Raw genomic sequence first — 57,671 nt, forward strand, 5'->3', positions numbered from 1 at the left:
GTCACGAACCCATGGATTCAGATTCTCAGCTCCAATATCATCAAAGATCAGTAGGTCACAGCTCTTCAGAATATCTGTCGTTTCCTTAACCTTCTGTCCATCCGTAATCATCGATTTGAGATCCTCTACAAAATCAGGCATATAAATGATAACACCTGTATGACCGGCAACCGCCAGCTCGTGCAACAAATAACACATGAGAAACGTCTTGCCTGTTCCAAATGATCCTTCCAGGAACAGACCTTGAGGAGACAACCCGTTCTCCTTAGTCTCGTTAATATAACGCAGAACACGATTTACCGCCGGTGCACGCATCCGATCCTTGCCCATAATTTCCACATCATCATAACCCGCATTTAGGGCACGCTCATCCACATAGAAACTACGTATTCTTTGTTTAATCAGATGTTCATTCTGCCGAGCAATATGTTTGGAGCAAGGTGCTTTTTTATCTATAATTTCGGGTTTGCCGTTAAAATGCTCTACTTCCAGCTTGCAAAAATGACCCTGAAAATCGTTAGGACAGTTGTCCAGTCCCGGACAATTCGCACAGTTCTTAGAATCTTTGGCATACTGAAACAGCTTGCTCAGATCAGTCATCATCTGTGTATCTTTCAGTTCAGGATGACTCGCACGGAACTCGCGTACGTATGGATCATCCATCAATTCTGCCGCAATTCGCCGAGACTGCTCACGAAAGGAAGGGTTAAGCTGCTGAAGCAGTCCTCCCAAGGATTCCATGGCTTCAAGCCCCCTTAATGGTGTCTGTATAGAATGAACAATGAAGCGTTATTATACCATTACAATGGCAGAGTAACCTTCAATCGCTTTGTAATTCTACTGTTCATTCTATAGAAAAGCAACCAATAACTCAACTGAAACTGAGCGGATACCTCTGGAAAATAGCACAATCCCTCTATACGATACAGTTGTCAGATCCTACAAACTAGAAGCCTGCACTTATTAACGCCGAAGACCCACGGTTACAATTTCACATGCTCCCGTCTGCATGATCCATTCCTTGCTTGCAAAGGATACAGATGAAGCCCCTTCAATCTGGCTAGCCTCATACGTCTCTCCCTCTTCCTCCAGTACATTGCTCTTATACATGGCTTCCCATGAAAGTGAGCTTGTCGGAGTTGCAGCAAGTCTCAGTGTAGTCGCTTCTGTTGTCATGTTGTACCAGCGAAGCATCAGATCTCCTGAATCCGTATTGACCTTGAGTGATGAAAATGCCAACCCTTCCCCTTCCCATGCAAGTAGGGAATGACTAGGTGTGAGATCACCCGGGTGTACTTCAGTTTGTACCCGTGTCCACGGCACTTGGAACTGATAAGCCTCAATATATGCATCTGCAGATGCGGTACGCCCATGATGCGGGATGATCTCCAGTTGAAACGAATGCTCGCCCAGACATTGGGCTTCTGGTGTCGGGAACAATCCCCAGTCTCCGAGTTCACCGACAGCTCGCAGTAAGGTAACGGCGATCGTATTACGTCCATCCTGAAGGACTTCATACTCGTTCAGACCCAAGTTGGCAACGACTAATCCGGCCTGGTCTTCACTCACATTCACAAAGCTCTGCTGATGCTGCGTATTGCTAGGATTTTGCCACTCTGGTGCAGGGATATTGTCCCTTGTAGTGATTTCGAACATAGAATCCGCATGGTGCACAGCGGTCTTCAGATCCGTTGGGAAAAGAGCCCGCACCCGATGATCCTTCGCTTGATTGTTAAAGGTCGTTTCCATGTGAATTCCTTTTCCACTTCGACTGAGCGATACAACCGTACGAATCTTAAACGGGATCATTCTTGCCGAACGTTGCGCTTTGCGGTATGGATAATAGATCAATTCCCGTTGCTCACGATCCAGTAACTCATCTGCAGACTCAGGAACTTCCCAATGATGAACAATTTCGTAAGAGACACGATAGGCTGTATCCTCAATGACTCGAATCTCTGCCACAAGATCTTGTGTTGTCCTAGCCACTTCGTTTTCTGGCTGTTTGAACATATACTCATTCCCGATATCGCCAACATCCTCGTATATACCAAGGTCATGATATGTGCGACCTGTCTGTTTATCTGTGATCGAGAACGAACCGTTGTCTGCAATGACTACCGACAGATATACATTTTCCATACCACGCTCTTTATGCTGTAATGTGGCTCCATTTGAAAGTTGTCCATCATAAACTTCTTCATTAGATATCCCTTCACTGCGAACCCAGGCATATGCCTTCAAGCCAAGTGCAGGCACTTTCTCGGCTTCGAAAGTGATTCTGACCCGACGGCAGCTGTATGGCTGGCGAAAGCGATCATCTGGTAGATCATAACCGAATTGCAGACCAAGATCCTCTACTGTGCACGGGACGGATGCCCCATGTTCATCAACTAGAATACGATTGAATAGATCGATTTCGTTCATCTCTAAAGCCATCTCTTCCAAGGAATAGCCATCGCGGAAGTATCTACGCGCAGCATCCAGCTCCATCTGCACAACACCACTACGTTCCCAACCTGTTGTATTGAAGGTAATGAGTGGCCGTGCATCCCCGCCATAGCTGCTAAAGATGGATGTGTCTACCATGCTAGCGATCTCGCTGCTGCTCTGCTCAGCCAAAGCTTCGGCTACATGACGGCTCTTGTCGAATCGGGTGACCATTTCGCGATGTACCTCGTCCACACTGCATCCACAGATACTATCATGGGGATGATTTTGCATTAACGTTTTCCAAGCATATGTCAGTTGATCATGCGGATAGGCACGTCCAAGCATATATGCATAGGACGCCAGTGGCTCAGCCACTTTTTCCAGCATCGCTTGCCCCAATTGATTCATCTGTTTGAGATACACACGAGCGGAGGCCGTATTCACAAGGGTTCCCCAGCCATCGGTACGCTGACTACGTAGTTCCCCTTTTACCGTGGATAGCTCATGTTCAGCATTTCCTCTCAGTGCTTCTAGATAATCTGGAAAATTGGAGTGAACAAACTCGATATCCGGGTATAACTGTTCCGCCATCCGAATGGCTTCTGGCAGGTCCCGCTGGATCGGCTGATGATCACAACCGTTCATGTACAACAACTCATTGGTCGAAGCATATTTCTCTGCGTCTACAAGCTTGGTTTCCCAAAACTTCCGAGCTGACGCCTCATCCACCGGAACCTCATTCCCATTCGAGTACCAGTTAGCAAACAAAACCCCGAGCACTTTCGATCCATCCGGCCCTTCCCACATCAGCTCGGAGAAGCTGGACTCATACCCTTCATCTGATACCGTATTGTTAAAACCTGTAGGTTTAACGCCACGACCAAAGAAGACATTATCAATTCCTGATTGCAGCATGAGCTGCGGGGTCTGCCCAACGAGACCAAACGTATCAGGAAAATAACCGATCTTCGACGGTGTGCCATAACGCTTGGCATCCTGATGCCCAACTTGCATATTACGCACATTGGCTTCTCCACTCGTCAGGAATGCATCCTGCAAAATGTACCAAGGACCAATGATAATTCTTCCGTTACGGATATTTTTCTCCAGTCGTTCCTTCTGCTCTGGACGAACCTGGAGGTAATCCTCAATAATAATCGTCTGCCCATCCAAGTAAAAGCTTTTGTAATCCAGTCCCTCATCCAGTTGATCCAACAGCGAATCTACCAGTTGTACTAAACGCATATGATGCTTCTCATACGGCAGGTACCACTCACGATCCCAGTGCGTATGTGAGATAATATGTGCTCTCTTTGATTTTGGAGGTCTACTTCCTGATTCCGTAGTTAGATCTTGGCCCGCTTGTGTGGTTGGTTCTGTATGTTGTTGGGTCATCGTGTTATCCTACCTCTCCGTCTTGTTGTACAATCTCAACCTCATCAGGACGATACACTGCAAGCAACTTACCATCTGAGTCTGTGGCAAACAGCACGGAGCGATCTTTCTCCAGTTGGAACGTATATGAAACGCCGGTACGTTTATCTCTTACTTGTACTTGATGATTCATTGAAGACTCTGATACAAACACAAATACATTCCCTTTTGGAAAATTAAGCTTCCGACCGTAGATTCCCGCAATGTCTCCGCCAGATCTCCATTCAAGCTCCTCATGCACACCGGCAATACCGGTCGCATAACGATACAACGCTGCCAGCGGCTCATCCCGTCCGTTTAACTCCAGTGGTAGCGGCGTCCAGATCAACTTACCTTTTCCCCAGGTCTTAACAGTTACCTCATCCGGCTTGCTATAATCCCGACTAGATAACGTCTCCTTCGCCACCTCAGCAATGCGACGCCGTCCATAAGTCACACGGTGATTTACTCCATTAAGACTTAACATTTCTTCCCGCTGTACGTTACCCAATGTGCGTTTACCTACGATATGATCCGCAAAGTCATTTGGCTTCCAGTAGGCATCCAACCCAAGTGGCCCAGTGATAAGCAAACTTATTCCTTTTTGCTCCGTAAACGCAAACAATTGACGCAATGCATCACGATCCATATTGTGTACACTCGGTACAATCACTAGCTTCGGTGGTTGCTGCTCCAAAGCTTCGAGATGATACTCCGATACGGCACGGAATGGTAGTTTGAGATCATAAGACATCACACGCGTGAGCTTGGTTGTAGCATCATAAGCCAGGGAACGGTTCGAAAAGTCGTTAGAATAGGGGAATACCACCGCAATCTCCTCAAGCTCCCGATCCTCGAAGAGATTACGAACCTCATAGATAAATCGTCCATAAGCGTACGATACATCCGCCTCCGGTTTCTCCGTACCATCTGCGCGAAGCGCTCCAATATGGGACTCATTCGCATTATCCATATAGAAATTGGTATTCCAGATCCATTGCACCGCTCCTGCACCCCCTGTAGCAAACGCATAAGCGTATTTGCGTTCAAGAATGTTATGGAGTTCTGCCTCTGAGCGTTTGGCTCTTCCGTCCGGTGTTTCCACATACATGATGCCCGTCTCCTGGACGAGATTGGGCTTATGTGGCGTTTTGGTAAAAATGCCATCCCAGATCAGATCATCGTTCAGCCACCAGGAATGTACCGTTGTGTAGTCCACCTCACGCTCATAAAAGAATGGCGAAGGACGCTGTGCGCCAAGGGCTTCATCCTGTCCAACCGTGACCAGATGATTGGGTACCAGATCCTTAATTGCATGAACAAGTTCTTGAACCCATGTATTGTGCATCTCCATAGAAAAGAGACAATAATCAAGCCAGCGCGTTCCTTTCTTCGCCTTGTGCATATCCTGTACGTCAAAATTAATGTCTTCCGGCTCCGGAATGACTGCGGCTGCAAAATGGGGAAGCTGCTGAGGCGACATGTTCCATGCCTCCTGAAGCACTTCAATCGATTCATGCCGCTGTTGCAGCCACTCCACAAAAGCCTGCTGTTCATGCGAATCCCTAGCAGAACGTGGACCATCCGAGAAAATACGTACTGGATCGAACATGGATGGCTCGTTAATCAGATCCCAATCCACATGGGTCGTATGTTTATGTCGACTGACGATACTGCGGATAAAACGCTTCTGTGCCTCAACACTTTGTGGATCCAAATATGGATTCGTGCCTTCCCACGTCTCGGGTGTAAAGGAGAAGAACGTGAAAGTTACCTGCAAGCCGTGGCGCTTAGCCGTTAACAGGAAGGCATCAATCGCACGAAGTACATCCTCTGCCATATGACCATCCACCTGCATCATATTACGATAGGCTGTCCAGATACCTGTCCGAATCCAGTTAATGCCCGCTTTCGCCATCTGTGCCATATCCCGATCCCATACGTCTGCATTCGGCAAGAACAGGAATTTACGTGCTACATCAGAGGTCATATAGGTCATACCAACCACAGGCAATGGCCGGCCGTCTTTTACAAAATAATCTCTACTGCGGGTGATGACCTCTCCCTCTTCAAGCAATGGAGCATCCTGTCCCCAGAAGCCTTGGCGCAGAATCCGAACTTCCCCGTCCGCTGCCTGAGCGCGACATATGATACGGTATAGTCCAGGCTGCACAGTAATTGGAAGGGGCAGGCGATTGAACTGCTGTTCACCGGAAAGCTCCATCTCGATCTGGTGACTCCATACGTTTTCGGATGTACCTTTTGCACGATCCTCCCGTTCAATCGTTACATCAAATGTCCACAATTCAGGCGAAATAGATCTGAGTCCTGTACGATTTAAACTCTGGCCTTGGAGGGTCAAAACGGGCCGTTCACCAAGCTCGTAAGTAGCATAATTCGGTTTCAGAGACAGCTCGGTTACTCCTTTGGCACAGAACTGTGCCCATCTCAACATCTCCGTCGCACCATCCTGCTCCCAAAAGGAGGTCGTAAGTGGCACATGGACAAACATCCAGCGTGAACCACTAAACGTACTGCGTGAATTTTCCCATAACACAACAGGAGCTGAGATTTTACGTTCATCCTTACTACATCCACACAGCAGCGGGTAGATCTGTGTACTCATCGTTCCAGCCGAGCCCATCTGGTGAGGTAGATCGCTGTTTTTGGTCGTGTGCGGAACTAGATTCCACGTGTCAGCGATCTGAAACAGTCCCTCTTTGCCAGCAAGGAGTGGAATTTGTTCTGTAGCGGTAATCGTGTGAACTTTGGCTGAAGATACACTTAAAGCCTCATGAATGTATAGTTCTTGATGATATGCCGTTTGCTCCGATTCCACGATCCATACTCCGGACTCATCTCGCACAGGTCGCTTAAACGGCGCACCTCCGACACTGATCAGACTTCCCCCCTGCTGTAGGTAAGCGATAATTGCTGTCCATGCTGATTTAGGGAAATAGGGTGCGTGCAGATTTACTAGACACCCTTCACCTACGGTGGAATTTAGCAGCTCAGCTAGTCGATGCGCATCTACAACAACAATCTCTTGTGTCGCTTGCCATGTATTCAAAGCCTGCTTAGAAGGTAGAGCACTTTCTATCGGAAAATTCGGGTCAGCAAAAATGATTAATGTTGGTCTGTTCATCTGTGTATTGCTCATAGCAAGCCAGCCTTCATCGATTTATAAATCAACTGGGAGAACAGGCTGTTCGACCATGCAAACCATTTTCGTGTAAAAATGGTTGGATCATCCGCATGAAAGCCTTCATGCATATAACCGGTGTCCGCATCTGTCGCTTCAAGCATGCGAATGATCTCTAGCTTTTCCTCGTCTGATTGTGCAGTCAATCCTTGCATTGATAAGCCCATATGCCAGATGTAATTCGGTGGTGTGTGCGGGCTGCCGATTCCTTTGGCAACTTTGCCTTCATAATAGAAAGGATTCTGTTTGCTTAGAGCAAACCGGCGAGTATTTTGATAAATCGGATCATCCGCTGTGACGTAACCGAGATATGGAATAGACATGAGTCCAGGTGTGCCCGCATCGTCCATTAGACAATAGTTTCCGTAGCCATCCGTTTCGTACGCATAGATCGGTCCAAATTCAGGATGTCGATAAATCCCGTACAGTTGAATACCATGATCCACGTCCTGCTCCAGATCCTTAAGCTCCTGCAACAATGCCATATCTCTGAACACCCATTCCGCAAACTCCTGCATTTGGCGCAAAGCAACAACCGCGAACATATTTCCCGGGATGTTGTAGTGGAAGTCACACGCATCGTCACTGGAACGGAAGCCTGACCAGATCATTCCCGTATAATTCACAGGCATGCCTTTACCATGATTACGGAGAGAGTCTGTTGGGATACCATTATTACGTGTGAAACGATAAGGGGATTGCTCCATATGGTGCTGTTCTACTTTGAACAGATCAACAATTTTACGCATCGCCGCCTTGAAGCTGGTATCGAAAATATCCGTCAGTTCGGTTTCTTTCCAATATAAATACGCCAATCTCACAACGAAGCATAAGGAGTCAATTTCGAATTTGCGTTCCCATACCCATGGCGACATGTCCGTCTCGTCCGTTGTGTTCCAGTGCCAGTCATTAGCGGTTTCGTTGAAGGCATTGGCATACGGATCAATGTGCACATATTGGATGTGACGCTTAATCAGCCCGCCAATCATGCGTTGCAGATCCTCGTCTTCCTTGGCAAACGGAAGATAGTGTATCACCTGTTCCACAGAATCACGCAGCCAGGAAGCTGGAATATCTCCAGTAATAACAAACGTGGTACCATCCTCCATTAACTTCGTTGTTGTCTCGATCGTATTGGGAAAACAGTTCTTGAATAACTGAAGCAGCTTCGGTCGGTGAGCCAGCTTCTGTTCCGCTTCTTCCAACACCGCCTGAATGGATTGTGGCAAAGCAACAGGTGGCATCGGTATTTTTGGTAATCTGAATTGTTCCATAGATGAATGCACTCCTCTAAATAAATTGAATGATGTTTAGCTATGTAAACTCACCAGTAATACTCACACCAGGCACTGCGATGACAGAATAACCTTACGATCGCTCTTACCCCCAGATTTTTGATTCACTTTTCTAAAGGGTAAAATCCGGGGATTGCTTATGCTTTCGATGTAGCTTTCTTTCAGAAAGCTTTCAGGCGACCGCTACGCTTCTTCAGGTTTTTTCTGTCCTCTCCGTTAACGTGTGAATAAAGAGCTGAACATACATAGCCTAGAGAATATTTCAAAAACGTTTAGCGCAGTAGCACCGTTTTAATCTCGTAAGGCTCAAAGGTCAGTGTGATCTGACCATTGGTGATATCCAATGGCTCCCCAACCTCTTCCAAAGCGTTTGAGAGACAGGCTTGCTCACACCCTTGCGACCATTGCAGAGTTACACGTTCCCGTGTACCTGAAGATTCATAGAAACGAAGCACCTGACCGTAACCGTCCTCTGCTGGTTTGACGGTATCCAGCACGACATGATGACTATCCAATTGGATCCAGCTTCCTCTTGCCGGAAGATGACCTTCACTCTGTTCTGTATACTGGACAGTTGGTTCATGATTCAGTTCGGCTGCTTGACGGACGATGTGTGCTTGCTGCCAATCTCCTTCATGCGGGTACAGTGAATATGTGAATGTATGCTCTCCAAGGTCAGCTGTTCGGTCAGGCCATTTAGGAGCACGCAGCAGAGATAAACGCATCGTACTACCCTGCACGTCATAGCCGTATTTGCAATCATTAAGCAGGCTCACGCCATATCCGTATTCCGATACATCTGCGAAGCGGTGCCCACAAACTTCATATTGAGCTTGCTCCCAACTCGTGTTACGGTGGGTCGGCCGTTCCAATGCACCAAACGGAATTTCGAATGTAGCCTTGGACGTTACTACATCAATTGGGAAGCTCACTTTCAGTAGCTTATGTTCTTCATTCCAGTCCACATGGGTCTCGAAGTCGATCCGAGGTGAATCGTGATAAAAGACAACATCCTGCGTAATCACCGATTGGTGAATCTTCCATTGGAAGCGCAGCACATCCTTCGTTGTTCCCGCTAGCACCAGCTTTTTCTCCAACAGCTGCACTTCACCAGCGACCTGATCTTCATAACGGGTATCAATATCCCAAGCATCCCAGAGTGTCGGACGGTCATGGAAAAAGTGGAATTGGTTGCCTCGTTCACCTGGTTTCAGTATCTCTCGCTCTGCACGCTTATCCCATAAACGAGTGATTTCTCCTCGTTCGTTAAAATGTACATGGTAAAACGCCGTTTCCCATGTATCGTCAAAACTCTGTTGCCCAACATGATTCGTCAGTTCTCGTACATGGGTGTCCCTTGTATTTTCCGGTACCAGCCAGATCGTCTTATATCCAAACGCCGGGATATCTGTCACGAGAATGGACATGCTGTCCTCTTCCAGATCTAATGGCAAACGCTGACCTTCTCCATCTATGGCATATCGATCAAAGCCATCATGGAATGGAAGACGAACGAGTGCATTCCGTTTCCACCCGAGACTGTTAAACACAACGTAGGCTGCAGAGCCAGCTGGCCCTTGTGTATCCATTCTCTTCAGCAATGCTGTGATGCCTTGATGAAGAGCAGTTGTACCCAGTTCAAATACTTGCCTATATTCCTCATCCGAGGTGACATAAGATTCTGTAATGGCCGAGCCTGGAATAATATCGTGGAATTGATTCAGCAATATTAGCTTCCAGCCATCATGTAGTGTCGAACGCATCTCAGCTTCCGTGTCTGCGCTCATATCCGGAAAAGCGAGAGTGCTCCATAACTCGGCTTCACGATACAGCACTTCTGCTTTGCGGTTATTGCGTTTGTTGCGTGCATGGGTCGTATAAGTTCCTCGGTGCAGCTCCAAATACAGGTCGCCATGCCACTTTGGAAGAACGGGCTGTTCCTGTTCAATTCCAGCAAAAAAGGCTCCGGCTGTGCTATATCGACTTGCAGGCTGGCCTACCATAAGACTCGCCCGATCCACGTACTCCAGCATCTCGCGTGTTACCCCGCCACCACCATCACCGTGTCCATATAAGAGCATTTGCTCGGGATGTGCTGCTTTCTCCCGGTATGACTGCCAGTGATCGTGGATATCCTTCGGCAAGGTGTGTTCATTGACGCCATGATTGAGGTAGGACAAAATCGCTGTTCCGTCTATACCAACCCAGTGAAAGAGATCATAGGGGAATACATTCGTGTCGTTCCAGCCCAGCTTCGTAGTCATAAAATAATCGACATTCCCATGCTTCAGGATCTGGGGAAGAGAAGCACAGTATCCAAACGTATCCGGCAGCCACTCAATATTTGATGTCTTGCCAAACTCCTCCATATAAAAACGTTGACCATATAACATCTGACGAATCAAGGATTCACCGCTTGGGATGTTCAAATCCGGCTCAACCCACATGCCACCAACTAACTCCCACCGATCCTCCGCAATCCGCTGCTTCACCCGTTCATATAGTTCAGGGTCATGCTCTTTCAGGAAGGCATACAGCAAAGGCTGACTCTGGGAATAGACATATCCAGGGTATTCATTCATTAGTGCATCCACGGTGGAGAAGGTCCGACTTGTTTTGCGCACCGTCTCGCGTACAGGCCACAGCCAAGCGATATCAATGTGTGACTGTCCCACCATATGCTCCAGCCCTTCCGCATTACCGCCGATCTGATGAACTTGATGCCTCAAGCTCTTCTCAATCTGACGAATGTGATCTCCTTGCATAATCTCTTCATCCGTTAAACCAACGAATTGATCCATGGACTGATACAATGCTTCCAGCAACCGCACCCGTCGAAAGTCACTCTCCGGCAGCAATGTAGCCGAATCACGTACAATAGTGACCGTGTACATCAGACTACGAACCGCTTCATTCGGTCTCACCAGCAAGCTGGTAATCGAAGTTATCGGTGGTTGAATAACTGCCTGTTGGTTCAAGGGATCTACAGGTTCAGGGACTGGATCGAACATCTCAATTTCCAGTTCAGGTGAGATTCCGACTTGGGACGGATCAAGCGTAACGTAGGTATGATTGCGATCCAGCCCTTGATATGAGCGTCCATTTACCCGTAACAAACCTTCTCCTCCAGTTTCAAAGACCAGTCCGTACGGTGCATCCCGCCAAGAGTTAGGAATCTCTATGCGTGTTCTGAAGAAATAGGTTGTTCCCTGCTTGCTCGGAAACCGCTCGAAATCCTGCCCTTCCAGATACACACCCTGATCCTTGTAGTCCCCCGGTACATTATAATAAGCGCGGTGAATGTCCCAACTGCGCAACTGCAATTGCTCCAGCCACTGCTGTTCGGATAACTCACGAATAAATCGTCTGATACGTTCCAAGATTTACGCCTCCTCTACGGTCAGCTCGACCATCTGGGTATCGTTTACGTTGCGACCGATATGAATGTGGAATTGTCCCGCCTCAACAACAGGCTTCAGCTCGCGTCCAATATATTGAAGCTGCTCTGCTCCGATAGAAAATTCAATATTCCGTGTCTCACCCGGCTCTAAATTCACTTTGACAAACCCCTTGAGTTCCTTCGCGGGCCGGGTGATGGAGCTTACGACATCGGAAATGTACAGTTGTACTACCTCAGCTCCTGCACAGCTGCCTGTGTTGGTCACATGCACCGATACAGTGACTGATTCACCCGTAGTCATGGAATTCGCACTAAGCTTCGGCTCGCTGTATTCAAATGTCGTATAGCTGAGGCCATATCCGAAGGAGTAACGCGGCTGCAGATCCTCTTCTAGATAACGCTTGCCACGAGACCGTTTACCGTTATAGTAGACTGGTAGTTGACCCACATGCTTGGGGATGGAGATTGTCAAACGGCCTGAAGGATTTACGTCGCCAAACAAAATGTCAGCAATCGCATGTCCTCCCTCTTGTCCTGGATACCATGCCTCCAGAATGGCATCGGCATGTTCGTCAACCCACGGTTCTGCGATAGGACGACCATTGATGTAGACCACAACCAGTGTTTTTCCAAGTTGATGAATCTCTTGAATAAGTTCCAGTTGTACACCAGCAAGTCCTAAGGTCATGCGATCAATCCCTTCGCCGCACTCCATATCGTTCCATGTGTTATCGGACACCTTCGAAGCTCCTGTCTTCAGATCGATCGTACCCTCTCCAAAATCACGGGCACTGGAGCCACCCACGACCATAATGACCGTATCTGCCTTACTTGCAACTTCTATAGCCCGCTCGAATCCTTCCCTTGAATTACCTCTAATTCGACAACCTGGTGCATATAGCACTTGCTCTGAGGACTGCACAGTCTCAGAACACATGAACTTGCTTCGAATACCGTCCAGTACCGTCTGTACCTTGGACTTCGGTTGGGGCGATGTGTAATCGCCAAGCTGATTGTATGCTTGATCCGCATTGGGTCCAATAACGGCAATCCGTCCCACCGTTGCTATAGATAACGGGAGTGTAGCGGCTTCATTTTTGAGTAATACAACCCCCTCCGCGGCCAATTGACGAGCAAGCTTGATATGCTGCTCATTTCCAATCACTTCAGCCGCTTGATCAGCATCCACATACGGCTGTTCGAATAGCCCTAATCTAAACTTCAATGCCAGTACACGACGGACAGCCTGATCCAGAACTTGTACTTCAAGCTTATCCTCTGCCACAGCCTGCTCCAGATATTGACCAAACATCTCGCCTGACATTTCCATATCAATACCCGCCTGAATCGCCTGCACCGATGCTTGCAATCCATCGGATGCAACATCATGCCCACTGGCCAGCATGTTAATGGCACCGCAATCTGTAATGACCAGACCTTCAAAGCCCCAATCTTTACGCAATACGCCATCGAGTAATTCGTTATTTACCGTACAAGGTATACCATCAATTTCGTTGTAAGCCGGCATAATAGAGGCTGCACCAGCCTCCACCGCTTTGCGAAAAGGATATAAATCAACTTCCAGCAGCTCACGCCAGCCCATATGTACAGGCCCTGCATTACGCCCGCCTTCTGAGCTGCCATAACCAACAAAATGCTTCAATGTCGCAGCCACCGCGTCTTCCTGGTCAAGGCTCTCACCCTGAAGCCCCTGCACCGAAGCAACGGCCAATTCCCCGATGAGGTACGGATCTTCACCGAAACATTCTTCAGTACGTCCCCAGCGTGGATCACGCACGACATCCAGTACTGGTGAATACGTAACTGCACCACCTTGAGCACGAGTCTCTCGTGCCACTGCATGGCACATCTCTCGATACAGATCTACGTTCCAAGTGCTCCCCAGCAGAAGAGGAACTGGAAAGACCGTTCCATCAATCGCCATGTGCCCATGCGAGCATTCTTCACCGATGAGGATGGGAATGCCCAGTCTAGAATGCTCTATAGCATAACGTTGGATGAGATTAACCGCCTCTGCCCCTTCTCTCGCAGATAACCCGTTCTCTAGCGTAACGCCAGTCCATGGGTCTGCCCGAAGTGCACCATAGAGGGAGCCGATGCCCCCCTGTTCTACTTGCTGCTTGAAGGAATCACTCAGCGTGATGTTACCCTCGTTATTCGTATAGGTCTGCCAACCGAAGGGTTGAACTAGCTGCCCGATCTTTTCCTCAATCGTCATTAGACTCAGCAAGTTCTCCACCCGTTCAGCCACCGATTTACTGGCGTCCTTATAAATCATCATCCTGCATCTCTCCAATCCTATCGAGTGATTCGGTTATTCTTTGACTGCTCCCACTGTCAATCCTTGCACGAAATAACGCTGGAAGAACGGATAAGCGAATATAATCGGCAATGTTGCGAGCACAACCATCGCCATCCGGGACGTATCCTGTGGAATGGACTGCATCGCTGCCAGACTCATTGAACTGTTGGCCGAGTTTTGCTGGATAAACTGGATGCTTGATTCAATTCGCATCAGCATCGATTGCAGAGGAACCAGATTAGGGTTATCGATGTACAAGAGCGCATTAAACCAATCGTTCCAGTAACCGAGTGTACTAAACAGTCCAATGGTCGCAAGACCTGGCAAGGACAACGGAATCACGATTTTCATAAATGTATAAAATTCGCCTGCACCATCAATTCTTGCTGACTCAATAACGGCATCCGGCACACTCGTAGAGTAGAATGTACGCAGAATCATAATGTAGAAGGCGTTCATCGCAAGCGGCAGTATGAGTGCCCATACGGTATCCTTTAGTCCAAGCAATTGGGATACAACCATATAGGTCGGGATCATCCCGCCGTTAAACAACATCGTCAGAATCGCAAAAATGGAGAAGAATCTCCGATAACGGAAGCTCTTGCGTGAGATTGCATAAGCATACAGAGACATCAGAATTAGACTGATGATCGTACCAAGCACGGTCACCAAAATAGTCACACCATAAGCACGTAGCAATGTGTCGCCACTCTGCCAGACAAACTGATAGGCCGCTAGGCTCCACTCTGCAGGAATCAGTCGGTACCCGTCACGAGCCAGCACCTTCTCGTCCGTAAACGAGATAATTACGACAAAAATAAACGGAAATACACACATCAGAGCGAATAGACCGGCAATGAGGTTCATTATCACATTCCAGCCACTGGATACATGGTGGAAGTCGCGTTTTTTTACAAGTTGAGCTTGAGCCATAATGGTTCACTCCTTTCCCGTGTTCTAGAATAAACTGCTATCTTTATCAATTTTGCGAACGACATAGTTGGAGATGATTACAAGCACAAAGCCCACAACGGACTGATATAATCCCGCTGCTGTACTCATTCCAATCTCTCCGCTTGTTTTCAAGCCACGATAGACATACGTATCAATAACGTTCGTAACCGAGAAGAGCGTACCCGAGTCCCTGGGCACCTGATAGAACAGTCCAAAGTCGGCATAGAAGATGCGGCCTACGGCCAGCAAGGTCATAATGGTAATGATCGGTGACAGCAATGGGATCGTAATGTTGCGAATCTGCTGCCATTTGTTCGCTCCATCAATCATGGCTGCTTCATACAGCGAACGATCAATCCCCAGAATAGATGCCAGATACACGATGCTGTTGTAACCAATGGTTTTCCATAATGCGACGAAGATCAGAATATACGGCCAATACTTAGCTTCGGAGTACCACTGAATCGGCTCCATTCCAAACCAGCCAATAATCTGATTCAACATCCCTCGATCCATGCTCAGGAAGCTGAAGACGAAGTAACCAACGATAACCCAGGACAAAAAGTAGGGAAGAAACATCCCTGTTTGATATAACTTCGCCAGCCGTTTATTAACGAGCTCCGAGAGTGAAATGGCTAGCCCTACTGCAAAAACCAGTCCTAAAAAAATAATGGCGATATTATAAAAGAGGGTATTTCGCGTAATCAGCCATGCGTCATTCGTGCTGAATAGAAATTTGAAATTGTCCCAGCCTACCCATTCACTCTTCATCAGACTTGCCCAGAAGCCTTCGCGACTGACTCGATATTCCTTGAAAGCAGCCACCGTGCCCACGAGTGGAAGATAAGAGAAGAAGAAAAACCAGATGGCACCAGGCAGCACCATGAACAGCATGACTCGGTTTTTAATCAGATTTTTCAAAAATGTAGTCATTGTGGATATCCTCCTTCAAGCTCTGAATAAAAAAAGATCGGACGCGATATGCAGCCGCCCGATCCTTACGAATTACGCTTACTTGTTTTCCGCTCTCCAGGCGTCCAGTTGGCTTTGGGCTTCAGCCATTACTTTCTCCAGTCCGGCTTGATTGAATTTCTCAATCACTTGATCCAGATTGGTTGCCGGGTCTAGTGTACCTGTCATCAAAGCTGCCCAATATTGCTCTTTCACGTTCTGTACTGCCGTAAGTTCAGCAGATACATTGCTTGCATCAAAGTTGAAGCTGAGGATTGGAGAATTCACACCTTCAGCATTAAACTTTTTGAACTCATCCCATTTGTTGTCCGGGTCATTGCTGTTCAGATACAGCAGCATGTTATTCCCGAGGGAGTATGAAGGCATATCGTAGTTTTTCGATTCAGGCAAGTTCTCCATGTGGGTGTCATCTACTTTTTTGTAATGCGTGCCCTCGATTCCAGAGTCAACCATGTTGCGAAGAACCGGATCTGTATTCAAAAGGTTCAAGAATTCCATCGCTTTCTCTGGATATTCCGAGTTCGCTGAGATTGCCATAATCGATCCTTGTACCGATGTATTCGTAATAATTGCATCACTTGCTGGTGTGGAAACGACAGGATATCCATAACTTGCAGACCATTGGTTATCTGCCATTGGTTGTGTCTGTGCACGATCAAGGAACCAGTTGCCGGATGTCGTGAGATCGTTCGTTGATCCCGTCGTTGCAGCTTCTGGAGACACATAACCTGCCTTATAGTATTTATTCATGGTAGTAAGTGCTTCTTTCATCTCAGGTGTTTCTAAGACATTCACGATTTTGTAGTCTGTCGTGTCCAATTTGACTGCCATTGGAAGGTTCTGGATGACATAGTCATATGGCACATAAGGGACGTAGTTCTTATCCATAGCAAACGGTGTAACACTTGGCTCATTTTCCTTGATCGTTTTGAGCAGAGGCTCTAAACTGTCTAATGTTCGAATACCGGAGATATCCAGCTTGTATTTATCTAGTAAGGTCTGATTGAAACGCCATACCTCTTGCTGTGGCAACTCTTTGTTGGCTGGAATGCCGTAATTGTGTCCATCTACCTTGGAACCACTAAGGAATGCCGGATCGATTGTATCCATCAGCTCTTTGCCGTATTCAGGAAGCAGCTCATCTAGCTCCATGAACGCACCTTTTCTCGCATTTAGGACATAATCGAATCCTCCAGAAGCAGTAAACAGAATATCCATTGGTTCACCAGACGCTACGTTAACCTGCATTTTCTGCGGATAATCACCCCAGTCAACCATCTTCATTGTCACTGTGGCATTAATCTTCTCTTTGGTGTACTTGCTAACTTCCTCCATAACTTTATTAACATCCTTTTGCGGTGTACCAATGGTGTACCAGATCAACTCGACCGAGTCATCTCCCGCTCCTCCGGATTCTGAGGCCTCTTTGCTCCCCCCGCATGCACTAAGAACAAGCGTAACAGCCATTAACAATGCAAGAACGAGTGAGAAACGTTTTTTTGATTTACTCATTTTTATGACCCTCCCTTTTCGTGTTCCCTTCAGCGTTACAAACTAACTACATTAACCTTATCGAATGAAAGCATTTACAAAAAGAAGATAAACTTAAGGTTTCGAGGTACAAATTAAAGAGAAACAGATCATATCATTCAATTTTTCCTCATTTTAATAAAACGCTTACACAAAAGAGACATGCCAGGTAACATAGGGCACCTCATTCTTTTCATGCCACTGTTTATCTGAATGTCTCTTTTATTCTGTCACTTCGCAGCTTAATTCTCTAATTCTGCATTACCCAAACACCTTAAAATCAGTCGGTGAAATTCCCACATACTTGCGGAATTGTTTGTAGAAATATCCGGTCTCCCAATACCCTACATTCCGGGCGATCTCATGAACCTTCAGATTGGAATTGCGTAATTGCTCCTTCGCACGTTCAATCCGGTACTTATTGAGGTATTCAGCAAATGTCTCACCTGTCTCCTTATGAAACAATTGCCCCAGATACACGGGATGCAAATGATAATGGGCTCCTAGCAGCTTCAAGGAGAGCTCGTCTGCGTAATGTTTGTCGATATGCTGAAGCACCTGATTCACGATCGGATTTTTCAAATCCTGTAGCAAGGATTGAATGGTCTTTAGACCCACCTGCTGAATGGCTAACACCAGTTCATCAAAGGTATCACTATCTAATACAAGACGAAGCCCCTCTTGATACATCGCCGTTTCATCCGAATGTTTAATCGCCTCTAACTCCATTTTGAAACGAATAACTACTTCCAGTGCGGTATTCTGAAGCTCCCCTGGCGTAAGTCCATCACGGTGTTGTTCAAAATCTGTGCGAATGCGGTTAGCAAGCTGTTCGACATTGCGGGACAGAATAAGCTTGGCATAATCCCTCCAATCAATAAAGAACGTAGCTGCCTGATTTTCACATTTGTCTAACACGGCATAATCAATAATTTTCAGATCGGGATAGATCATGACATACTGAAGTGCTGTCTTGGCATCTGCATAACTGGACGGCGCATGATATAACCCTTGCATCAATCGTCCCATCCCGATCCGCAGTGCAGGATGTGTTACCGAGATTGCTTGATATAATTCCTTTATCCTCTCCATCAACTTCTGCTCATCATCTCCATCAACATTGGCGACAATGACAACATCTCCATCTATATCATGAAACACGCTGAAATAAGGCTTCTCCCTTAGCAACTGCTCTACTTGTTCAAATACGTCTGAGGTTGACCCTTGATCCTTGTTACGCAGGATGGCAACAGCAACATATGAGGCTCCCAGCGAAATGTTCATAAACCGAGCACGTTCCTCAAATTCAGTATCTGCAATCTGCCCTGTTAACCAGCGGTGCAGGATATTGTCCTTCAGAATCTGGATACCATAGGCGTCATTATTTAGTTTAGGTGAAACGGCACGATCTAGTTTGGAAGCCGTATTGGCCAGTGTCGATTCCAATTCTTCCACATTAATTGGTTTAAGCAGATAATTCTCAATGCCAAGTTTCATGCCTTCTTTTAAGTATTCGAATTCATTGAAACCACTGAGAATAATCACTTTAACCTCAGGCTGCAGTCGTCTTGCTTCGCGAATTAGATCTAAGCCATTCATCATGGGCATCGATATATCCGTAATGAGAATATCCACAGATTGAGAAGATAGTGCCTCGAGGGCTGCTTGCCCATTTCCCGCATGGTTCACAATCTCCATCCCGAATGAAGACCAGTCCACAATATCGTATAACCCTTCAATGATGAATGGCTCATCATCTACAATAAATACTTTATACATATTACACACCTGCCCTTTCTGTATGTGGATAACGCACCGTGATTCGTGTGCCTTCTCCGAAAGTGCTCTCAATCGTAATTCCGAACTCGGGCCCGTATAAGTAGCGCAATCGACTATGGACACTTCGCAGTCCAAACATCTGACCTGACTCTTCGGGACGCTCCAACTCTTCCATGATCTCTGTCAGGCGTGAAGGCTCAATGCCCTTTCCGTTGTCCCTGACCTCTACCTGTACGATATCGCCCTTCTCTTGCACAACGATGGATAACCGATTGTCAGAGCGTTCTGTACGAATTCCATGAACGACATAATTTTCAATAATTGGCTGTAGAGAAAGCTTGACCACGGGATGCTGATAAAAAATAGAATCCATCTGGATTGTATAGATGAATATATCCTTGTAGCGGATACGAAATAGCTCCAGATATAGACGGCAAGCCTCCATCTCATCCTTCAATGTGTAATTTTTCTTCTGTTGTACCAAGCTCTTGAACAGTACAGATAAGCTGTAGATCATCTCACCCACATCTTTAGCCCCCTGAGATATGGCTCTCATCCTAATGACTTCGAGCGTATTATAAAGAAAATGCGGATTAATACGTGCCTGTAGCGCGACGAGCTCGGTCTCCTTCTGTTTGATCTCAGCTTTGTACACTCGCTCAATATATAGGTTGAGCTCGTCCAACATATCGTTGAAACTATGCGAAATTTGTCCCAGCTCATCATCCCTTGCATCATCAATACGCGCTTGCAAATTCCCGTATTTTACTTTTTGAGTAAAGCGAATAATCCGCCGGGTACGCTTCGCAAAGTTGATAATGAAAAATGCGGGAACGAGTACAGCGAACAAAAGACACACGATACTAATGGAGACGATGGTATTTCGAATCCCCGCGTAAGCTTCAGCCATTTCTTCCACAGGAACCGTGCCAATGACCACATAGCCCTGATCTGCCGAGACGAACTTATTGACATACATGTTCTGCTCTTTTTTCATCTCGTCCATATCTGTCTGGTCAAACAGTGAATCAGCCATATTCACATAAGGGTATTTCTTCCCGTAATAATTGTTATTGGAGTCAAATAACACGGTGCCTTTGGCTGATAGCACCACGATGTCTCCCTTTAGATTGCTGTCATAGTTATCGAGCGCATTACCGATTCCTTTTGAATCAAAGAACACGAGAAACTGCCCGAGATTGCGAAGCGTATGCGAGTCATTAATCGGAACACGAATGGCATACAGCGCAGGATCCCATTGCTTGATCTCTTTACGAATCCATAGATTCGGGGCACTGATATTAGGCGTTTCCATCGCCATCACGTCAGGGATATAAGAGTGAGCAGCATTGGTGCTCAGCTTGCGGAACGGTTTGTTTTGATTAAAGACAGACAAGTCCTGCTGCTCAGCACTGTATAACATCAGATGATTAATCTCTGCATTGCGATCCATGATATTCTGAAAATGCTTAAGCACATCTGCCGAATAATCATCTTGATTGGCATAATAACCATTCGTTAAATGTTGAACATACTCCGCATATGTGTGGTTCATCAGGTAGGTGATATTGGTGGATAACGCCTCATTCTGGTGCATGTCCCTCACCATGTTCTGCACCGCTTCAAATTGCTGATGAATGGTTCGATCCACATGCTCCATCGCGGCTTTCTGAATGGCCAGCTCCCGGCGAATCGTCGAATCAGATACAGATAGAAAGATAAGATAAGACAGCGTTATGATCGTAACAATCGAAATCATCGAGAAGATTAACAGCATTTTCATAAACATATTATTTTTGAAGAAATTATTGTAAACGCTAACAATTTTCAAGTCACGAGTTCCCTCCGATGCTGTTTTTCTGTATTGAATTATATCATTCGCCCCCTGACATAGACCGGACACCTTGAACTTTTCTTTAATTTATACATGTGTTTCTTTAATTTCGCCCTATTTGAAAACGCTTTTATGCACTATCGTTAACCATAAGTTTAGCTTTCTGTAAAAGAAAACCTTACATTCATTCCACTTGAAGGAGGAACAGCATGACACGTAAAATCAAACCGAAGGGCTTTATGCCCAAAGTAACGTCCATGATGCTCACAACCGCACTACTCGGACAGGTTCTAGCCTCGTCTGTGTATGCAGGAGACACGCTCCCTTATACTGGCGAAAGTGCCAAAGGGGTTAATCAGCCCTATCAGCATGGGTATACCGCTGCTCAGATTCTGAACTGGACACCCGAAAGTGATATCTATGGAGAACTACTTCGTGCCCATGTTCCCTTGCAACCGCGGAATGAGTCATTCGCTGCCACACAAGCTTATCCCGAACTTAGTCCGGACACCCAACTATTCACGATGAGTGGTGATTATGGTAATGCGTTCTTTGATAGCACGCCATATACCAACGAATTCAGTCAATACCTCTTTAATTATTGGCAATATACGGACTACTACAGCTACTGGCACGGCATGGCGTCAGCTGGAGTTCCTGAAGAGTTGTACGACCCAAGCAAGGAATGGACGGAAAAGTATTTTGAATTTGGCATTCTGAACATTCCCAACCCAGCTTACACCAACGCAGCTCATAAGAATGGCGTGAAGTCCATTGCCAACATCTTTTTCTCCGATAATGACCGTGGCCCTCAGACGTATAAACAAATGCTGATCCAAGACGAAAACGGTAACTTCCCTGTAGCTGAGAAATTAGCCGAGATGGCGGAATACTACAACTATGACGGATATTTCTTCAATCAGGAGGAGGTTGCCCGTGGTGTAGCTCCAGAGGACATCCCATCGTACAAAAAATTCATGAAGTATCTAAGAGATCAAGGATTATATGTGCAGTGGTACGATTCCACTATTAATACAACTGGAAAAATCCAGTATCAGAACGAATTCAACGGACTCAACAGCCCTTTTGTCCAGGATTCGATTCTAGGCAGAGTCTCTGATTCCATCTTTTTGAATTATGTGTGGAACCACAATATGCTTCGCGATTCACGCGACCATGCCATCAGTCTAGGACTTGATCCACTGGAAACGGTATTTGCCGGTGTCGAAGGTGGACATGACAAGTTTGGACGCTGGAAGCAATCCTATGATCTACGTAACAACTTGGATGAGAACGGCCAACCGATGAACAGCATTGCAACTTTAGGTGCGGACTTCACCCATAACGCGCTAGATGAAGAGATGGGCGACGGTAGCACCAATCATCGGGCAGAGGATGAGTACCAATGGATGACCTTTGTTCGTGATCGTGCTTGGTGGTCTGGTCCGAATCAGGATCCTACGAATGCACGACGCAACGCCACAGCTAACCTATCGGATGTGTATGCATCTGGTGCCAACTGGGATGGTATTGCCGCATACCTTACCGAGCGCTCTGTCATCGACGGCTCCAACTTTGCAACCAGCTTCAATACTGGGCACGGCCTACAATATTATCTGAATGGTGCTGTATCCAATGATAAAGAGTGGTCCAATATCAACATTCAAGACATTCCTGTCACCTGGCAATGGTGGATGGATAGTCAGGGTAGCAAACTCAGTGTAGATTTCGACTATGGTCCAACCTATGAAAAAGGCGCTAGATATAACTATGACGCCATTGGCGCATTCAAAGGTGGCAGCTCTCTTGTGGTAAACGGTACACTCAGCGCAGACAACTTCCTTCGTCTGTATAAAACTGATCTTTCCGTCAACGCGCAATCGAAACTGGATCTGACATATAACAAGCCGTCTACTGATGATGCTTCCTCTCTACGCGTAGGGTTAATCTTCCAAGACGAACCCGAGAACGTAGTCTACGTTAATGTCCCTAATTCGGGTAAACGTACCGCAGGCTGGGAGACTGTTTCACTGGATTTAAATGCATATCAAGGTAAGACGATTGCCGCTTTCGGACTTTCCTTTGATCCGAACCATGCAACCATTGAAAATTATCAGATGAACATTGGTCAGATCCGAATTACGGACGGTTCAGCGATTGTACCCGACGCTCCAACTGGATTCCATATTACCAAAGCGCTAACCAACACCGATGAACTGGTCGTCGCATGGGACATAAAGGATTATTCAGAGGTCAAACAATACAATATATATGAAAATGGTGTGTTTGTCGGCGGTGTTTATGATTCCACGTTTTACATTAAATCACTGAAACAGCGGTCTGGTGAACTATCCATACGAGCTGTTGGGGCAGACGGTACCGAGAGTGAAGCAGCCGTTCTACCTTATAATTTGAATACTGCAGTTCAAGATATTGACGTGAAGTTCCAGTCGAACGGTGATGCTGTCGTCAGCTGGAAGAAACCTAAGAAATCTAAAGGTAATGATTCCATCCAGCTTACACTGGAAACGGAATATACCAATGAACCTTTTACTAAGACACTCCAAATTAAAAATAGCAAACCATCTGCCAAACTGACAGGACTTCCGACCAATGGGGAACATTACGTATTAAATATCGCCGTTGGCGATCATGCTCCGGTAACCTATACTGGCAAACTAGCAGATCTCCAGGTTACTCCGTACCCTAAAGATAAAGTTACGATAAAAGACGGCAAATACACACTTGCCCTGCCTGACTTGGAGGACTGGTACAAAATCTATGTGTATGAAAATGGGGTAGCACGTGAATTCGGAGTCACTTATGTTACGCAGAAGTTCCCGTATATCATTCGAGGTAGAACAAAGCTCAGTGAACTGACCTTCACCCCTTCATCCAGTAGTAGCTCATTGAAGCTGGTTATTGAAGACTACGCAGGCAATCAGGCGACAACAATTCTGAGGTAGCATGATATGAGATTGTCTGAGATATAGATTCAGCACACCTGCATCAACGTCAGTGAAAAATACAGCCCTTCACTTCCACCAGGAAGTTGAAGGGCTGTATTGGCTGCTCTCGGAGTATGTCAGGTCATCTTTCTCAAGCGACCCGCCTTTATCCATATCTATTAGAGACTAAACACGCGCTGTTATGAAGTGCCTTTTTGTTTATTCGCCTGCATCTGCTGAGCGAACCTCATCATCTCTTCAAATTCTTCCTCAGACACGGCATCGCCGTCGGCTGTCATATCTTGCACAATCGGAATTTCCGGCTTGGCTTTGGCTCCTTTGCCGTATGTACGGGTACGGGTCCCAGCTGCACCAGCAGCCTGCTTGCCTTTCACCTTCGACTGATCGCGAATATACTGAACCGCCTTCTCGTACGAATTCACTTGCTTCAGCAACATGTTGGACGCGATGGCCTCAACAAAATTACGGTTGATCCGTTGCTCACCGCCAGAGACAAGCAGCTGCATCAAGTAATGAATCAGTACATTAATGACTTCTCCCGGCAACTTGTAGCTTAGATCAATTTTCTCGAAGATATCCACTAGATTATCCGGTACGGCTCCAGGAAAGAATGTCTGAAGAAGCCGTGTATATGGTTCGTTACGCAACATCATATTATATTGGTGAATGTCACATTTGGTTGCGAATTGTGGAGGGACTTCAACGTAATATTCCATCTGTACCACGTGCTCTACAGGTGGTTCCTCCGAATCGTTCTGCTGTTCTGGCTCATCCATATGCTGGCGAAGTGCAACGACCTTCGCTGCCTGCACGGTCTGCTGTTCCTGACGTTTCTTCGTCTGTCTGAACTGCAAACTCGCCTTATGCTGAAGATCATCTAGAAGTAACTGTCCCTGTGGACTGAAGATATCATCTTCATCCAATAAACGGCATACATCCTGCACACTGAGATTGAACTTGTTCACAACATAATTCACGATGCCAAGCTGTTCATGATCAAATCTCAGTTTCTCCACATGACGCCGATTCACAGATTCGCGTGGAAAACGTAAAATAATGTCGGCATAATTCAAACTGTTCTCTTCTGCAGCAAGGGTTGTCCCGCTACGCTGAGCCGAAGTAGATACTTCGGACAAGGCTTGCTCCAACTCATAATCAATGACATGGGTATTGAGTTCAAATATATCGTAAAAAGGTACGGAAATATTCTCTTTATTCGCTGCCGGATAAGGCGCATCGCCATTCTCTACTGCAGAGAATCCAGAACGCAGGGAAAGCACGGCAAACTTGCCAATTTTGTCACGGAGCAGCAGTGTCAAATGCTGTGTACGGAAAAATTCCGAGGGCGACAGTGGTGGCTGTAGCTCATATTCATAAATGTAATCATCATTTTCCGGAATATATAAACGCGAGGTCTGAAGCAGACCTACGGCTTCCAACTTGGAAGCTTGTTCAATCAAATATTTACGCCCCTTCTCACTGGGCTCAAGCCCGAGTGTCATGAACAATCTTCGTTGTTGTTCAAGGGGGGAATAGCCAACCTGTTCACCGGGAAGATGCTGAAATAACAGCCGATACAAGCCAACCGCAAAGGCACCTACCATTGGCTGGTACGCTCCGGTAAGCATACGGTCATCCAGGGCACTAAGTCCAAACTCCCTGTATACGCAGTATCGATGATGTTCAGTATAATGCAGCAGATTCTTCATGCGCATGGCTTGATCTCCTTCTCCCCAAAAGTCATGTTAAAATATGTGTTCAAAAGCGGATCTTTCGAACAACGCCAAAAGTGTGTTTATCTATTCTATCACAAATATAGAATGATCAAATGTTCAAAAACAGGTAAAAAACGAACCCATTCTCGCTCCGTTTCGTCCTACGTCGACATCATTCACGTTTTCGTAGAGTTGCTAGAATAATATAAAAATCAAATGGTGACAATACAAACGAACATCTTGAGAACATGCTCTTCCATGTGTATGGAGTTGTCTCCCTTCACTATTCCACATTTTTAGAGGTTGTTCAAAAAGCCCGCTTTTGATTACGAAGGATGCGCGAGCGGCATCTCAGCGTCGATTATGGGATTCAGCCGAAATATCCGTTGCTCACGTAGCTCCATCTACGCTCCGCTACTCCATTTCTACCTTCATCCCATCTTCTCGGTACTGAAAACCGACCTTTTTGAACAGGATCTTTAGCCAAGCCAAAAAGCCCCACCTTTCGCCCACGTAAGCGGTTACGACAAAGGTCAGAGCTTTTCATCTACATCCGTATTCAACGCTTCCTGATCGTTCTCTTAAAACAACATCTCTTAGAACATTTTGTACCCGCCTAGACGGAGTTTACGTATGGTCCAACCACTGATGACTGCTCCAGCAAGTCCAGCCACACCTGTAAGATAATCTACGATCTGAAATGATCCTAGATGTGACGTAAGCGGCACAGTCTGATCCCATAACGAATACACGACCACAGGCAGAATGACGATCACAAACAAGTATGAGGGAAACCAGGTTGTCTTCATCAACATATTCAGAATGAAACCGATCCCGAACATCATTACGAAAAATAATACCATTAATACCAGCACAGGTATAAACTGCATCGGGTGACGTTCACCTCATCTTTCGACCGACTCGTGTTACTGTCTAACTCGTAGTTAGTTTACCGTAAAAAATGTGGCGAAGCAACGAACTTTCTGGACAAATTTTCCTATCTTCACGTTCTGTTCATTTGCCCTTCTGCTTCTTGTTGGGATACAATGTAAACGATTAAGAACTTAACCATCCCTTATTATGCGTGTTCAAAGCAGACTTTTGAGCAACCTCTTATAGGGATTTGGAAATATATTCTGCAGGAGGAACAATACCCATGAACGAAGCAGCATCAACTCTAGAGGGCTGGTACGCCCTGCATGATTTCAGATCTATTAACTGGGCCGCTTGGAAAGCAGCCGACGACGAGGAGCGCGCTGTCGCTCTGGACGAGCTTCAAGAATTTTGGAAAGAATGGAAAGAGGTCGAGGATTCATCCAAAGGAAGCACCGTCGTGTATACCGTTGTTGGACAAAAAGCTGACCTGGTTATGATGCACCTGCGTGAGACACTGGAAGACCTGAAGGCGGTTGAAAATGCGTTCAACAAAACGATGTTCGCTCAATATACGACTAAATCTTATTCCTATGTCAGCGTAGTTGAGCTTAGTAACTACCTTGGCAAGGAAGGCGAAGATCCAATGCAGAACCCAGAGATCATCGCTCGCCTGAAACCTGTCCTGCCACAACGCCAATATATTTGCTTCTATCCAATGAACAAAAAACGCGAGTTGAATGACAACTGGTATATGCTGTCCATGGATGAGCGCCGTACGATGATGCGCAGTCACGGCATGATTGGTCGCAGCTATGCAGGCAAAGTTAAACAAATTATTACCGGTTCCGTCGGGTTCGACGATTGGGAATGGGGCGTTACCCTCTTTGCGGACGATGCATTGCAATTCAAGAAACTCGTATACGAGATGCGTTTTGATGAAGTAAGTGCTCGTTATGGTGAATTCGGCTCCTTCTATGTTGGTAGTCTGCTGAATGAGTCTTCACTGGAAGAGATGTTGAAACTGTAAAATACACAAAGCACCGCGAAGCCATCCTTCATCAGAATGGAACGCGGTGCTTTTATTTTTTACTCGTATCGGTTGTAAGCTACACGATTCAATCCTCATCATCAATCGCTTTCAATGACTCCAGAAACTCAGCCGTTGCACGATCTCGGTCACGGCTCTTCTCCTTAAGGCGCTCGATTGCAGGCAGAATAAGAATATCTACTTCTTTTTGCACGATATAGGCTAGATCATACTGATTCTGATCCTCCAGATACCCCCCAACCTGCATTAAGGCGTTATACCGATCCAGCTCATCCCGTGTTAATAGCCCTCGAACTTGAACACTGCAATGTCTCATCCAAAGAACCGCCCTTTCTTCAGAACCAGGGGAATGCCACCAATAATAAACAAATATCGGAGATCAACCAGCTTCTTCAGCTGTGCTGCCTTCCAGCCTTTATATTTCTTTTCGCCTACAACAGCAATTGCTTCACCTTTTCCTAGGGATGCCACCGTACCTTTGCTCGTAAATACAAAAGGCTGCCGCTCTTTTTTGCGAATGGCTGCAACGACATTAATCGCACAGTTCACTCCCTGCTGCATTGCAATTTGAGCTGTCGGAGGATAAGGACGCCCTTCCTTGTTGAATACCAGCGAGTTATCTCCTATCACATAGACATCCTCATGACCCGGTGCACGCAGATATTCATCCACCTTTACCCGTCCACGCATAACTTCAAGACCTGCCTGCTCCAACAATGCATTCCCTCGAATACCACCCGTCCAAACGACGGTAGCAGCATCGATCTTTTCCCCTTCGCCAACAATAACTCCGTCAGGTAGACACTGTTTGATCGGAACGCCGATCTTGAAGGTAACTCCTTTTTTCTTCAGCACGTTCATTGCATGCTCGACAAGTTCCGGATCGAAGCCCGGAAGAGCCGAAGGCGCTGCTTCCACATTATAAATGTGCACATTTTTGGGATTCACGTCGAATTCTTTGCACAACTTAGGGATACGATCCGCAAGCTCAGCTACGAATTCGACACCACTGAAGCCTGCCCCACCTACAACGAAGTTGATTCGATTACGTTTGTTGTCATTTTTGTACATGGCAAATTGATACTCAATATGCTCACGGATCAATCTGACCGAGTTAATGCTGCGAATAGTCATTGCGTGATCCAGCATACCTGGAATGCCAAACGTCTCGGGTTCACCGCCTAGACCGATAATAAGGTAATCATAGGATAATGTACCGTCCTCTAAAATGATCTTGCGATCCTGTAAACGAATCTCTTTCACATTCGATTTGACCAAATCAATTTTGAATTCATCGATCAGCTTCGAAATGGAAACCCTTGCGTGTTCAATTGTATCTGTACCGGCTGCCGGCATATGTAGATGTGTAGTTATATAATGATAATCATGCCGGTTCACTAATGTGACGTCGGCCTCGTTATAATTTAATTCTTTCTGAAGCCTTTGGGCTGTCAGGATTCCGCCATAACCCGCGCCAAGGATGACGATTTTGGGAATACTGCTCATGTCTTTACCCCTTCCGGTTTCGCTCGCATCAGCCATTCGTGTGGATCATTACAACATGCATTTAATTAAAAATATGGATGAGGTCTTATCCATTATGACGACAAATGTTAACTTCGCGAATTTATTTGAATTTTTACTCCAGCATTCTACAACAATTTATATTGTCATGCGAAAATTGTATTTTAAATGGAATAACCACTTATGAAGCTCCACAAAATTGTGAAATTATACACAAGATTCAACATGTTGTACTTATTCTTCAACTCACAAAAAAAAGAAGATTATATTAGACAAAAAAACACATAGTACAGGTCAAGGATATCTGTATTTCTGGTAAAGATCAAGGGTTTTTTTGTTATTTTTCATAACCTTTCATTTCCAATTTCACCCTATTCTCATGTGATCTTCATCATTTCTTCTCAGATTAGTGATGCAGCTAACTTTGCAACCCAGAATACACCGTTTATAATAGGAAAGACAGTTTGGTACCTACGCTGGTTACAATATGTATCGTGCATATTTCTTCCTGCTAACTACCTATTAAAATACGAAAGGTGTTGTTGATTGTTGACTGCACAAACTAACGGTCATGAAATGACTGATTTACTTATTATTGGTGGCGGCCCTGCAGGACTATTCGCCGCATTTTATGGTGGAATGCGTCAAGCTTCCGTTACTCTGGTTGAAAGTATGCCCCAGCTGGGTGGACAACTTGCAGCTTTGTATCCGGAAAAGTACATCTATGATGTGGCTGGATTCCCAAAAGTCACTGCGCAAGAACTTGTAAACAACCTGATTGAGCAAATGAGTCACTTCAACCCGAATATCCGCCTTGAAGAAAAAGTGGTATCCGTGGAGAAAAAAGAAGAACAGCATTTCATCGTAAAGACCGATGAGAATGAATATCATGCCAAAGCTGTTATCATTACAGCAGGTGTAGGTGCATTTGAACCACGTCGTCTAGAGCTTGAAGGTGCTGCGAAGTTCGAAAAAACGAACCTGCACTACTTCATCAGCGATCTGAACGCCTTTGCTGGCAAAAAAGTACTCATCAGTGGTGGTGGAGATTCCGCTGTAGACTGGGCACTTATGCTCGAGCCTATTGCAGAGCAAGTAACTCTGATCCATCGTCGTGATAAATTCCGTGCACACGAGCACAGTGTAGAGAACCTCATGAACTCTAAGGTTAATGTGGTTACACCTACCGAGATCACTGAGCTTCATGGGGATGAAACGATCACTAAGGTTACGCTTGCTCATGTCAAAACGAAGGAAACTCAAGAAATCGAAGTAGACAATGTTATCGTTAATTTCGGATTTGTGTCCTCCCTCGGTCCAATCGCAGAATGGGGTATTGAGATTGATAGCAACTCCATCGTTGTTGACTCACGGATGGAAACATCAATCCCAGGTATCTTCGCAGCCGGCGACATCACAACGTACCCTGGTAAGCTTAAACTGATTGCCGTAGGATTTGGCGAAGCACCAACCGCAGTCAACAACGCCAAGGTATACTTCGATCCAGATGCTAAATTGTCCCCAGGACATAGCAGTAACATGAAACGCTAATTCCGTTCCGACAGACCAAATAAATCACGTTCAAAAATACAGCAGACTTTTTGAATAACATAAAAGCCACAAAAAAGGGTATCTTACTCCTGAACACTACATATTCAGGAGGGATACCCTTGTCTTATATATGCCCGCTGTGTAACGGTCTGGTTGTACCGGAGCAGGCTTGTCCCCACTGCCTTCAGGGACTATCAGAATGCGGCAAATTAAACGACTACACCGGACCATATAGTCCTTATGCGACTTCAATTACTTCCAGCACTTCAGATGAAGAAGGAAGCCGTTGCATTCATCTCATGTACTGTCACCACTGTCAGACAGGCACTTTACAGCCTGTCGCAATGTGGGACATGTCCGGAAACCTGTAAACATTGCCTGCAATGAGGATCTCTAGTGAAGAATGGCAGATACGTCAGTACCCAGTTTGCGCTTATGAATTTCTGCCAAAAGCAGCGCGATGAAATCTCTCTCGAGATCAAGTTCAATCGCCTTATGGTAGGAATCCAACAACATCTCATCGGATAACATAGCCATTTCCCGCCACAACCTTTCCTTTATTTTCCTCAAAACTATCATATCAGAGATTCATATAGAGAACAAGCGTTCTGTTATCCACAAGGTTTTGTGGAAATCCTGTGCATACTTTGTTGATAAATGGTAAAAATGTTGATTAAACAACGTGGATAATGTGGACAGTATTTATGCACAGGATTCATCCGTTTCTACCAGAACGTTTAACATCGAATTTTTTTGGCAACAATTCATAGTTTCAAGAGTAGTTGCGTGTAATTTACCCGAAGTGATGTCATTTCAAACGTTTTTTTCGCGGTTTTATCTATTAAATATTATCGGATTCACATTTGGATTTATTTAGTGTTTTTCACAATTCATTGGGGTCTGGTATTTACTTCAAGAATCCATATCTTTCCACTGTGATCTAGACCATAATCAAACCCAAGCTGTCCTACCCCTGGAAATTGAACTTCCATGATGCGTGTACAGGTGAGGGTTAGTGCGCGCATTTCACGACGTTTATGTCTGCTTGAGATATGAGGAAGTGAAAGCTGTAGCGCTCTTCTGCCAGACAGCATGGTTCCTCCCTTGCTTAAGTTGGTAACGCACAGCCCCGGACGAGCCAAACGTCCCACTACTGCTCGAAAAACCCAACCTCGTTCGGTCTTAACTACTTTCACCCTGTAATCTACAGGTCTACCTTGAATCGTAGCTAAGTGGATTCCTTGTTGGATCAAGTATCTGCGTTTGGCTTTTACTCGCATTAGAGAACGATACATCTGACCGTAATTGGTAAATGATCTTGTTACTTTCATATGGGTATAACGATAACTTCCACCGCTTGTGGATACTCTGATTACACCGTAACCTCCTCCACCCACAATCGGTTTAATATATACCATGCCATAACGGCCAAGCATAAGTTGTAGATTTCTTGCATTGAACGCCATCGTCTGTGGAATATGAACGGCTGCTACTGGGTATTTCAATAGGGCTGCTGTCTTTAGCCACTTGCTAGCAAGTTGTCTCGACATCTGCTGATCTCCTTTCCTGTGCCATGGTTCTTCTTTATACATACTCAACAGGAGATCTCTTTTCTTGGATGTCTGTCCAAGGCTAAGGCCCCTTTTATAGTGAAAAAGTCTAAAGGCTTGTTCAAGGAAACGCACAGACGCCCGGGTTGCTTTTCAAACGCTTCAATCTGTCGTATGCTACTAAAGAATGGTTTAGCAAGGCTTAAATATGAGGGTCTAAGGAGCGTTCAGAAGAAAATGGAGTCATTTTTCAAATCACTATATGGCGTAGCCTATGTTGCAATGTCCATCGTTCTGGTAGCTGTAACTATACTGCTGTTTGTAACAGGCATTCGACTGTTTATGAAGAAACGTAACCGCGGCTTTGCCCTAAGCTGTATTCTATTTGCTTGTTTTATCGTCTTCATCATTGTTGTCATGCTAACTACGCCCTTCTCCGCCACGCCTCCAGGCTCACCGGAAGCTTTGGCTGCCCTGCTTCATTTCGGGTAGAACACCTCTAATAGAAGGAGATGCATATGAAAGAAAACGAAACGCTTGGCATTATCGATATTGGCTCGAACTCGATCCGCCTCGTCATCTACGAACTAGATCAAGATGGAGCATACCGGAATATCCATGAAGATAAATATGCTGCTCGCCTGAGCAATGCAGTTGAAGCAAACGGACAGATTCATCGTCCTTCATTGGACAAGGCTATTACTGTCTTGAAGCAATTCAAGGCAAAATGTGAAGCATTCCAAACCAATCGTATCCGCGCCGCGGCTACCGCAGCTATTCGTAATGCTACGAATGCTCAAGAGATTATAGGTTGGCTCGAACAGGAAACAGGACTCGAAGTTGAATGTGTATCCGGGGATCAAGAGGCTTATTACGGTTTCCTTGGGGTTATTCAGTCTATTGATCTGGCAGATGGTTATGTCGTGGATATTGGCGGCGGCAGTACAGAGATCACGGTATTTCGAGACAGAAAACGACTACATAGCATCTCCCTTCCCATCGGTGCTGTAAACTCCTATGCACGCTACGGTGGCGAGGATACTTGGTCAAACGATCATATTGAGGCACTATGTAATCAAGTTGCTGAGGCACTAAACGAACATGATTGGGTAAGACAGCATCCTGGACTTCCCTTAATCGGTCTTGGTGGCACCATGCGTACCTTGGCCAAAATTGAGCAAAAGCGAACGCAATATTCGCTGCCTGTAACCCATCACTACGAAATTAGCGCTACTTCTATCGATAACATGTGCAAATCCCTGCCTCATCTCACTTCAGCACAGCGCAAAAAGGTACCGGGTCTAGCCAAGGATCGAGCAGATATCATCGTTCCAGGTATTCTTATTCTACGCACGGTCTTCGATATGATCCAAGGGGATCATTATGTGGTTAGTGGAGCAGGCTTGCGTGATGGAATCCTTCGAGATTTGATGTCACCGCTATGTCCAGAGGCAACCAATGCACTGGAAATCAGCGTTCGTAATTTCATCCATTTTGGCCCCCCGGTTCCTGAGAAGCATCTGAAACGCGTGCACCAAGATGCGGTTGTTCTATACCGTGCCTTAAAGGGGGACGCTCCTGAACCAGCGGATGCACGGATTCTATATACGGCCGCCATGCTGCATGGCGCAGGTAAGCAGATCAATTATTTCCGGTATACCCAGCACTCCTCCTACTGGATTATGAATGCAGGGATTTACGGACTTTCTCACCGAGAGACGGTGCTGACTGCAATTGCAGCTGATTACCATCCCAAAAAAAGAACGCCCCAATTGCTGAATAAGCATAAGGACATTCTCAATGATTCAGATGAGCGTCATGCCCATCGACTTGGCTCGATTTTACGTGTATCGGAAGCCATTAATCGCTCAGAGAGTATCTCTGCTGTTACGGCCACGACAAAAAACGGCTCGCTGCAGATGCATTTCATCTGTGCAGCAGAGCCGTTAATGGAACTCAGCGGTCTAGAAGACGCCCTCAAAGATCTGGAAGAGGCTTGGGGAGTTACGTCAGTATACTCCATTCAGCAGGCTTCCAAGGAATAATACCCATTGCCTCCGTCTGACTTCTCAGCGGGGGTTTTTCGTTTTTTACAAATACGTAGTTGCCGCCAGGCATCAGCTCTCTTGCCTTAACGTTATCATTAAGAGATAAGTTCAGAATGTCGACCAGCATTCGCTTCAATTCCGGATCAAACACCGGACACATCAATTCAATTCTACGTTGCAGATTCCGTGTCATCCAATCTGCACTGGAGAGAAATACATCCGGGTTGCCGCCGTTCTCAAAATAGAACAACCTTGAGTGCTCCAGGAAACGGTCTACAATACTGATCACGCGAATATTCTCACTCAATCCCTCTACCCCAGGACGCAAACAACATACGCCGCGCACAATGAGGTCAATCTGCACACCCGCTTGAGATGCGATATACAACTCATCAATCATATCCTGGTGAGAAAGCGAGTTGATTTTGGCAATGATGCGAGCCTTACGCCCTTGCTGAGCATGTTCTGTTTCTCGGCGAATCAGCGCAAAGAGCTCATCCTTCATGCCGTCCGGCGCCACTCTAAATGCTTGTAAGGCCTTAGGTCCAGAATATCCGGTAATTTCATTAAATAGTCCTGACGCATCCTCACCGATAACCGGATTAGATGTGAACAACCCTACATCTGTATATACTTTGGCGGTACTCTCGTTATAGTTACCTGTTCCAACGTGAACATAACGCCGCACGCCATGTTGTTCCCTTCGCACCACAAGAATAATTTTGGCATGGGTCTTCAAACCAACCAGTCCATAGACCACATGGCATCCGGCTTTCTCCAGCTTACGAGCCCAAGCAATGTTACGCTCTTCATCGAAGCGAGCCTTCAACTCTACCACGACCGTAACCTGCTTCCCACTCTCTGCCGCTAAAGCTAGCGCTGGTATTAAGCGCGAATCACCGTTAACCCGATATAATGTCATTTTGATCGCCATTACTTTTGGATCTTCTGAAGCCTCCAATATAAAATCGGTAACAGGCTCAAACGATTCATAAGGATGATGAACAAGCACATCCCGTCTGCGCAATAATTCAAAATGGCTTTCACGCGGAAGAAACTCTGGCGGATACACCGGTTTAACAGGGCTATATTTCAGATGGGTGAATCCTTCCAAACTATCCACAAATCCTGCCAGGAAACTTAGGTCTAGTGGTCCATCAATCTCGTAAATCGGATCTTGGATCTCGAACTCTTCCTGCAACTCGTCGAGAGCATCTTGTCTAAAATCCTTGCAGACCTCCAGTCGCACCGGTGCTCCCCGGCGTCTACGACGCAGTTCTTTCTCAATCGCTTCAAGTAAATCTTCAGCCTCTTCTTCATTAATGGATAAATCCGCATTACGAGTCACCCGGAACTCTTGTACAGCAAGCGGTACATATCCGCTGAAGAGCGTATGAATATGATGCTTGATTAGATCTTCAATCAGAATGAACGTTTTCTTTTTACTATTGGCTCGAAGCGGAATAGGCACAACCCGTGGCAGATTAGAAGGCACCTGAACAATCGCCAAGAACGGCTCGTCCTCTTGCTCCCCTTCCTTCTGCAGCATCACAGACAGATATACGGATTTATTGTGTACCAATGGAAACGGACGACTCTGGTCAATTGCCATTGGGGTTAATACAGGAAAAATGATCTCGTGATAATACTGATCCATCGCACGCTGCTGCGTCGCATTCAGATCAATATATTCTTGTAAAACGACGCCTTTTTTGGCAAGGAGACGAATGAGCTCCCGATAGGTTTTATACTGCTCGGTAACCATAGCCCCTGTTCTTTTAATCAATCTTCGATATAAACCAGAAGGGGTATACCCTGAGAAATCTTTTTGCGTATATCCAGCCTTGATCTTTTCTTTGGTCTCCGCTACCCTTACACTCATGAACTCGTCCAAATTGCTGGCGACAATACCGAGAAATCTTAAACGCTCCAATAAAGGAGTTGTCTGATCCTGAGCCTCTTGAAGTACACGTCGATTGAATTCGACCCAACTTAAATCACGGTTAACATAGTTGCCTGTTTTGATATCTCTATGCATGAATGCCCCTCCGAATATGTTGCATATCAATCCTTGGTTAGATGTTCTTCACTAATTGTACTATCCGTGATTGGATATAAGCGTCAGCGCAATGTAAATGCAGTGTAAAATTTATGTAAATGATACCTGATTAACCGAACTTTTTCCATCCCTTTACAAAGATCAGCAGACAGAGTAAAGTGATGTACAGTGTGAAATAGGTCGGCAATTGTCCTCTTACAAATAAGCATATCTTAAAGGAGTATATAATGAAATCGAACAAACCAAGAACGTTACAAAAAAATATAGAATTTTTCACTGCAGCCCTCTCCCAATGTGTCGTAACAGCATGGCAAGAGGATCCAGCAGGCGTATACTGTGAAGTTGGTCGGGGAATCGTCGAACGCATTAGTGAAGAGAGTGTACGTATTCGCAATGATAATGGTACAAAGAGTCATTATGCGCGCGATATTACGATGTTCCAAACGGAGAAATAATACTCTGTTGAATGGATCATCGCTGGATTGCCAATGGTGTCATTAGACACTTCGTGAACCATAGCAGATATTTGGAATATTTCCTAAAAAAAGATGATAAAAAGACTAGCTTTCCGAAACAAAGTGTTGTATACTCTTGCCACAAGGAAAGGAGGTGCGTCAACATTTCTAATCACATGTTGAACGTGTCCCTTACCCGATCCACTAGCTCAAAATAAAAGAGCCTAGTTGGAGGCGCGGGATACGGATCAATGTTTCAAAAAGCGCCACGGGTAGAAAAGCCGTCTTCGGACGGCTTTTTGTTTGCCTTTTTTTCGTAGAGAAGTTGAGAAAACAACCAAAATATTGGAAATAAACCCTATAGTTTAACAATCCAACCCCACTATAATTAGGACGTATCTTAGATACCCAATACAAGGAGGGATTTTGTAATGTTTAAATTTGTAAGGGGTTTCAAAACATCCATCGCTTTGGCTTTTGTGCTGTTATTCACCTCTATTATGCTGCCTGCTGGTCAGCAAGTTAGCGCGGCACCTAGTTTTGCCAAAGGCGCGGATATTAGCTGGGTTCCCGGGATGGAAGCCCAAGGTTACAAATGGAAAGATAAAAACGGTGTTCAGCGAGACATCATTGATATTTTGAAAAAAGATTATCAGATCAATTCGGTTCGCATCCGTGTATTCGTTAATCCTTCGAATGATTATGGTAACGGTTACATGAATAAGGATCGTGCTGCTGCTCTGGCTCAACGTGCCAAAAATGCAGGTATGAGCGTGATGTTGACGCTACACTATAGTGATTCTTGGGCAGACCCGGGCAAACAGACCAAACCGGCTGCGTGGAAAAACTATACCTTCCAACAGCTGATGGACGCTGTCTGGAATCATACACGCGATGTAATGACTACGATGCAAAGCAAGGGTGTGACTCCTGACTGGGTACAGATCGGCAATGAAACGAATAACGGGATGTTATGGGAGGATGGCAAAGCCTCCAACAATATGAAAAACTATGCATGGCTTGTGAATACAGGTCATAACGCTGTAAAGTCCATTAGTAACGACACCAAAACAGTGGTTCATCTTGCCAATGGGGACGACAATAATCTGTATATATGGAATATTGGAGGTCTGATCAGTAACGGTGCTAATTTTGACATGATTGCTATGTCCCTGTATCCTTCTCCATCCGGATGGAATACTGCGGTAACCAATACGATAAACAATGCCAAAAATCTGATTACTCGTTATGGTAAGGAGATCATGATCTCCGAAATCGGTATGGATAACAACCAACCGGCAATCGGAAAAAGTTTTGTGGCTTCGATGAAAAATCAAATTCGCAATTTGCCGAATGGCAAAGGTAAAGGTGTATTCTACTGGGAGCCTCAAGCCACACCGGGGTATAACAGTGGCTACGGCAAAGGCGCTTGGCAGGCTAATGGTGTGCCAACCATAATCATGGAAGGGTTTATCGACTAAGCCACGGGAGCAGAAGTTAGAGCAGCGGGTGGACGTTTCGGGGACGGATTGTTCTTCCGATCGCTGGTTGTCCTCGGATTTCTTGGATTCCCCTCTTAAGGGGGAAATCCGCGGACAGCTTATGCTTCCGACGTAGCTTTCTTGCAGAAAGCTTTAAGCGAACGCTCCGCTTCTTCAGAATCGATTCCGTCCCCTCCACTACGTCGCTCCTCATGGGCTACTTCTGCAATCCATGTTGAGTCGATCTTTGGAGTAGTAGGGTATATCTGGAGCAGCGGGTGGACGTCCCGGGACGGATCGTTCTTTCGATCGCTGGTTGTCCTCGGATTTCTTGGATTCCCCTCTTAAGGGGGAAATCCGAGGACAGCTTATGCTTCCGACGTAGCTTTCTTGCAGAATGCTTTAAGCGAACGCTTCGCTTCTTCAGAATCGATTCCGTCCCCTCCACTACGTCGCTGCTCATGGGCTACTTCTGCAATCCATGTTGAGTCGATTATTGGAGTAGTAGGGGGTTACATCGGTGGGCAAAATAGCTATTGAATAACTTGTTGATAGTAAACACACTTCACAACAATCGCCCGCACCTGTTCTCAGCTTGCGGGCGATTCCTTGTTCAGAACATTTTTTTCATTTCATAGTACTCCGCTGTTTTCTCATCGCCGCGTTCCCTATAAAACTGGATCAGAATATCCAATGCGTTGTCGAACTTCACCTCGTAAGGCTGCTGTATGTTTAACGTCCATGAATACGGCTTATTTTCAAGTAACAAGCCTCTATATAGCTCCACCATTTGCTCAAGCATTTCCATTTTACTCTTATCTTCATGATAACGTTCACTGAACAGATCAAACTCAACCAAATCCAATTTCATGTCTTCGAGGCTCAGACTAATATTCCCCAGTCTGCTCTTAAGCACATGTTGGATTCCAAACGTGTCGAGTCGCTTCTTCAAGTAATATTGCGTCGTATATAAGTTTGCATAACCCTTTTCCATCGATAGCTCCGGCCATATATCATTGATGATTCGGTCTCTAGATACGGAATTACCGTTCATGCATAACAAATAGGCGAAAAGTTCTTCCGTTTTTTTGGTTCTCCAATTGTCATCGATCCTTTTTCCATCAATGGCTACAACAAAATCGCCGAAGCACTTGACCTCAATTTTGTGTACAATGCCGCTTTTGGTTCTAATCTTTTTTATTTTTTCCAGTGTGACATACAGTTGTTCGAACTTCACCGGCTTAACGAGAAAATCCAACGCTTTTGTTTCCAGTGTTTCGGTCACATAAGCATGATAGGCCGATGTAAAGACAAAATCCATATCTGGTCTTTCTTTAAACATCATCCCGAGCAGGTTTATGCCATTGATCTCCGGCATTTCGATATCCAGAAAGGCAAGGTCGGGCTGTGTAATGCTCATCTCATCCAAAGCTATTGCAGGATCTTCATACATTGCAACAACTTCGATACCATCAATTTTCTCCAACTTGCTTTTCAAGTTTCGCAGCGCATAATATTCGTCGTCTATAATAATAACCTTCATGGCTGCTCCTTAATGGGTATATTAAAACGAACTACAGTTCCCTTACCCTTTTCGCTGACAATTTGAAGTTGTGTTCCATACTCGGCCTTGAGCCGTGCGTTTATACTGGCAAGCCCTATGCCCTTACCCGCCGAATATTCAAGCAGTTTGTCTTTGTCCGCCTCTTCCATGCCAACACCGTCATCTTCTACCGCTATGAAGTAGCCCTGTTCAAGCTCATTGACCCTAATCGTGACTGTACCTGCGATTTTCCGTTTACGTATACCATGTTTAATCGCATTTTCCACCAAAGGTTGGATCACCATACGTGGTACTTTTAATTGAATATTTGGATCAATCTCATAGTTGACCATAACTTTATTCGGGAATCTGGCTTGCTCAATTCGAACATAAAACTTGACTGCATCCAGCTCCTCATCAATAGAAATATATCTTTCCGAATTACTGTAATCGAATATATTTCTTAAATAATGGGATAAATCGTTGACCAAGTTTCCCGCTTTTTCTTGATTCTCAGCAATAACGCCTTCGATCACGTTCAAGGTGTTGTGAATAAAATGTGGATCCATCTGTGCGCGTATAAAAGCAAGCTCAAACTGTTTGGATTGAATCTCCGAATTTATATATAAAACATGATTGTAGTGCTTCTCTTCATTAAGAGCATTAATGATCTCTGCGACAGAAAGGGCAAAAGCAATCGCCGACACACAAGAAAGAAAGAATAAGTAATAATTCATAAGGTAACTTTGAGGCAACGCACCAAGAACCATCATATAAAATATGAGTACTGACACCAAACATAAGAGCCATGCAGTAATGAGATGTGGCGAACGAATGGTTTTGCTCCTTATTCCTTTAAGCATAATGATAAAATACAATACGTACATCAAAGTAGATGCACCTGCACCAAATGCTCCCAACTCTTTGTTGACGAAAAGAAACAGCAATAACGTGATCGGGTAGAAACCAATGAGTAGCTTCAAACAAAGATCGATCTTAGGGAACTCGGTTTTAGTCTGAAAAATGGCTCTCATAAAAATCGCAATGGCAAGCGACATGAATATACCGATGCCCGTTGAATGTTCCGCAAGCCAATAGGCGTATTTAAAGCCGGTAATGTTCACAAGCCCTGTCATTACTGCATTCCACAACAAAGTTGTGAATACATAAAAGCAGGATTTAATAAATGTTTTGTTTCTTATCGCTACGCCCATGAATAAGTTATAAAAAAACAAGGCTACGGCAATGCCGACCAAGATGCCTGCTGCCCAAACATTGATCATACTATTCTTTCGAAAGAGATCCTCACTTAAGATCCCTACAACAAAGTTTTGTCCGTACAGAGATTTGCTTGTCATGTATATGTACTGGTTATGATCAAAATTAGATGGAATTTTGATTGCAGGATAAACATAGTTGATCTCATCGGAATTGCCCTTATATGCGTATCCGAAATGCTTTGGTATGTAATCGTTACTCGTCGGGAGGTATATCGTTACATCTTCAAAAAGAGGGTTGTTTATCGTGAGGTAATTAACTTCATCACCATTATACCGGTTTATTTTTATTTTGAACCATAATTGAACCGGGGAGTAGCCAACCTTAGAGTAGTTGCTCGGTAAAGCTTCGAATTGCTCACTAACTTTAACATCGGACAAGGTCATGTTTCCTGATTGGTCTCGTAATATTTCCATACTGATCGTATCTTTGGATTGGTTCAAATCCTGAAAGTAAATGACGAAAACAGAAGCAGTGCAAAGTGATATAGTTATAAAAATAGTCATTACTTTCAAGAAAAATGTAGTGGATTCGGATCTCATAAACAACTCCTCAGTAAACTCGAACACTGTCGATTTATGGGGTAATTTTACCATGGTTCTGTACATCCTACAAAAGGATTTGTTATAACGTTTGGGGCGAGTTGATGCTTCCCTATGCCTTAAATTCAACTACATATTATAAAGAAACGGACGTCGATCTATAGAGATCAGCGTCCGTTTCTATGTTTAATCTATGGAATAACGTATTACTTCGCTTCGCCAACTACAGTAAAGCGTTCGTTTTTGTGTTGCGGATTCTCAATCTCATCTACCAATGCAATGGCATAGTCTGCATAGCTAATATAGCTATTGCCTTCACTGTTAACCATGATAACATCATTGCCTGCTTGATACTTACCTGTACGAACGCCTTCTGGGTTGAAGAATCCAGCTGGGCTCAGGAATGTCCATTGAATACCAGAGGATGCTTGCAGATCCTCAAGGTTTTTACCTTGGTTCGTAGCCGTTGCTTTGTAAGCATCAGGGAAACCTGGGGATTCAAATACACGCAATGTTTTGGACTCGTCTGTGAACAGACTTCCTGCACCACCAACAACGATTAAGCGCGTATTAGACGCATCCTTCAAAATATTGATCAACGCTTGTCCTGCTTCAACATGGCGATGTTCTTGTCCTGGAGCTGCGCCGAATGCGTTAACGATAACGTCAAATGCCTTGATATCCTCAGCAGTAAGATCAAAAACTTCTTTTTCCAAAACGTTAAGGGACTTATCTTCCACTTTCGCTGCATTACGAACGATCGCTGTGACTTCATGCCCTCTGTCTACTGCTTCTTTCAAAATTACACTTCCTGCTTTACCCGTTGCACCAATAATTCCGATTTTCATCATAATCTCTCCTTCAGCTATGTTTTGTTTTCCTAAAATCTATAATGTAACTATAGTTGTTACAACTATTCTTGTCAACACCTTAAATTTCATTAATTGAACAGAAAAATATTGTTCGTTGCTCACTTCCTCGAAGCATTGCTTTCCATATATAGAAGAAGGGATTGTCTTTAGTATGTCGAATATACGTGTCTGTGATTACTAAATACATCACCTAGGTCAAGCAGTAGCCTATGGAGAAGGAGCTGAGTGAGATGAGCTTTGAGGATCAAGTTGCCATGATTTTAAGACAAGCCAATCGTTCCACTATTTCCACTGAAGTCCTTATTCAAAAAATAGATATCACCCTCCATCATTTGATTGAGCGATTAATTCAGACAGGTACTCAAGCAACAATTGACCGTAGGGAGGAAACTTCGCCTCACACCTGGGAGATTACAGTTGGAGACTTTTCCTTCGTTTTATTTTCATCAGATATATTAGATGCGGCTGAAGAGAATGAAGATCATATTGAGGCGGTTGTCGAGGAACTCTTTATCCAGGAGCTTGAGCATGCTGTTTCTGGGGAGTAAAAAAATTCGTGTACGTATATCGATGTCCTAAGGGGCATCGTTTTTTTGCACAAAAAAAAAACCTCTACAACGCAGTTGAACTACGCCATAGAGGTCTGATTAAACTAAATCTTAGCAATCCTTATCCGGTACGCCCGCTTCTTCCTTTGTACGGAAAGAAGATCCACAGCCACATGTTGCTACTGCATTCGGGTTATGAATGGTGAATCCGCCGGTCATGCCAGACTCTTCAAAATCAATTTCCAGACCATTCAAATACTTCAGGTTCTCTTTCTCCACGACAACCTTCATATCCTGAATATCCATATAGAGATCCTCATCGGATTCCTTATCGTCAAAGCCCATGGCGTACGAAAATCCGGTACAACCCCCCGGTGCTACGCCAAGACGCAGGAACATGCCAGGTGTCTCTTGCTGTGCAAGCATTTCTTTCAATCGGTCAGCAGCCGTTTCGCTGATATTAATCATGCCAGGTCACTCTCCTTTTTCATATATATTCATGTTCAAAAAGGCATCCTTCGTAATCAGAAGCGAACTTTTTGAACAACTTTACATTAACTCTTCCTAAATTATACTCCACCCCGTCAAGGGCCTCAAGTGAAGTTTGCCCGTTTCCGCGTTCCTCCTTAACTCCTTTTTCTTCCCAGTGTATTGAACCCCCGGGACACGAGGTTTATAATGGATAGGTGGTCGCTCTGAAATGTCGATATTTTGTCATGACTTATTCAGATGATGGTCATAATTGGAGTTGTAATTTTTTTCACATTTCGAGACTGCAACGCAGTCCCCAATGCATATAGAGTCATTAGACTCCTTTTTCTCGAACAAATAAGTCATTGCACAATGCAGCATATGCTGCACCGGGTAAATAAGAGTTAGTTTAACAATAGAAGGCGGTTGTTGACCGCATTTTTTCTATGTGAGCTTTTGCATCCATCCAGTTAGCGGTTTTTAAGCTTCACCATACTGATGTAGCCCTGCAAACAGTCGATACTACTTAATCCGGTTAAGAACAGGAGGAATAACAAATGTCTACATTAGTTACACCATTTACAGACAAAAGAATGGCTGAGATCGTCGAGAAGGTTCAAAACGGCGTAAGATTGAGCGTGGAAGACGGTGTCTATCTGTATGAGACAGATGACTTGCTCACGCTGGGTCAACTGGCTAACGAAGCCAACCTGCGGAAGAACGGTAAGAAAGTATATTTCATCGAGAACATGAGCCTTTATTTCACCAACGTATGCGAAGCTCGCTGCGCATTCTGTAATTTCCGCAAAGACCAAGGTGAAGAAGGCTCTTATACGTTGTCCGGTCAGGAAATGATTGATTATGTGGAAGAACATATTCACCCAGGCGTACGTGAGTTTCATATCGTAGGCGGGCATAATAATCATGTTCCTTTTCAATATTATGTCGACTCTTTACGTGCTTTAAACGAAAAATATCCGGATGTCACGCTAAAAGCTTACACAGCTGCAGAGATTGATTTCTTCACTCGCATCAGTGGTCTGAGCATTAAGGAAGTTCTGCAAGAGCTGCAAAAAGCAGGTCTGAAATCTTTGACTGGCGGCGGCGCGGAAATTCTGTCTGATGAGTATCGTAAAAAAATGCGCGTAGACAAAGCCAATGTTGATCGCTATCTTGAAGTACACCGCACTGCTCATAACCTAGGCATGCGTACTCATACGACCATGCTGTACGGATCCATTGAATCCTACGAAGATCGTGTGAATCACATGGTTCAAATTCGTGAGCTTCAAGATGAGACCAATGGTTTTATGGTGTTTATCCCGCTCTCCATGCAACCTAAGAGCAAAAGCGCAAGCATCATGCGTCGTAACTCTGCTTACGAAGATCTCAAAACCATTGCGATCAGCCGTCTGATGCTCGATAACATCGACCATGTTAAAGCGTATTTCATTAATATTGGTCCACAATTAACACAAGTGGCTCTCAGCTTCGGTGCTTCCGATGTTCACGGTACAATTGTACGCGAGAAGATCAGCCATGCTGCAGGTGCACTCACGCCAGAGGGATTGACTCGTAAAGAGCTGATCTGGCTAGTTAAGGGTGCTGGGCGCATCCCTGTAGAGCGTGATACGTTCTATAATGAAATTCAAGTATACGAGTAATATCTCATTATTCTTTTCTCAGCCACATCCAAGCATTGAATCGCATTCAGGTAGGATATAGCTCGGCTGCCTCTTTCCAACAATTTTGTTGTCTAGGTCAACATTTTCGACTATATCTTCATTCCTGAAGTAACCTCCAGGATTGTACTCACAGTACAATCGTGCTGCACGATATCTGTAATTTGAAATGCATATTTTCTGATTATCAAAATAAAAACAATGGAGCAGCTATGGAAGCATAGCTGCTCCACAGGTTGCAGCCCCGCTTAACGGGACTGATGCAGAAAGGAAGCCGAGTCATGAAAAATTTCGTCGTTCTCGGAGGCGGTTATGGTGGCCTCACGATTATCAAAGAACTTCTTGAAGGTAAAATTCCAGCAGACACACAAATCGTATTGGTGGATCGCAGCCCTTTTCAAGGACTAAAGACAGAATATTACGCACTCGCAGCAGGCACCGTATCCGATTACGACCTGCGCATCCAATTTCCAGTTCACGAAAAAGTTACGTATCGTTATGGAGAAGTAACGGCAATTGATCTGGAACAGCGTCAGATTGAATTTGAAGGCCAAGACCCTTTGGAATATGACAAACTGGTGATTGGATTAGGTTGTACCGACCGTTTCCATAACACACCAGGAGCAGAGGAATTTAGCTGCACCATTCAGAGCTTCAGCAAAACAAGAGAAACGTATCTTCGTCTCAGCGAGGTAAAAGCTTATGGACAAGTACACATCGTTGGTGGCGGTCTAAGTGGTGTAGAGATGGCCGCAGAGCTTCGTGAGAGCAGACCCGATCTGAATATCAGCATCCTCGACCGTGGTGAACGTGTATTGTCCGCCTTCCCACAACGTCTATCTGCATATGTTCATGAGTGGTTTAGCGAACATCAGGTCGAGACCCGTGGACATATTGCCATTTCCCGTCTTGAAGCAGATGGAATTTATAATCGGGATGAAGAAATTTTGACGGACGCCGTAGTGTGGACTGCAGGAATCCAGCCAGTCAAAGTAGTACAAGATCTGGATGTCACTAAAGACCCCCAAGGCCGGGTTGTCCTTAACGAATATTATCAAATTCCTGAATATACAGATGTTTATGTTGTTGGTGACTGCGCTAGCGTACCTTACGCTCCAAGTGGTCAAGCAGCAGAAGTACAGGGTGAACAGATCGCTCATATTCAGCATGCCCTTTGGAAAGGTGAAAAGCCCAATCCACACCCTCTTAAGCTTCGCGGCACGTTAGGTGCGCTCGGCAAGAAGGCTGGTTTTGGGCTGATGGGCAAAACGTCCATGATGGGACGTGTGCCTCGTATTTTGAAAAGCGGCGTGCTCTGGATGTCCAAGCGTCATCTCGGTTAATCGAGATCCAGCTCACTCCAAGCATCGGCTTCAGCAATTTTGGCCAAGATGGCATTATACAGATCTTCGACTTTGTCGGTAATGACTAATTCGCCATTCACCAGTGCAAAAGGAGTCATGTAACATTGGCCACAATTGCTAAGGCAGCCGTACTCAATCACATCATAATCTGGATTCTCCTCCAGTTGATCCATGATTTCATCGGTGCCAAAATGCATATTGTTAGCACAAAATTCAATAATTGGTCTCATTTCAGTTCACCTGCTTTGTTTGACCATTTTAATTTATGGTCATTTGTAATATAATATATAGAGGAAAGGAGTTGAACAATATGAGCGAAAACGCACAAAGCACCATGTATGATGAGGTATCTGATGTGCTTGATAAACTTCGTCCGTTCCTGCAACGCGATGGCGGTGACGTGGAACTGGTCGACGTGGAGGATGGCATCATTAAGCTGAAACTGGTCGGTGCCTGCGGCAGTTGCCCAAGCTCCACCATTACCTTAAAAGCCGGGATTGAACGCGCCCTTCTTGAAGAAGTTGAGGGTGTACAAGAAGTCGTACAAGTATTCTAATCAATCCTTCACGAAATAAACCTCAAGAGCCTTTCGCTTCACTTGAAGCGGAGGGCTCTTTTTTTGTGTCTATTTCTTACTTAGTATAGTTCACATTCCTTAGCTCTACCGCTTCATATCTCTTTGTTCTCTAGATCGTTGGACGAATCGGATCAAGTCCTCCAGATACATCCATTATGTTACCTGTAATAAAATCCGAATGGTCTAAGCAGAGGTACGTAATGACACGTGCAATATCTTCACCGCTGCCAGGACGTCCTCTTGGTGTTTCATCGTCCGCAATCCCGGCAATCTCATCTATCGTTCTCTCTTTATTGGCGCCGCGAATATCACCAGGACATACCATATTCACAGTTATTCCGTAAGGCGCTTCTTCCACAGCTAATGTCTTGGTAAAAGAAACCAAGCCCACCTTCGCGGCTGCGTATACAGCTCGATGAGGCCATGATCTAGCTTCTCCGGCATGACTGAATCCAAAATGGATGATGCGTCCCCATTGCTTCCGCCGCATCTCTGGCAGCACATACTGATCAAGCAGCATGGGTCCAAGCAAATTACCCTGTACTAACATTTGTATTTCCGCTTCTGCGTATTCGGCAAACAAACGTCGCTCACGGACAAAGGGTCCTGCATTATTCACAAGAATATCAATGCTGCCGAGCTGTTCTTCCACCTGTTTAACCAAAAATGTAATCTCTTCGGTCTTCGAAATGTCAGCCTGGATTGCAATACATTTAACGCCTTTGGCTATAATCTGTGCCTGAAGCTCCTCTGCTTCGAATCGGCTATTCACGTAATTCAGGGCAATATGACATCCCTGATCGGCCAGACTGAGGGCTGTCATTTTTCCAAGGCCTTTGGCACTTCCCGTTATGAGGGCAATCTTCCCCTTCACGTCCATCCCCCTCTTCAAAGAGCAGTCATTCATTAGTATAAAAGATTTATCATCCCCTCACAACTTGCATATCGTATAGGGATTTTATTTCTGTAATTCCAGATATATCTTGCCAGTCATGTATAGCTATGTTAGTGTCGGTGATATCGCGTAAAAAGGTCTTAATATGCAAGGAATATGAAAGGATTGTGAGATGAACATTTTTAAAAGAAAATGGAAAACATTTATGTTGTTACTACCCCTTAGTTTCTTAGCTTTCTCAAATGCTTCTCAAGTAAATGCAACAACCCACGTAGAGCAATCTCCGGATACGTATAACTGGATCGGTGGACCAGCTACTGTCGATTTAGATAGCAAAGCTACTCTAGAAATCCCTGAAGACTATTATTATCTGGACAAGGCCAACACACAACGTTCAATGCTCAACGCAGGTGCCAAACCTAACGGTAATGAAATTGGTAGTTTATACAACAATAGCGAAATGGGTGCATGGTATGTTGTCTTTGAATATGTGAGAACCGGTCATATCCGAGATGACGATCAGAAACTCGATCCGAACGAACTTTTAAGTAGTTATATTCGTGGCACAGAAGCAGAGAACAGACAATCCGAGTTTGAAGATCGAACTTACGTAACGGGTTGGGAAATTGAACCTACATATGATAGCAGCAAACATCAATTGATTTACTCTCTTGGCTTCAAGGATGCTTTTGAACAGACCATGGTCAATTACAATGTACATATACTCACACGCGAAGGATATGTATCTGCTATTTTGGTTACAGATCTGGTTAACTTCCAACAGAACAACAAGATATTCGAGGAAACTGTACTTAACCAATTGAGTATCAATGCAGGATATACCTATGAAGAATATGATGCCTCGACAGACAAAACCTCAACGATCGGACTCAAAAGTTTAATTTGGGGCGGTATCGGTTATACAGGCAGTCCAACGAACAACTTATTGCTTTTTCTCAAGAAAGGATGGCCAGTAATTTTGTTTGTTGTAGTTGGACTGATTGTTTGGATTAGGTTTAAAAGATCAAAAGGAGATGAGGAAAAGCTCTCTCCTTCCGAGCGAATGATTCTACAAGAAGCAGATGAACAACAGCATGCCGATCAGAATGAGCTATCACATTACCGCCAATCTGAGCAGTCATCTAATAAATAAATACAGCTATTATCAACAAAAGCCGTGCATCTCTCATTTGGGGTACATGGTCTTTGTGCTACCCCCAACTCAAAATCATCTTATTTGCAAAAAAGTGTAAACCTCAGACTAAATACTTATATTCCCAGCCTTTACTTTGATATCAATTAGGTCTTAAGAAGTAAAATACCCCCTAATTAACCATATATACCTTGTCTGGTTGGGGTGTCTATGGTAATGTCGATAAGTCGTTTCTTTCTGTGAAAGTAATGACACAATACATATGATCATGTAAATATAAGCATTACATGGCACCTCTGAAAGGACTTATAGTAATGATGAAAAAATGTGTAGCATCCCTTATCGCAATACTGCTTGTATTTACATTACAAGCCCCCTTCTCCATCATAGCTTCAGCAGAAAGTGACAGCACCATCGAAGATTATCAATGGTTAGACGGACCACGCGATGTCGTTCTCGACAACAAAGCCTCCCTAAAACTGGTTGAAGGACTTACCTTTTTAGATGCAGCCAACACGCAACGTTTCATGGAAGACACTGAATCCTTCCCGAACGGAACAGAGATCGGTAGTATCTATGGAGCTGGCGAGAACTCGAACTGGTACGTGATCTTCGAGTACAACGACCCTGGACATATTGACGACAGTGACAAGGACAATCTCGATGCTGAAGAGCTCCTAGACAGTTACAAACGAGGTACAGAGGAACAAAACGAAAGAACTACTCCTGATAACCAACTGTTTATTACTGGGTGGGACATTGAACCGACGTATGATAGCTCCAAACACCATCTGCTATACTCCATTGGTCTGAAGGATGCTCAGCAGGAAGCCCTCGTTAATTACAATGTGAATGTTCTGACACGTGAAGGCTATATCGGAGTTATTCTAGTTACCGACAGTGCTAACTTCGAGGAAAACCGAAGACAGTTTGAGGACAGTGTTCTCTCCAATCTTACCGTCACTACGGGAAACAAGTATGAGGAATTTGATGCTTCTATCGACAAAAAATCAGAACTCGGTCTAACTAGCCTAATCCTTGGTGGTGCAGGAGTTGCTGTTGCCAAAAAAGTAGGATTGTTATTGTTGCTCAAAAAAGGATGGTTTGTGATCGTCGCTCTAATCGTTGGTGCATTCACATGGCTACGTAATAAGCTGACTGGACGCAAAAAAAATGATGCTAAGCATTCTACGGATGAGAATTCTCTTTCTCCTGCTGAACAGGCGTATCAACAGCATGCCGCTGGGCAGGAATCCATTGAAAACACCCATTCATCCACTACCGACCATTCAGAGAATGACCCGAATAAGCGCTAATGCTCCATCCACACTAATGAATCACACGCAAAAGCCCTACACCTTATAAACAAGGATGTAGGGCTTTTGTCTTTTATATTGATACGGCACTCGATAATATCATTAAACATCCCATGATATACGTGCTCGAATCTCTATGTTTCGTTAAGTTATCTCTTAAAATGCAGGTTCAACTGCACCTTGGTAGCGCTCTTTGATGAATGTTTTTACTGCTTCGGAATTCAGAGCTTCTGCCAGTTTCTTGATAGCGTCTGCGTCTTTGTTATCTTCACGTGCTACAAGAATGTTAGCGTATGGGTTACCTTGCAGATCCTCGATCAGAAGAGCATCTTTTTCTGGATTCAAATTCGCTTCCAGTGCATAGTTGGCGTTAATGAATACCAGATCTGCTTCATCCAGTTGACGCGGCATCATCGCTGCATCCAACTCAATGATCTCCAAGTTTTTCGGATTTTCAGTAATGTCTTGCAGTGTTGACGAGATGTTTGTGTTGTCTTTAAGCGTAATCAGACCTTCTTTTGCAAGCAACAACAATGCACGGCCACCATTGGATGGGTCATTCGGGATAGCAACTTTTGCGCCGTCTTTCAATTCATCCAGTGATTTAATCTTTTTGGAGTAACCACCAAAAGGCTCAACGTGTACAGGAGTTACAGTAACGAGGTTAAAGCCACGTGCTGCATTTTCTGCATCTAGATACGGTTGGTGTTGGAAGAAGTTAGCGTCCAATTGTTTGTCAGCTAGTTGTTGATTCGGTTGAACGTAATCATTAAATGTTACAACTTGCAAACGAATGCCTGCTGCTTCGAGCTCAGGCTTGATACTTTCTAGAATTTCAGCATGAGGTGTAGGCGATGCTCCTACTTTCAGTTCAACGGTACGTGGGGCGCCAGCAGAATTGTCTGCACCGCTATCTGCATCCTTGTTGTTTCCGCAAGCTGCTAATACTGCAATCAGCATAATACTTAGTAGAGCAAATGACCATTTTTTCATGTGTAAAACCCCTTCTCCAATAATTTTTTGCATGCAGCATCCTTATCCAATTTGATAAGAGCGAGTCATGCTGTCTATGTGTTATTTCCTGGTGAACAATTTAACTAGACGATCTCCAAACATCTGAAGTACCTGTACTAAAATAACAATCAATACTACCGCGACAAGCATGACTTCTGTCTGATAACGATAGTAACCATAGTTGATCGCCAGTGTTCCAAGGCCACCGCCACCAACCATACCCGCCATTGCCGTATAAGAAACCAATGTAACTATGGTAATGGTTATACCTGCTAGCAAACCAGGCAGTGCCTCTGGTAACAGAACACGTCTTACAATCTGCCCTGTAGAGGCTCCCATCGCTTGTGCAGCTTCTATAACACCACGATCTACCTCACGCAAAGTCGTCTCCACAATCCTCGCGAAGTAAGGTGCTGCTGCAATGACAAGTGGTGGGATTGTCCCCAGTACACCTGTAGCCGTCCCAACAAGGGCGCGAGTAACGGGAAGTAGAGCAACAATTAGAATGATGAATGGAACAGATCGCAATATATTGACAATAACCGACAGAATCGAGTAAACGAGAATTGATTTTGCCGATGGGGATCTTGCTGTCATGAAGAGTAGCACACCTAATGGTAAGCCGATAATTACAGTAAACAAACCGGATACAAGAAGAATCTGCAGTGTCTCAATAGACGCTTTGCCGACCTCTTCCCAGTGTACAGTTGAAAAGTCCATGTTAACGAAGCACCTCCACATCAAGTCCCTGCTCGACTAATTCACGGGTAGTTGAGTTAATCGCAGCAGAATCTCCCTCGAAACGAACGATAAGCTGTCCATAAGGGACTTGTTTGATCGTAGAGATCGTTCCTTGCAGAATCGCGAAATCAACGCCGGTTTTGCGAACGGTTCGTGACAGAATAGCTTCATACGTCTTCTGCCCCAAGAACGAAATCTTCACCAACTGAGATTGTTCGCCATTCTTACGGCTGTTCTCTGAGCTTGCCAAACCTTCCTCTTCAAGCAACAACAAATCAGTCGCCTGACCTTGTTGCATGAAATCTCGTGTGATGGCATGTTGCGGCTTGAGAAATACTTTCGTAACCGGTCCCTGTTCAACAATGCCGCCCTGATGAATAACTGCAACCTGATCACAGATACTCTGGATCACATGCATCTCATGAGTAATCAGCACAATCGTTAACTCATACTTCTGGTTAATATCCAGCAGAAGCTTCAGAATAGAACTTGTTGTCTGTGGATCAAGAGCAGACGTCGCTTCATCACATAGCAGGACATCTGGATCACTGGCGAGTGCACGTGCAATGCCAACCCGTTGCTTCTGCCCTCCTGACAATTGTGCAGGATACTTGTTGCTATGCTGTTCAAGTCCGACCAAGGTGAGCATTTCCTTTACCTTACGGTCGATCTCCGCTTTGGGCGTATTGACCAATTTCAGTGGAAATGCAACATTGTCGTAGACCGTAGCAGATGAGAGAAGGTTGAAATGCTGAAAGATCATGCCGATCTTACCCCGCTGCTGCTGCAATTCCGACTTACTCAGACTGGTCAAGTTCACTCCATTAACCCACACTTCACCTTCAGTAGGTCGCTCCAATAGATTGATACATCGAATCAATGTACTTTTACCTGCACCCGAATGCCCAATGACTCCAAAGATCTCGCCTTTACGTACATTCAGATTCAGATCCGCAAGCGCAGTCGTCGCCTTTGCGCCTCTACCATATGTTTTGGTTATTCCCTTTAATTCAATCAAGTAATACTCTCCTTCCCACTGCCTACACCTATCTTTACCCGAAAGAGAGGAAAACTCCCATTCATGCAATAAAAAAAGAACCCTTTGCAGAAACTGAAAGGGTTCTTTGCTTGAAAGAATATACCTTCTCATCTGCCAAAATCGCGTTTAACGCCATTTTGTAGGAATTAGCACCTAACATCTATAAAGAATGACACGTTTGCCATTGTCGTTATAAATCGGTTGCCGGGCTTCATCGGGCCTGTCCCTCCGCCGCTCTCGATAAGAAATATGATATTGTAAGATTGTATAAGTTCGTGTAATTCCGCAGTTATACTGTTCAGATACTTCATGTTGAAACATATTACATTTAATGTCCTATTAGGAACTCAGTATAATCCAAGTATTCCGATTTGTCAAAGGTAAATATTATGATTTTAACCCTTTAGTACGCTCTCTAAAACCTTGTTGATACCACATTTTATTAATGTATCCATAAGACGCCTTCAAAGTAATACACACCATATCTAATCCTTGACGCAATTCGTTCAAATGCTGATCCAAGTCCTCCAGCTTCACTTTCCCCTGTAACGTCTGATGCAGTTGCCACAAATCATCTTGCATCTCAGAATTCATGTAATGAATCTCCATGTTTCTGCGTTTACGTAATTTGCTCATGGGCTCTCGGTATACATCCTTGATCTCAGTCAGCTTCACAGCTAGCTCCGAGTGCATCTTCGCATATCCAAACTGTCGCAACACGGTAAAATAAGAGAAATGCGTTTTCACTTTGGTTGTATTGAGCTGAAACAGTTCATTCAGCACCGTTCCTGTCTTGTCCAAAATGGCAAAGCAACGAATGAATCCATCCTTGTAGAAATAAACATACCGGGCGTATTCAGCCTTTTCTTCACTGGTCATGTCTTCTGTAGAACCTGCTTTTACCTTTTTCCGAAAATGAGATGCTGCAAAGCAACTCTGCTCCAGTTCATCCAACGAAGAAATTAACCCCTGCGTCCATACATATAACTTGCGATAATCATGCGTTGGATCTTGGTTCTTCTCCAGTTGTCGTTGCAGTAACTCCAAAGTCTCCACCATTGAATCAATAGCTTCCTCCAAAATACCCTCATTTTGGCGCGGCGGTTCGCCTAGCAACGTTCGCAGCATATACAGCCTCCTCTTTGCATTCTGCTGATCATGGGATGCTTAATCATGTTAAACAAAATCGGGATCAGAGTAAATGCATGAATGCTGCTTCGCTTAGGTTGCCCTGTCATGCCTAACATCAAACAAAGTCCACCTTCCCAATGATCTACATCATTGAAAGGCAGACTCTGTACGTTGTCGCAATATAACTTCCTATATCTTGAATCTGTATACTTGATTTAGAAACGATTAACTGGACGATGCAGCTTGTATACAAGGAAACTCATGTACGTTAGAACTCCGAACAATATGGCAATATCCAACATATGAGCAAGTGCAACGAACATGTACACTTCTGGGCGCCCGATCGTAAGCATCATCACGAATCCAATGAAAACTTGGAGCAGGATGAGCACTACAGCGATAACACCTAATCTCCGAAGTTCGGTGTTATCCGGGTGTTTGCGATATGCATAATGACCCAAAATCGCGATGACAATAACTAAGGATAATGCAGCCAAACGGTGAGCGAATGCTACAGCTACCCCTCCCGATAACTCTGGAACAATCTGTCCATTACATAATGGGAAACCAGAGCAGCCTCCCGCTGAGTCGGTATGGCTCACGAACGCACCTGTGTACACAACGAGATACGTGTAAACAGTGGAAAACCAGACCAGATTACGGAAGCCTTTGGTTACCCGAGGGTAATTATTCAATCTTTCTAGTCCTCCGTGACGCGCCTCCTGCCTTATTCCCAGCGCCATCATTAGAGAACTTGCGAAGGCTATGATCGAGAATCCAAAGTGCAGCGCCATTACGGCGGAAGATTGGGAGAACACCACGGCAAAGGCTCCCATGATTCCCTGGACAATAACAAAAATGAGCGTTAGTAATGAGAACAATTGTAGATCTCGGCGAGACTTACCAAACCGTAAAAATGCTACAAAAGAGGCAATCGACAGCAGACCTGCCAATGCGCTTACGGCACGATGTGAATATTCAATTAGGGATGCTACCGTATGTGCTGGAACAAGCTTTCCGTTACACAAAGGCCACTCTGTGCCACAACCTAATCCGGATTCCGTCTTAGTAACAATGCCCCCACCGAATGTCGCCAGGAACATTACAAGACAAGTTAATACGGTTAACCACTTAAACAAGGTTAAATGCTTCAATTTTTTCTCACCTGCTGTTGGTTTAAGATGGCGAAAAACATCGTTTCTCGCTTGATTCAGTACTTTGACACGTAATTCACAACTAAACTCATTATACCGGATAAAAGTGTCATTGACGCCGCGCTTTGTGACAAAATGTTAACGTCTGTTTAAAAAATGACCAGAAGGTCATTTTAGTTCAAATTTTAGACACAAGCGTTTATTTCATGCTTCTGCAATTTGTATGAATACTGTATGTATAGGTTCATACCCACATCTTAATAGTGTCTCCTGAACTTTAACGAACATACCAACAGCCACCTCTCCGATGATGGAAAAGTAGCTGTTAACATATGTAACCTTTAAAATGGATTGTGTTTATTTGTGGATCGTTTTATACACTTCAACAGCACGATCAAGAAACTGCTCAATCTCTTCTCTAGATTTACGAAGCTTATTCACATAACGAACCAGCTCGCGTCCATCTGTATACGCCACAAAACTCGGTATGCCGAGGATGTTTTGTTCTTCGCTAACTGTCCCCACTTGATCAACATCAACCTCAACCAGTGTCAGCTCACGAGCATACTTGTCCTCTACCTCAGGCATAAATGGATCGATGTATTTACAATCTCCACACCAATCGGCTTTAAATACAGCTACGGTCAATCTCGGAGATTGAATCGCTACATCAAATTCAGGTTTGGAAGTTATTTGTTCCATGATCACATCTTCCTTTCTTTTCCTTGTCTTAACCTAAGTGAAGCAAATTGCCGAGTGGAAGTCAAATATTCAGTACATACTGAGGTTAGAGCAATCATGAGAAAGGATGACGAGCAATGCATACTCACAAAACAGATTCGCCTCCACTGGAGTCCTTTTTTCACATTGTGCGTTCCATTCCTGGTGCGGCGAGGGAAGTCTGGCGTGGCAAACAGGCGGCGTGGCAAGCCTCCAATCAACTACGTCATCCTTTACGTGATTTGGCTTGGCAATCTGATGTCGCCCAATCCTTGCAAGAAGAAGTTGAACGATCATTGCCTGGAGTGGAATCGGCTGCTACTAGACATGCTCGCAGCGCGATTGTATGTGAAGAGGACTGCATTATTTTAGAAGAAATCCATAGACTGACGGCAGAGCATAATCGAAGCAATATTACCCGCACAGCAGCCTATCTGGAATGTTATGAACAGTATCCTGAGCTTCATTGGGCGCTGCTGGCTCATATGGTTTCACGCAACGGTGGATACCATATGACAGATCTACAGAGTGGTCTAATGCACAACCTGCAAAGTCAAACTGATCGAGAACATATGTATCGCATGCTGGAGCGTTGTAATGCGCTTATCTTCCAAGACGCCTATCCTCAATTATTGTTGTACATGAACAGCCGTAGACTGGGACGAAGTTGTTTTCACCTCCTCCCCCATTTCCATATCTCTGTCTTTATGACTCCCTTTTGGGAACGATTTTGGCTGGAACGATGCAGCTCGTTGCTCAGTGTGGCATTAATTATTAATGAGCAGAACTATATTGAGAGCCGGGTTGTGCAGCATCCTTATTTTAAAAAAGAAGTGCTGTCCAAGCCTGCCTTTCATGTGCATAACCTGGCTGGGCTTAATCATATCGTATTTCCACTCGGACGTGGCAAAGGACTTACGGGCCGAGTCATTGAACATTTCGCCAAGCTTGATGAACGTATTATGTTTGGAAAAAGCCTGTATGCTATGCTGTTCGGTACCCAGCAAGTATTGACGCAAGTACTAGAATTCGCCCGTGCCGTACCCCATCGCGGATCGCGTGCCGAATATTGGCCAGGCTTGTTCACAGCCCACGAGGAGCATGCTGGAAAGAATGAGTTTTATAGCAAGGAATTATTGGAGCTGGAATGGCTGCCAGAGGGTCAGCGACTATACAGCCCTGAATTACTCGCTGTGTGGCAGGATACACCCTATGAGCCG

Annotated in this window: 45 protein-coding genes and 1 riboswitch (2 of these 46 only partly in view); of the genes, 15 read left to right on the forward strand and 30 right to left on the reverse strand. The window is 44.8% G+C overall.

The window, feature by feature from the left end:
• From dnaI to V6W81_RS23710, 11 genes are all read right to left on the reverse strand, one after another.
• On the reverse strand, positions 1–741 hold the 5' portion of the coding sequence (gene dnaI / locus V6W81_RS23660) for a primosomal protein DnaI (protein ID WP_056702437.1). The gene continues 210 nt to the left of window position 1, outside the view; 741 of the gene's 951 nt are visible here — the first part of the coding sequence; the start codon lies at positions 739–741; its stop codon lies beyond the left edge, outside the window.
• 222 nt (positions 742–963) lie between these two features.
• Positions 964–3,828, reverse strand: coding sequence for an alpha-mannosidase (locus tag V6W81_RS23665; protein WP_338540568.1), 2,865 nt, complete (start codon positions 3,826–3,828; stop codon positions 964–966).
• Positions 3,829–3,832: 4 nt separating this feature from the next.
• Positions 3,833–6,991, reverse strand: coding sequence for a beta-galactosidase (locus V6W81_RS23670; RefSeq protein ID WP_338540569.1), 3,159 nt, complete (start codon positions 6,989–6,991; stop codon positions 3,833–3,835).
• 11 nt (positions 6,992–7,002) lie between these two features.
• Positions 7,003–8,322, reverse strand: coding sequence for a glycoside hydrolase family 125 protein (locus V6W81_RS23675; RefSeq protein WP_338540570.1), 1,320 nt, complete (start codon positions 8,320–8,322; stop codon positions 7,003–7,005).
• A 293-nt stretch (positions 8,323–8,615) separates the two neighbouring features.
• A complete protein-coding gene (locus V6W81_RS23680) occupies positions 8,616–11,723 on the reverse strand; it encodes an alpha-mannosidase (protein ID WP_338540571.1) in 3,108 nt (1,035 codons plus the stop codon).
• 3 nt (positions 11,724–11,726) lie between these two features.
• Entirely contained in the window at positions 11,727–14,045 is a 2,319-nt protein-coding gene (locus V6W81_RS23685; protein ID WP_338540572.1) for a glycoside hydrolase family 3 N-terminal domain-containing protein, read from the reverse strand.
• 33 nt (positions 14,046–14,078) lie between these two features.
• Entirely contained in the window at positions 14,079–14,999 is a 921-nt protein-coding gene (locus tag V6W81_RS23690; protein WP_145049674.1) for a carbohydrate ABC transporter permease, read from the reverse strand.
• 24 nt (positions 15,000–15,023) lie between these two features.
• Positions 15,024–15,953 carry an ABC transporter permease gene (locus tag V6W81_RS23695; protein ID WP_338540573.1) on the reverse strand — a complete coding sequence of 310 codons (930 nt, stop codon included), beginning with the start codon at positions 15,951–15,953 and terminating at the stop codon, positions 15,024–15,026.
• 78 nt (positions 15,954–16,031) lie between these two features.
• Positions 16,032–17,504 carry an ABC transporter substrate-binding protein gene (locus V6W81_RS23700; RefSeq protein ID WP_338540574.1) on the reverse strand — a complete coding sequence of 491 codons (1,473 nt, stop codon included), beginning with the start codon at positions 17,502–17,504 and terminating at the stop codon, positions 16,032–16,034.
• A 279-nt stretch (positions 17,505–17,783) separates the two neighbouring features.
• A complete protein-coding gene (locus V6W81_RS23705; RefSeq protein ID WP_338540575.1) occupies positions 17,784–19,301 on the reverse strand; it encodes a response regulator transcription factor in 1,518 nt (505 codons plus the stop codon).
• 1 nt (position 19,302) lies between these two features.
• Positions 19,303–21,132: a sensor histidine kinase gene (locus tag V6W81_RS23710; protein WP_430700917.1), complete on the reverse strand. Its 1,830-nt coding sequence runs from the start codon at positions 21,130–21,132 to the stop codon at positions 19,303–19,305.
• A 212-nt stretch (positions 21,133–21,344) separates the two neighbouring features.
• Here V6W81_RS23710 and V6W81_RS23715 point away from each other — a divergent pair, with 212 nt between their 5' ends.
• Positions 21,345–24,101, forward strand: a complete 2,757-nt coding sequence (locus tag V6W81_RS23715) for an endo-beta-N-acetylglucosaminidase (RefSeq protein ID WP_338540576.1) — start codon at positions 21,345–21,347, stop codon at positions 24,099–24,101.
• Positions 24,102–24,283: 182 nt separating this feature from the next.
• On the opposite strand, the gene V6W81_RS23720 is transcribed toward V6W81_RS23715, so the two are convergent.
• Both V6W81_RS23720 and V6W81_RS23725 read right to left on the reverse strand, forming a co-directional pair.
• Positions 24,284–25,819 carry a helicase DnaB gene (locus V6W81_RS23720; RefSeq protein ID WP_145049662.1) on the reverse strand — a complete coding sequence of 512 codons (1,536 nt, stop codon included), beginning with the start codon at positions 25,817–25,819 and terminating at the stop codon, positions 24,284–24,286.
• Positions 25,820–26,415: 596 nt separating this feature from the next.
• Entirely contained in the window at positions 26,416–26,709 is a 294-nt protein-coding gene (locus tag V6W81_RS23725) for a YuiB family protein (RefSeq protein ID WP_128103429.1), read from the reverse strand.
• 266 nt (positions 26,710–26,975) lie between these two features.
• On the opposite strand from V6W81_RS23725, the gene hemQ reads away from it, so the two are divergent.
• Positions 26,976–27,722 (forward strand): hydrogen peroxide-dependent heme synthase, encoded by a 747-nt coding sequence (hemQ, locus tag V6W81_RS23730; RefSeq protein ID WP_145049660.1) that lies wholly within the window; start codon positions 26,976–26,978, stop codon positions 27,720–27,722.
• 88 nt (positions 27,723–27,810) lie between these two features.
• Here hemQ and V6W81_RS23735 read toward each other — a convergent pair whose 3' ends face one another.
• Positions 27,811–28,059, reverse strand: coding sequence for a hypothetical protein (locus V6W81_RS23735; protein ID WP_145049658.1), 249 nt, complete (start codon positions 28,057–28,059; stop codon positions 27,811–27,813).
• On the reverse strand, positions 28,056–29,249 hold the full coding sequence (locus V6W81_RS23740) for an NAD(P)/FAD-dependent oxidoreductase (RefSeq protein WP_338540577.1): 1,194 nt from the start codon (positions 29,247–29,249) through the stop codon (positions 28,056–28,058). The genes V6W81_RS23735 and V6W81_RS23740 overlap by 4 nt, the downstream gene beginning before the upstream one ends.
• Before the next feature lie 567 nt (positions 29,250–29,816).
• Here V6W81_RS23740 and V6W81_RS23745 point away from each other — a divergent pair.
• Positions 29,817–30,818: an NAD(P)/FAD-dependent oxidoreductase gene (locus V6W81_RS23745; protein ID WP_338540578.1), complete on the forward strand. Its 1,002-nt coding sequence runs from the start codon at positions 29,817–29,819 to the stop codon at positions 30,816–30,818.
• A gap of 119 nt (positions 30,819–30,937) precedes the next feature.
• Entirely contained in the window at positions 30,938–31,189 is a 252-nt protein-coding gene (locus V6W81_RS23750; protein ID WP_338540579.1) for a hypothetical protein, read from the forward strand.
• A 22-nt stretch (positions 31,190–31,211) separates the two neighbouring features.
• On the opposite strand, the gene V6W81_RS23755 is transcribed toward V6W81_RS23750, so the two are convergent.
• Positions 31,212–31,355 carry a sporulation histidine kinase inhibitor Sda gene (locus V6W81_RS23755; RefSeq protein WP_024632651.1) on the reverse strand — a complete coding sequence of 48 codons (144 nt, stop codon included), beginning with the start codon at positions 31,353–31,355 and terminating at the stop codon, positions 31,212–31,214.
• Positions 31,356–31,708: 353 nt separating this feature from the next.
• Positions 31,709–32,368 carry a YheC/YheD family protein gene (locus tag V6W81_RS23760; RefSeq protein WP_307217816.1) on the reverse strand — a complete coding sequence of 220 codons (660 nt, stop codon included), beginning with the start codon at positions 32,366–32,368 and terminating at the stop codon, positions 31,709–31,711.
• A 237-nt stretch (positions 32,369–32,605) separates the two neighbouring features.
• On the opposite strand from V6W81_RS23760, the gene V6W81_RS23765 reads away from it, so the two are divergent.
• On the forward strand, positions 32,606–32,860 hold the full coding sequence (locus V6W81_RS23765) for a hypothetical protein (RefSeq protein WP_056702393.1): 255 nt from the start codon (positions 32,606–32,608) through the stop codon (positions 32,858–32,860).
• A 26-nt stretch (positions 32,861–32,886) separates the two neighbouring features.
• Positions 32,887–34,413, forward strand: coding sequence for a Ppx/GppA phosphatase family protein (locus tag V6W81_RS23770; protein ID WP_338540580.1), 1,527 nt, complete (start codon positions 32,887–32,889; stop codon positions 34,411–34,413).
• On the opposite strand, the gene ppk1 is transcribed toward V6W81_RS23770, so the two are convergent.
• Positions 34,373–36,454 carry a polyphosphate kinase 1 gene (gene ppk1, locus V6W81_RS23775; protein WP_338540581.1) on the reverse strand — a complete coding sequence of 694 codons (2,082 nt, stop codon included), beginning with the start codon at positions 36,452–36,454 and terminating at the stop codon, positions 34,373–34,375. The genes V6W81_RS23770 and ppk1 overlap by 41 nt on opposite strands.
• A 248-nt stretch (positions 36,455–36,702) precedes the next feature.
• On the opposite strand from ppk1, the gene V6W81_RS23780 reads away from it, so the two are divergent.
• Both V6W81_RS23780 and V6W81_RS23785 read left to right on the forward strand, forming a co-directional pair.
• Positions 36,703–36,930, forward strand: coding sequence for a hypothetical protein (locus V6W81_RS23780; RefSeq protein WP_145049648.1), 228 nt, complete (start codon positions 36,703–36,705; stop codon positions 36,928–36,930).
• 500 nt (positions 36,931–37,430) lie between these two features.
• Positions 37,431–38,411, forward strand: a complete 981-nt coding sequence (locus V6W81_RS23785) for a glycoside hydrolase family 53 protein (RefSeq protein ID WP_338544059.1) — start codon at positions 37,431–37,433, stop codon at positions 38,409–38,411.
• Positions 38,412–39,024: 613 nt separating this feature from the next.
• Here V6W81_RS23785 and V6W81_RS23790 read toward each other — a convergent pair.
• From V6W81_RS23790 to V6W81_RS23800, 3 genes are all read right to left on the reverse strand, one after another.
• Positions 39,025–39,954, reverse strand: coding sequence for a response regulator (locus V6W81_RS23790; protein ID WP_338540582.1), 930 nt, complete (start codon positions 39,952–39,954; stop codon positions 39,025–39,027).
• A complete protein-coding gene (locus V6W81_RS23795; protein WP_338540583.1) occupies positions 39,951–41,828 on the reverse strand; it encodes a histidine kinase in 1,878 nt (625 codons plus the stop codon). The genes V6W81_RS23790 and V6W81_RS23795 overlap by 4 nt, the downstream gene beginning before the upstream one ends.
• A 152-nt stretch (positions 41,829–41,980) precedes the next feature.
• Positions 41,981–42,622 (reverse strand): NAD(P)-dependent oxidoreductase, encoded by a 642-nt coding sequence (locus V6W81_RS23800; RefSeq protein WP_338544060.1) that lies wholly within the window; start codon positions 42,620–42,622, stop codon positions 41,981–41,983.
• Positions 42,623–42,876: 254 nt separating this feature from the next.
• On the opposite strand from V6W81_RS23800, the gene V6W81_RS23805 reads away from it, so the two are divergent.
• Positions 42,877–43,194, forward strand: coding sequence for a hypothetical protein (locus tag V6W81_RS23805; protein ID WP_338540584.1), 318 nt, complete (start codon positions 42,877–42,879; stop codon positions 43,192–43,194).
• Positions 43,195–43,305: 111 nt separating this feature from the next.
• Here V6W81_RS23805 and V6W81_RS23810 read toward each other — a convergent pair whose 3' ends face one another.
• Entirely contained in the window at positions 43,306–43,662 is a 357-nt protein-coding gene (locus tag V6W81_RS23810) for a HesB/IscA family protein (protein WP_145408705.1), read from the reverse strand.
• A gap of 560 nt (positions 43,663–44,222) precedes the next feature.
• Between V6W81_RS23810 and mqnE the strand changes: the two genes are divergently transcribed.
• Together mqnE and V6W81_RS23820 are read left to right on the forward strand one after the other, a co-directional pair.
• Positions 44,223–45,329, forward strand: a complete 1,107-nt coding sequence (mqnE, locus tag V6W81_RS23815) for an aminofutalosine synthase MqnE (protein ID WP_056702363.1) — start codon at positions 44,223–44,225, stop codon at positions 45,327–45,329.
• Between the two features lie 299 nt (positions 45,330–45,628).
• Positions 45,629–46,690, forward strand: a complete 1,062-nt coding sequence (locus tag V6W81_RS23820) for an NAD(P)/FAD-dependent oxidoreductase (RefSeq protein ID WP_338540585.1) — start codon at positions 45,629–45,631, stop codon at positions 46,688–46,690.
• Here V6W81_RS23820 and V6W81_RS23825 read toward each other — a convergent pair.
• A complete protein-coding gene (locus V6W81_RS23825) occupies positions 46,687–46,941 on the reverse strand; it encodes a YuzB family protein (protein WP_056702359.1) in 255 nt (84 codons plus the stop codon). The genes V6W81_RS23820 and V6W81_RS23825 overlap by 4 nt on opposite strands.
• Positions 46,942–47,021: 80 nt before the next feature.
• Here V6W81_RS23825 and V6W81_RS23830 point away from each other — a divergent pair, with 80 nt between their 5' ends.
• The gene (locus V6W81_RS23830; RefSeq protein WP_053783253.1) at positions 47,022–47,267 is read left to right on the forward strand and encodes a NifU family protein; all 246 of its coding nucleotides are present in this window, start codon (positions 47,022–47,024) and stop codon (positions 47,265–47,267) included.
• Between the two features lie 130 nt (positions 47,268–47,397).
• Here V6W81_RS23830 and V6W81_RS23835 read toward each other — a convergent pair whose 3' ends face one another.
• The gene (locus V6W81_RS23835) at positions 47,398–48,162 is read right to left on the reverse strand and encodes an SDR family oxidoreductase (RefSeq protein WP_338540587.1); all 765 of its coding nucleotides are present in this window, start codon (positions 48,160–48,162) and stop codon (positions 47,398–47,400) included.
• A 193-nt stretch (positions 48,163–48,355) separates the two neighbouring features.
• Between V6W81_RS23835 and V6W81_RS23840 the strand changes: the two genes are divergently transcribed.
• A complete protein-coding gene (locus tag V6W81_RS23840; protein WP_338540588.1) occupies positions 48,356–49,336 on the forward strand; it encodes a DUF2167 domain-containing protein in 981 nt (326 codons plus the stop codon).
• A 314-nt stretch (positions 49,337–49,650) separates the two neighbouring features.
• Positions 49,651–50,652 carry a DUF2167 domain-containing protein gene (locus V6W81_RS23845; RefSeq protein WP_338540589.1) on the forward strand — a complete coding sequence of 334 codons (1,002 nt, stop codon included), beginning with the start codon at positions 49,651–49,653 and terminating at the stop codon, positions 50,650–50,652.
• A 156-nt stretch (positions 50,653–50,808) separates the two neighbouring features.
• On the opposite strand, the gene V6W81_RS23850 is transcribed toward V6W81_RS23845, so the two are convergent.
• The 6 genes from V6W81_RS23850 to V6W81_RS23875 form a co-directional block, all read right to left on the reverse strand.
• Complete coding sequence (locus V6W81_RS23850; protein WP_056702353.1) at positions 50,809–51,645, reverse strand: MetQ/NlpA family ABC transporter substrate-binding protein; 837 nt, start codon at positions 51,643–51,645, stop codon at positions 50,809–50,811.
• 81 nt (positions 51,646–51,726) lie between these two features.
• A complete protein-coding gene (locus tag V6W81_RS23855; RefSeq protein ID WP_338540590.1) occupies positions 51,727–52,386 on the reverse strand; it encodes a methionine ABC transporter permease in 660 nt (219 codons plus the stop codon).
• Between the two features lies 1 nt (position 52,387).
• Positions 52,388–53,425: a methionine ABC transporter ATP-binding protein gene (locus V6W81_RS23860; protein WP_338540591.1), complete on the reverse strand. Its 1,038-nt coding sequence runs from the start codon at positions 53,423–53,425 to the stop codon at positions 52,388–52,390.
• A gap of 125 nt (positions 53,426–53,550) precedes the next feature.
• A riboswitch (SAM riboswitch) is annotated at positions 53,551–53,693 on the reverse strand.
• A gap of 140 nt (positions 53,694–53,833) precedes the next feature.
• Positions 53,834–54,574 carry a Cthe_2314 family HEPN domain-containing protein gene (locus tag V6W81_RS23865; RefSeq protein WP_338540592.1) on the reverse strand — a complete coding sequence of 247 codons (741 nt, stop codon included), beginning with the start codon at positions 54,572–54,574 and terminating at the stop codon, positions 53,834–53,836.
• A 218-nt stretch (positions 54,575–54,792) separates the two neighbouring features.
• Positions 54,793–55,731, reverse strand: coding sequence for a COX15/CtaA family protein (locus V6W81_RS23870; protein WP_128103452.1), 939 nt, complete (start codon positions 55,729–55,731; stop codon positions 54,793–54,795).
• A 357-nt stretch (positions 55,732–56,088) separates the two neighbouring features.
• Positions 56,089–56,433, reverse strand: a complete 345-nt coding sequence (locus V6W81_RS23875; protein ID WP_145049633.1) for a thioredoxin family protein — start codon at positions 56,431–56,433, stop codon at positions 56,089–56,091.
• 116 nt (positions 56,434–56,549) lie between these two features.
• On the opposite strand from V6W81_RS23875, the gene V6W81_RS23880 reads away from it, so the two are divergent.
• Positions 56,550–57,671, forward strand: partial view of a DUF2515 family protein gene (locus V6W81_RS23880; RefSeq protein WP_338540593.1) — the 5' portion only. The gene runs 150 nt beyond the window's last position; only the first 1,122 of its 1,272 coding nucleotides appear in the window; it begins with the start codon at positions 56,550–56,552; the stop codon falls past the right edge of the window.

Origin of the sequence: Paenibacillus tundrae, assembly GCF_036884255.1 — a bacterium.
Taxonomy (GTDB): Bacteria; Bacillota; Bacilli; order Paenibacillales; family Paenibacillaceae; genus Paenibacillus.

Excerpts from the sequence above, each read along its gene's own strand:
- V6W81_RS23715 (WP_338540576.1), top strand. The coding sequence starts at position 21,345 with ATGACACGTAAAATCAAACCGAAGGGCTTTATGCCCAAAGTAACGTCC.
- V6W81_RS23685 (WP_338540572.1), bottom strand. The coding sequence starts at position 14,045 with ATGATGATTTATAAGGACGCCAGTAAATCGGTGGCTGAACGGGTGGAG.
- V6W81_RS23875 (WP_145049633.1), bottom strand. The coding sequence starts at position 56,433 with ATGGAACAAATAACTTCCAAACCTGAATTTGATGTAGCGATTCAATCT.
- V6W81_RS23795 (WP_338540583.1), bottom strand. The coding sequence starts at position 41,828 with ATGGTAAAATTACCCCATAAATCGACAGTGTTCGAGTTTACTGAGGAG.
- V6W81_RS23825 (WP_056702359.1), bottom strand. The coding sequence starts at position 46,941 with ATGAGACCAATTATTGAATTTTGTGCTAACAATATGCATTTTGGCACC.
- V6W81_RS23840 (WP_338540588.1), top strand. The coding sequence starts at position 48,356 with ATGAACATTTTTAAAAGAAAATGGAAAACATTTATGTTGTTACTACCC.
- V6W81_RS23760 (WP_307217816.1), bottom strand. The coding sequence starts at position 32,368 with ATGTCGAGACAACTTGCTAGCAAGTGGCTAAAGACAGCAGCCCTATTG.
- V6W81_RS23705 (WP_338540575.1), bottom strand. The coding sequence starts at position 19,301 with ATGTATAAAGTATTTATTGTAGATGATGAGCCATTCATCATTGAAGGG.
- V6W81_RS23785 (WP_338544059.1), top strand. The coding sequence starts at position 37,431 with ATGCTGCCTGCTGGTCAGCAAGTTAGCGCGGCACCTAGTTTTGCCAAA.
- V6W81_RS23830 (WP_053783253.1), top strand. The coding sequence starts at position 47,022 with ATGAGCGAAAACGCACAAAGCACCATGTATGATGAGGTATCTGATGTG.
- V6W81_RS23695 (WP_338540573.1), bottom strand. The coding sequence starts at position 15,953 with ATGACTACATTTTTGAAAAATCTGATTAAAAACCGAGTCATGCTGTTC.
- V6W81_RS23790 (WP_338540582.1), bottom strand. The coding sequence starts at position 39,954 with ATGAAGGTTATTATTATAGACGACGAATATTATGCGCTGCGAAACTTG.
- V6W81_RS23725 (WP_128103429.1), bottom strand. The coding sequence starts at position 26,709 with ATGCAGTTTATACCTGTGCTGGTATTAATGGTATTATTTTTCGTAATG.
- V6W81_RS23800 (WP_338544060.1), bottom strand. The coding sequence starts at position 42,622 with ATGAAAATCGGAATTATTGGTGCAACGGGTAAAGCAGGAAGTGTAATT.
- V6W81_RS23740 (WP_338540577.1), bottom strand. The coding sequence starts at position 29,249 with ATGAGCAGTATTCCCAAAATCGTCATCCTTGGCGCGGGTTATGGCGGA.
- hemQ (WP_145049660.1), top strand. The coding sequence starts at position 26,976 with ATGAACGAAGCAGCATCAACTCTAGAGGGCTGGTACGCCCTGCATGAT.
- V6W81_RS23670 (WP_338540569.1), bottom strand. The coding sequence starts at position 6,991 with ATGAACAGACCAACATTAATCATTTTTGCTGACCCGAATTTTCCGATA.
- V6W81_RS23855 (WP_338540590.1), bottom strand. The coding sequence starts at position 52,386 with ATGGACTTTTCAACTGTACACTGGGAAGAGGTCGGCAAAGCGTCTATT.
- ppk1 (WP_338540581.1), bottom strand. The coding sequence starts at position 36,454 with ATGCATAGAGATATCAAAACAGGCAACTATGTTAACCGTGATTTAAGT.
- V6W81_RS23770 (WP_338540580.1), top strand. The coding sequence starts at position 32,887 with ATGAAAGAAAACGAAACGCTTGGCATTATCGATATTGGCTCGAACTCG.
- V6W81_RS23820 (WP_338540585.1), top strand. The coding sequence starts at position 45,629 with ATGAAAAATTTCGTCGTTCTCGGAGGCGGTTATGGTGGCCTCACGATT.
- V6W81_RS23755 (WP_024632651.1), bottom strand. The coding sequence starts at position 31,355 with ATGGCTATGTTATCCGATGAGATGTTGTTGGATTCCTACCATAAGGCG.
- V6W81_RS23690 (WP_145049674.1), bottom strand. The coding sequence starts at position 14,999 with ATGGCTCAAGCTCAACTTGTAAAAAAACGCGACTTCCACCATGTATCC.
- V6W81_RS23665 (WP_338540568.1), bottom strand. The coding sequence starts at position 3,828 with ATGACCCAACAACATACAGAACCAACCACACAAGCGGGCCAAGATCTA.
- V6W81_RS23780 (WP_145049648.1), top strand. The coding sequence starts at position 36,703 with ATGAAATCGAACAAACCAAGAACGTTACAAAAAAATATAGAATTTTTC.
- V6W81_RS23720 (WP_145049662.1), bottom strand. The coding sequence starts at position 25,819 with ATGCGCATGAAGAATCTGCTGCATTATACTGAACATCATCGATACTGC.
- V6W81_RS23765 (WP_056702393.1), top strand. The coding sequence starts at position 32,606 with ATGGAGTCATTTTTCAAATCACTATATGGCGTAGCCTATGTTGCAATG.
- V6W81_RS23805 (WP_338540584.1), top strand. The coding sequence starts at position 42,877 with ATGAGCTTTGAGGATCAAGTTGCCATGATTTTAAGACAAGCCAATCGT.
- V6W81_RS23845 (WP_338540589.1), top strand. The coding sequence starts at position 49,651 with ATGATGAAAAAATGTGTAGCATCCCTTATCGCAATACTGCTTGTATTT.
- V6W81_RS23810 (WP_145408705.1), bottom strand. The coding sequence starts at position 43,662 with ATGATTAATATCAGCGAAACGGCTGCTGACCGATTGAAAGAAATGCTT.
- V6W81_RS23700 (WP_338540574.1), bottom strand. The coding sequence starts at position 17,504 with ATGAGTAAATCAAAAAAACGTTTCTCACTCGTTCTTGCATTGTTAATG.
- V6W81_RS23735 (WP_145049658.1), bottom strand. The coding sequence starts at position 28,059 with ATGAGACATTGCAGTGTTCAAGTTCGAGGGCTATTAACACGGGATGAG.
- V6W81_RS23675 (WP_338540570.1), bottom strand. The coding sequence starts at position 8,322 with ATGGAACAATTCAGATTACCAAAAATACCGATGCCACCTGTTGCTTTG.
- V6W81_RS23865 (WP_338540592.1), bottom strand. The coding sequence starts at position 54,574 with ATGCTGCGAACGTTGCTAGGCGAACCGCCGCGCCAAAATGAGGGTATT.
- mqnE (WP_056702363.1), top strand. The coding sequence starts at position 44,223 with ATGTCTACATTAGTTACACCATTTACAGACAAAAGAATGGCTGAGATC.
- V6W81_RS23850 (WP_056702353.1), bottom strand. The coding sequence starts at position 51,645 with ATGAAAAAATGGTCATTTGCTCTACTAAGTATTATGCTGATTGCAGTA.